Source organism: Streptomyces sp. NPDC033131, assembly GCF_055578365.1.
Genome location: NZ_JBVIPA010000013.1, coordinates 1 through 55,905, shown reverse-complemented (window position 1 = coordinate 55,905; position 55,905 = coordinate 1). Strand labels below are relative to the sequence as shown.

Here is a 55,905-nt window from a genome sequence, read left to right as displayed (position 1 = left end):
CGGCGCGGCGCAGTGGCCTGGTGATGTCCGGGCAGGACGGGTTCGGGGCCGCCGTGCTGACCTCGGCGGAGCCGGCGGTGAGCGCCGACATTCAGGACGACCCCCGGACCAGCGGGGACGCGGCGCAGTGGGCCGGTCTCGGACCTGTGGTCGGCGTGCCACTGGAGGCCGGCGGCAAGGCCGGCGGTGTGCTGCTGCTTGGACGCGCGGCGGGCCGTACGCCGTTCACGGAGGCCGACACGCGCCCCCTCCTCGGGTTCGCCGGACAGGCGGCGCTGGCACTGGAACTGGCCGAGCGACGCCGGGAGGCCGAGCAGATCGCTTTGCTGCGGGATCGTGACCGCATCGCGCGCGATCTTCATGACCTGGCCATTCAGCGGCTCTTCGCGGCCGGGATGACGCTGCAGAGCACCCAGCGCTTCGTCGACCATCCGGAGGCCGTCGAGCGACTGTCGCGGACCGTGGACGACCTGGACGAGACCATCAAGATCATCCGGTCCACGATCTTCGGACTGCGGGCGCACGGCGACGGGACGAGGGAGGGCAGCGGCCTGCGCGGCCGCGTCTCGGACACGGTGACGGCGGCGGCCGCGTCTCTGGGCTTCGCTCCCGCAGTGCGTATCGAGGGGCTGGTCGACACGGATGTACCGGGCGAGATCGCTGATCAGGCGCTCGCGGTGCTCGGCGAGGCGCTGAGCAACGTGGCCCGGCACGCCGGGGCCCACGCGGTGGACGTATATCTGCGGTGCGCTGACGGTGAACTGACCCTCACGGTTACTGACGACGGTCGCGGGATGCCGGAGGGTGTCGCGCGCAGTGGCCTGAAGAACATGGAGGAGCGAGCCCTCACGCTCGGCGGTGGCCTCCGACTCGATGAGCGGCCGGAAGGAGGCGGCACCCGGGTGGTGTGGTGGGTGCCGGTGCGGTCGGGGCGCGGTTGACCGCCGCCGAGGATGCTCCATGCGGCCGGGGCTCAGCCTCCTTGGCTCTCGCTCGTCCGGGGGTGCTCCAGGTGCGACGCGAGGACCGCGGCTTGGACGCGTCGCTGTACTCCGAGCTTGGCGAGGAGCCGGGAGATGTGGTTCTTGACGGTCTTCTCGGACAAGTAGAGTTTCTTGCCGATCTCGCGATTGGTGAGCCCATCCCCGATCAGGGCGAGGATGTCCCGCTCGCGCGGCGACAGGTTGGCCAGCTCGGGTGCGACGGCCGGGTCCGCGCGCAGCGAGTGCATCAGCCGGGCCGTGGTCTCCGGGTCGAGCATGGACCGGCCGGTGGCGACCGTCCGTACCGCCGAGATCAGGTCGGAACCCTTGATCTGTTTGAGCACATAGCCGGAGGCGCCGGCCATGATGGCGTCGAGCAGGGCCTCTTCGTCGTCGAACGACGTCAGCATCAGACAGGCCAGCTCGGGCATCCGGCTACGCAACTCGCGGCAGACCGTGATGCCGTCGCCGTCCGGCAGACGTACGTCGAGTACGGCCACGTCGGGGCGGAGCGCCGGGCCCCGGGCGAGCGCATGCTCGACGTTCTCGGCGTCCCCTACCACTGAGATATCGGGTTCGGCGTCCAGCAGGTCGGCCAGACCGCGGCGCACGACCTCGTGGTCGTCGAGCAGGAAGACCCGGATCGGGTGCTCGTCGGTGAAGGTGCGCGGCTCGGTCACTTCGACCCCTCGTTCCGGATAGCCGGAAGGGCGGACTGTGTACCACCCGTGACAACGATCATGGCGCGTCAGGCCCGGATGCACTAGGGCCGATCGGCCCCGGTCCTGCCGATTGCGCCCCTTCCGCCCAACTCCGACACAATCCGTGACTCGGCCCACACGGCGGGCGGCGCGGGCGTAGGGCTCCAGCCCCTTACATAGGGCCGACCGGTCCCGGCCGGGGACCTGTGGCCCCTTCACCGCGACGGCGTAGGCAGCGACGCTTAAGGGGTCCTTTCACTATGCCCGTCCGGGTCGCGTGGTCTGGCACCGCACCTCGCCGCGTTGCCGAAACGCCCACGTGGCTCCTCCCCCACGCTCGAACAACCTCGCGCGGGGGGACCCCCATCGAGGCCGCTCCGGCGCCTTGCGATGCACGGCACCAGACCACGCGACCTGATCGGACGCTCATAGTGAAAGGACCCCTAAATCATCAAGCCCCTACTCAGGAGGTGGAGAGCATGGCCCGCACGATCACCGTCGGTCTCGACGGCTCGTCTGAGAGCCGGGCCGCAGCCGAGTGGGCGGCTCGCGAGGCGAAGCTGCGCGGTCTGCCGCTGAAGATCCTCCACGTGTGGGAGCCGGTGCCGGAGCCCATGGCACAGGCCCCGCTGCTCGGTGCCGAGACGCATCAGCACTGGAGCGAGAGGATCCCCCGCGATTCCGCCGACGGACTCCGACTGCGCCACCCCGGCGTGGAGGTGGCAGCCGAAAACGTGGCCGGCAGCCCGATCGAGGTGCTGCGCGAGGCCGCGAAGGGAGCCGAGCTGCTCGTCCTCGGCTCACGGGGCCTGAGCGGGATCGGCGGGTTCCTGGTCGGCTCGGTCGGCCTGGCCGTCGTGGCGCACGCAGAGTGCCCCGTGGTCCTGGTCCGTGCCGGTGAACAGGCGGCGGACGAGCACGAGAACGACCCAGCGGGAGTTCCGTCGGCCGCTACGCGGTACCGACCGGTCGTGCTCGGTCTCGACGTCGACAACCTCGATGCCTCGGCGATCGAGTTCGCCTTCGACGCGGCCGCCCGGCGCGACACCGGCCTGAGGGCCGTGCACGGGTGGAACCTGCCTGCCTACTACGTCGACGGTCCGACCACCGACCTGGCACGGTACGACCACGTCGCCCGTCGGCACGCCTCCGCGCTCGCCGAGGCACTGAGTCTCTGGCGGCAGAAGTACCCATCCGTCGAAGTGGTCGAGGAGTCCCGCCCGGGTAGCCCGGCGAGCCACCTGATCGACGCCTCCCATGGGGCCTCGCTGGTGGTCGTCGGACGGCGGATCCGCCGCCACCCGTTCGGGGTGCACATCGGCTCCGTGACGCACGGCGTCCTGCACCACGCCACGGCCCCCGTCGCCGTCGTCGCGCACGACTGACACACCATCGATGGGCCGGACAGGAAGGCGGTAGCGGGCCGGGCATCACCGAGGTCCTCATGGCGCAGCCAGTAGGGGCGCCGTAGGGCCGAACGGTCCCTGGCCGACCCCGGACGGCCCATGGGCCGCTCCAGGATCCGCTGCATGCTCGAAGTATCGAGAGGCTCGGAGGCGACCACCATGACGCACGATGTGCTCGATCGGCCCCCGGTCCACGCCCTTCTCGCCGACGGCACGACCGTGTGCATACGTCCCGTGAAGCGTCAGGACCAACAGCGGTTGCGGGGCTTCTACGAGGAGATGTCTCCGGAGAATCTGCGGCTGCGGTTCTTCGGGGCGAGTCGCCGTTCCGCCGCGATGGCCGCCGCCCGCGCCTGCGCCCCGGCACGGCCGGGCTACCGGGCCCTGCTCGCCGAGGTGCAGGGCCGGGTGATCGGTCTCGCCGAGTACGACACCGGTGGTGAGGCGGACGAGGCCGAGATCTCCGTCGCGGTAGCGGAGGGCCTGCACCATCGCGGTGTGGGCACCCTGCTCGTCGAGCACCTGGTCTCCGCGGCACGCGCGGACGGCATCACCACCTTCACGGCCGACGCGCTGGGCGAGAACCACGAGATGCTCCGGCTCTTCGCCGACCTCGGCCTGCGCACGGCCCGGCACTTCGACGGGCCGGAAGTGCGCTGCACCATCCGGCTGGACCAGGACGACGCCTACCTGTCGGCCGTCGAGAAGCGGGGCCGAGCCGCCGACGTGGCCAGCCTCCAACCGCTCTTCCGGCCCGACGCGGTCGCCGTCGTCGGCGCCGGGCGCAGGCCCGGGTCGGTGGGCCGGGCGATCCTGCACCACCTGAAGGCGGGCGGCTGCACCCGGCGCCTGTTCGCCGTGAACCCCGCCGCGACCGCGATCCTCGGCGTGCCGTGCCACCCGTCGGTCAGTGCCCTGCCCAGGACCCCGGACCTCGCGGTCCTCGCCGTGCCCGCAGCCGCCGTGCCGACCACCGCCGAGGAGTGCGGCAGTGTGGGTGTACGGGCCCTCCTGGTCGTCACCGCCGGACTCGACGCCGAGCAGGCGCGGGCGCTGATGGCGGCCTGCCGTGCGTACGGCATGCGGCTCGTGGGCCCCAACTGCCTCGGCATCTCCAACACCGACCCGGATCTGCGTCTCGACGCGACCTTCGCCGCCGACCATCCGCGTCCCGGCACCGCAGGAGTCGCCGTGCAGTCCGGCGGCGTCGGCATCGCGCTCCTCGACGGACTCTCCCGCCTCGGCATCGGCGTGTCGACCTTCGCCTCCCTCGGAGACAAGTACGACGTCAGCGGCAACGACATGCTCCAGTGGTGGGAGAGCGACGGCCGCACCGACCTCGCGCTGCTGCACCTGGAGTCGTTCGGCAACCCGCGCGCGTTCTCGCGTACGGCCCGGCGCGTGACCCGCCGTATGCCCGTGCTGACCGTGGACGCCGGCCGCACCGAGGCGGGTCGGCGGGCCGCCGCCTCGCACACGGCGGCGGCCGCCACCCGGACCATGACCCGGCAGGCGCTGTTCACGCAGGCCGGCATCACGGGCCCCCGCTCGGTCGGCGAACTCCTCGAAACGGCCGCCCTGCTGCACTCTCAGCCGCTTCCGGCGGGTACCCGTGTCGCGATCGTCACCAACGCCGGCGGCGCCGGAGTGCTGGCCGCCGACGCCTGCTCGGAGGCCGGGCTTGCGCTGCCGTCGTTCGGCGATGAGTTGACGCATGACCTGCGCGTCGTGCTGCCCGAAGGTGCGGCCGTCGGCAACCCGGCGGACGCCACGGCCGCGGTGACGGAGGAGCAGCTGGGTGAGTGGGTCGACAGGCTCATGCGCTACGGCGGCGTCGACGCGGTGCTCGTAGCCCTGGTGCCCACCGCGGTGGCCGCGGCGACGGGCGACGACCTGGTGCGGGGTCTTACCGGCGCGACGGGACACCGGCCCCGGCCTGTCGCCGTCGTGCGCCTGGAGCAGGACGTCCCGGTGACCCTGCTGCCGGCAGCCGACGGCGGCACGATCCCCTCCTACGCCGAGCCGCAGGCCGTTGCGCGGGCGTTGACCCATGCGGCGCGCCGTGCGGCCTGGCTTGCCCGGCCGGTCGGCACTGTGCCGGAGCTGGATGGTGTCGACGCCGAGCGGGCTCACGAGATTGCCGGGACCTACCTCGCGGCACAGCCGGAGGGTGGCTGGCTTGACCCGCGCACCTGCGCGGAACTCCTCGACTGCTACGGCATCCCGCAGATCCCGTGGGCCTGGGCGGAGACCGAGGACGACGCCGTCCTCGCGGCCCGGCGGCTGCGCGGCGCGGACGGCCGGGTGGTGATGAAGGCGTACTGGCCGGGTCTCGTGCACAAGACCGAGGAGCGTGCCGTCCACCTCGACCTCCAGGGCGACGCCCAAGTACGGGCCGCATACCGGGACTTCGAGATCCGTTTCGGTGAGCTGCTGACCGGCGTGGTCGTCCAGCCGCTGGCCGCGCGCGGCACCGAGCTGTTCGGCGGCGTCGTCCAGGACGAAGTGTTCGGACCGCTCGTCCTTTTCGGGCTCGGCGGCACGGCTACGGAGGTACTGGCCGACCACGCGGCCCGGCTCGCCCCGCTCACCGATCACGACGTGCACGATTTGATCACGTCCCCGCGCTGTGCACCGCTGCTCCTCGGCTCGCGCGGCGGTCTGCCCCTCGACCTTCCGGGGCTGGAGCAACTACTTCTGCGCCTGTCGCGGATGGCGAGCGACCTGCCGCAGCTCGCGGAGGCCGACTTCAACCCGGTCCTCGCGACACCTGAAACTGTCACCGTGCTCGACGCCCGTTTGTGCCTGCTGCCACGCCGGTCCCAGGACCCCTGTCTGCGCCGACTCCGCTGAGTCAGCCGCGTCGGCCGAGCCAGCCGAGGAGGACCACCATGAAACACAACAAGGTTGGCTCCGTCATGGCCATGGACGTGGTCCGGGCCGAGTACGGAACACCGTTCAAGGAGGTGGCCCGGCTGCTCGCGGACCACCGGATCAGCGGACTGCCCGTCGTGGACGAGGACGACCGGGTCATCGGCGTCATCTCGGAAACCGACCTGATGGCCCACCAGGCAGCCACCCCCGACCCGCACGCGCCGCACCGGCGCCTCCGGTTCACCGTGCTGACGCCCGCCGTCCGGCGACGGGCGGCCAAGGTGACGGCGCGTACCGCCGGTCGGCTGATGAGCGCGCCGCCGGTCACCGTGCACGCCGACGACTCCATCATCGAGGCTGCGCGGACCATGGCCCAGCGGCATGTGGAGAGGCTGCCGGTACTCGATGAGGAGAACCGACTGGTCGGCATCGTCACCCGCCGCGACCTGCTCCAGGTCTTCCTGCGGCCTGACGCGGAGATCCGCACTGAGGTGATCGACGAGGTCCTGGTACGTGCGCTGTGGCTGGCGCCGCGCAGCATCGACGTCTCCGTCGCGGAGGGCGTGGTCACGCTCTCGGGTCAGCTGGAACGCAAGAGCGAGACGGAGATCGCCGTTTCCATGACCCGGCAGATCGACGGTGTGGTCGCCGTCGTCGACGAGCTCACCTGGCGCATGGACGACGCCCATCCGCGGCCGGACCAACAGTCGCTGCACGGCGTGGCCGACGACTGGCTGCGCGAAAAGTGAGAGGAGATGGACCACCATGCCTACGAACGTGCTGGTCGCCTACGGAACGACAAACGGATCGACCGCGGAGATCGCTGAGACCGTCGCCGAGGTCCTGCGCAAGGAAGGGCTGGCGGCCGAGGCGCGTCCGGCCCGGTCCGTGCCGAGCGCGACGTCCTACGACGCCGTCGTCGTCGGCGGCGGGCTGTACGCCGGGCGCTGGCACAAGGACGCCCGCCGCTTCGTCCGGCGCCACGGCAAGGCCCTGGCCGAACGCCCGCTGTGGTTCTTCAGCAGCGGCCCGCTCGACCCCTCGGCCTCGGAGCGGGACATCCCGCCCGTGCCCGGGGTGAAGAAGGCGATGGCCCGGCTCGACGCCAGGGAGCACGTCACCTTCGGCGGCTGCCTGCGGGAGGGCGCGAAGGGATGGGTCGCCCAGATGATCGTCCGCAACGGAAAGGGCGGGGACTTCCGCGACTTCGACCGGATCGAGACGTGGGCGGCACGGATCGGCCAGGAGCTGACGAGTTGACCGGGGCAGCGTGAGGCAAGCCTCGGTCGTTTGGTCGGCATCGGTGCCAGGACATCACCTCCGCCGTGCGAGGAGGCTGCTGGTGAGGAGCAAGGGCCGCCACAGCCGGCCCTGCGCGAGGCTGGCCGGCCCTCGGCTGCTGCCTCCCCGTGGCTCGCCGGTTCGTTGGTGCGCGCCCCACCCGCCTGCTGTTGCTCATCGGGCCGCACTCCCTCGCCGTGGTCCAGCCGGTCAAGCCTCACCTGGCCGTCGGCGGAGCTGTGACGGGCCGACGGGGAGGCACGGGCGCAGTGCCGGTCGCTGTTTGCACGGGTTCTCGAAGGGGATCAACGGATCCTCCACCGAGCGAGCGCGGTCTGCCCGCCGTGCCGTTGTCAGCGTTCGTGGTCGGCGTCTCGGCCACGCCCTCGGGCAGGCACGGGAGCACTTCGAAGACTCCCGCCAGACCGACATGCCGGAGGATCCGCCGGAAACCGGTGCTGTCGGTGACCAGGCGGAGTCGGCCATGCCGTGCCACGACCCGGTTCCGTGCCCGGCACAGGACCCCCAGCCCGGCACAGTCCATGAAGGACACCGGGCGCAGGTCCAGTACCAGGTTGGGGCAGGGAGCGGCAGTCAGCCTGTCGAGGCGTGCCGCCAGTCCCGGTGCCGTGAGCAGGTCGATCTCGCCTCGCACTGTCACGACGGCGGTCCCGTCGGCGGTGCGCTCCGTGGGATGCAGGGTGGACCCGATGGGGATGTCGGACATGGTGCCAGCAAAGCGGGGCGAATGGCGCGGGCGGTAGGGCCGACCGGTCCAGGTACCCAGGTCGGAGGGCCTTCCCCCTGCGGTCGCGGACCGGCCGCTGGGGTAAGGCCCTCGTCCGGCCGACCGACAGGGCCGACCGGCTCAAGCGCCTTCCCGCCGTGCACGGCAATCTGGGTATACGAGGCATTTTCGTCATTGTGTCGTAGTGGGAAGGTGGGAACGCCATGAAGGGCTATGTCTTCCACGGCCCCGGACAGTCCGCTTGGGAGGATGTCCCGGACCCCGGTATCAAGGAGGCGACCGACGCGATCGTGCGTGTCGACGCCGTCACCATCTGCGGTACGGACCTGCATATCCTCAAGGGCGACGTTCCCGAGGTGCGCCCCGGCACGGTGCTGGGGCACGAGGCGGTCGGCGAGATCGTAGAGGTCGGCGGTGACGTGCGGACCGTCCGGCCGGGGGACCGGGTGCTGGCCTCATGCATCACCGCCTGTGGTCGCTGCCGGTACTGCCGGGAGGGTACGTACGGGCAGTGCCAGGGCGGCGGAGGCTGGATCCTTGGCCACCTGATCGACGGCACACAGGCCGAGTACGTCCGTGTGCCATACGCGGACCTGTCCGTGCACCCGCTGCCCGGCGCCCTGGACAGCAAGGACGCCGTGCTCCTGGCCGACATCTTCCCGACCGCCTACGAGGTGGGCGTGCTCAACGGGCACGTACGGCCCGGGGACACCGTCGCGGTCGTGGGCGCCGGTCCCATCGGGCTCGCGGCGATCGCCACGGCCCGGCTGTTCGCGCCGGAGCGGATTGTTGCCGTGGACCTGGCCGCTTCCCGGCTGGACGCCGCCAGGCAGCTCGGTGCGGACGCGGTGGCGGATGCTCGGGAGGCCCCCGAGCAGCTGATCGCGGACCTCACCGACGGGCTGGGCGCGGATGTGGCCGTCGAGGCCGTCGGCGTTCCGGAGACATTTGAGCTGTGCACCCGCGTGGTGCGACCTGGCGGTCACGTGGCCAACGTCGGTGTGCACGGCAGGCCCGCGACCCTGCACCTGGAAGACCTGTGGATCAAGAACGTGACGATCACCACCGGCCTGGTGGACACGTACTCCACCCCCACCCTGCTGCGGATGGCGGCCGCCGGCCGACTGCCCACCGAGCAACTGGTTACGCACACCTTCCCGCTCGACCACATGGAGGAGGCGTACGACGTCTTCGCGAAGGCCGCCGACACGGGTGCGCTCAAGGTCGTGCTCGGCGGGGAACAACACGAGGAGCTCGTCCCCGCCGGGGCGGCCTGACGAACGAGAGAGGTGAGGGGGCGTGACCGAGGTGCCAGCGTCGTATGCCGGGGAAGGCGCCAGTGGGTGGCCTCGGGCGCCTTCCTCAGGCCGGCCGGAGCACGGGAGACACCGAGCTGACCGATGTGTCGGGGCGTCGTGCGCGGCGCGGTTCACAGGATGATCGCGCCGCTGACGACGCGGTAGGCGGAGAAGAAGGCCGCCTCCACATCATCGCGGGAGAAGCCCCAGGTGGTCTGGGTCAGGTCGTTCGTGCCGAAGGAGAAGAACTCGGCCTCTTCGGCGATCCGGCCGGCCGTGAGCGCGGCCCTGGGCAGCTCGATCATCGTGCCGACCGGGCAGTGCACAGGGGTGCCGGACTCTTCGGAGACCTCGGCCAGCACCTGCTCCACTTCACCGCGGACGAGCCGGAGTTCAGTGACGTCCCCGACGAGTGGCACCATGATCTGGGCCAGGGGATTGCCGCCGGCCCGGGTGCGTTCCACGACCGCTTCGGCGATGGCCCGCACCTGCATGGCGACCAGCCCGGGGACTACCAGGCCGAGGCGTACGCCGCGCAGGCCGAGCATCGGGTTGTTCTCGTGCATGCGGCGTACGGCGCCAAGCAGTTCGGCGTCACGCGGGTCCGGCCGCTCACCTCGTGCTTCGGCGGCACCGGCGCGGACGGCGAGCTCCGTCTGGTCGGGCAGGAACTCGTGCAGCGGCGGATCGAGTAGACGGATGGTGACCGGCAGGCTGTCCATCGCCTCCAGCATGCCGACGAAGTCCTGCCGCTGGAGGGGGAGCAGGGCGGCGAGCGCCCGGTCCCGCTCGGTGTCCGGGCGGGCCAGGATCATCTTTTCGACCAGCTTGCGGCGCTCGCCGAGGAACATGTGCTCGGTGCGGCACAGGCCGATGCCCTGCGCGCCGAACCGGCGGGCGCGGGCCGCGTCCTTGGGTGTGTCGGCGTTGGCCCGTACCTCCAATCGCCGCATTCCATCGGCGTGTTGCAGAGCGGCGGCCACCGCGGCCACCACACCGGCGGAGCGCTCACCGGTCTCCAGGTACCGCATGACCGCGGAGTCGACCAGTGGGGCGGCCCCCGCGTACACCGACCCGGTGGAGCCGTCGACCGAGGTCACGGTGGCCTGCTCGACGACGGTTCCGTCGCGCGTGGTGAAGCGCCGGGCCGGGGTGTCCACAGAGAGTTCGTCGGCGCCGCACACGCAGACCTTGCCCATGCCGCGTGCGACAACGGCGGCATGCGACGTCTTGCCGCCGCGGCTGGTCAGTACGGCCTGGGCGGCGACCATGCCGGCGAGGTCGTCGGGTGTGGTTTCCTGGCGGACGAGCACCACTTTCTCGCCGGCCGCGGCCCGCCGTACTGCCTCGGGGGAATCGAAGACCGCCGCACCGACCGCGGCACCTGGCGAGGCCGGGATGCCGTGGGCGAGCGGGTCGCCGGTCGCGGAGGTGTCGAAGCGCGGGAACATCAGCCGGGCCAACCCGTCACCACTGACTCGGGCCAGCCCCTCTTCACGGGTGATCAGTCCTTCGTCGGCCAGCTCGGCGGCAATCGTGAACGCGGCCTCGGCGGTGCGTTTGCCAACTCGGGTCTGCAGCATCCAGAGGGTGCCGCGTTCGATGGTGAACTCGATGTCGCACAGGTCCCGGTAGTGCCGCTCCAGCGTGCGCATGTGCTCGCGCAGTTCCTGGTACGAGCGGGGGTCCAGGCGTGCCAGTTCGGCGAGGGGCACAGTGTTACGGATGCCGGCGACGACGTCCTCGCCCTGCGCGTTGGGCAGGTAGTCGCCATACAGGCCGGGGCGTCCGGTGGCCGGGTCGCGGGTGAAGGCGACGCCGCTGCCGGAGTCGGGGCCGAGATTGCCGAAGACCATGCGCTGCACGGTGACGGCGGTGCCCAGGTCGTCGGGGATGTGTTCGCGGCGGCGGTAGAGGCGGGTGCGTTCGCCGTTCCAGGAGCGGAAGACCGCGAGGATCGCACGGCGCAGCTGCTCGGCAGGGGACTGGGGGAAGTAGTCGCCGGTTTCCTCGTGGATGAGCCGCTTGTACGCCTCGACGAGTTCGGCGAGGTCGGCGGCGTCCAGGTGCAGATCGTCGGGGGCACCCCGCAGTTCCTTCCGCCGGGTCATCATCCGGTCGAACAGTGCCCCGTCCACGCCCATGACCGTGCTGCCGAACATCTGGATGAGGCGGCGGTAGGAGTCCCAGGCGAAGCGTTCGTTCCCCGAAACCTTGGCCAGGCCCAGGACGGAGTCGTCATTGAGGCCGATGTCCAGGACCGTCTCCATCATGCCGGGCATGGAGAAGCGAGCCCCGGAGCGCACGGACACCAGCAATGGGTCGTCCGGCTGACCGAGGCGACGTCCGGCGTCGGACTCGATGGCCGACAGTCGTTGGGATACCTCCCGGGACATGCCCTCGGGTTCGGCACCGGTGGCCAGGAAGGCCCGGCACGCCTCGGTGGACACGATGAATCCGGGCGGGACCGGCAGGCCCAGCCGGGTCATCTCGGCGAGGTTCGCGCCCTTGCCGCCGAGCAGGCCGGCCAGGTCACGGCCGCCCTCGGTGAAGTCGTACACATAACGGACCATGACACCGCGCTCCTTGGCTCAGCAGCTCCCATCACAACTGTGTGGCTTCCTCCCTTCCAGGGTCGGACGGTCGTTTTTGTACAGGCAGGTGCCGCCCGACCCTGTTGGTGGGGCCGGTCGGCCCATTTGCGTGTCCACCGGACTGGAAGCCGATCCGAAGGCCGGACAGAAGCCCCCCGAGCGAGCCGCCTGGGCCCCGCGCCCGTCGAGTGGCCACTGTGGATCGAACGGAGGGAGGCTGGAAGGAGGTGGTCCATGTTGCCCCGACGGCTGTTTTCGATCGCCGAGAAGGCCACGACCAGGCGAGCGGGGTGACCAGCGGATGGGAGAAAGCCCATGAAGGTCGGAGTGCTGACCGGTGGCGGTGACTGCCCCGGCCTCAACGCCGTGATCCGCAGTGTCGTCCGCAAAGGCGTCCAGGAATACGCCGTCGACTTCGTCGGCGTGCGGGACGGCTGGCTCGGATTGCTCCAGGGTGATGTCATGCCGCTGGACATCTCCAACGTGCGGGGAATTCTTCCTCGCGGCGGGACCATCCTCGGCTCCTCCCGCACCAACCCGTTCAAGCACGAGGACGGGCTGCGACGCGTGCAGGACACCCTTGCTGCGCACGACGTGGACGCGCTCGTAGTGATCGGCGGCGAGGATACGCTCGGCGTTGCCACCGAGCTGAGCCGGCAGGGGATCCAGCTGGTCGGTGTGCCGAAGACCATCGACAATGACGTCTCCGGCACTGACTACACCTTCGGTTTCAACACGGCCGTCGGTATCGCGACGGAGGCCATCGACCGGCTCCACACCACAGCCGAGTCACACATGCGCGCCCTGGTGGTGGAGGTGATGGGGCGGCACTCCGGATGGATCGCCCTGCACGCCGGCATCGCGGGCGGCGGCAACGTGATCCTCATCCCAGAGCGACCGTTCGACATCGATCAGGTCTGTGAGCAGGTGAAGAGCCGGTTCAAGATCAACTATGCGCCGATCGTCGTCGTGGCCGAAGGAGCCGTCCCCAAAGAGGGGCAGATGGTCCTCAAGGATCGGTCGCTGGACGAGTTCGGCCACGTGCGGCTGTCCGGCATCGGTGAATGGCTGGCCCAGGAGATCTCGGCACGCACCGGGAAGGATGCCCGCACCACGGTGCTGGGTCACATCCAGCGCGGCGGCACCCCGAGCGCCTTCGACCGGTGGCTGGCCACGCGCTTCGGGCTGCACGCCATCGACGCGGTCAAGGACGGCGACTTCGGCGTCATGGTCGCCCTGCAGGGCACCCGCATCGTCCGCCTGCCCCTTGCCGATGCCACAGAGAAGACCAAGCTGGTCGATCCGTCCCTGTACGACGAGTTCGAGGTGTTCTTCGGCTGACCGGCCCCCATACTCACCGGAATCGCCACCGGACCTCAGGCCGGCCGCTATCCGGCGTGCGGGACGACCGCCACCGGGCAGCGGGCGTGGTGCAGTACGGCGTGCGTGACCGGGCCCAGTCGGCCTTCGGCCGCCTGGGGATCGGTGCGGCGCCCCACGACGAGCAGGTCCGCACCCCGCGACGCGTTCAAGAGCGCTTCCGCGGGATGCAGCAGTACGACATCGGTGCGGGCCGTCACACGGGGGTGCTTCTCCTGCCACGCGCGCACCGCGTCGGAGAGCCGCAAGACCTCCTGGTCCTCCCATGTCGCCCGGTCCTCCTCGGTCACCACCAGCGTCTGCGGAGAGACGGCCTCGGCAGGAAACGCCCATGCCTGCACCACCCGGAGGAGTGCTCCGCGTGCCTCCGCGGCCGAGAACGCGAAGTCCGCCGCCTCACCCACCGGGTGATGCGCGTCGAACCCCACCACGACCGGCGAAGCACCGCGTGCCGCGTGCATCACTTCGCCGAAGGGGCCGGGTCGGTGGGGAATCAACACGACGGGGCACGGGGCTGCCGCGGCCATCCGCAGGGCCACCGAGCCGACCGCGAGGCCGTCGAAGCCGCCCGTGCCCCGTGTGCCGAGGACGAGGAGCTCGGCATCGCGGGCCGCGGCGAGGAGGGCCTCGGCCGGGGCGTCATCACTTTGCTCGGCCCGCACCTCGACATCCGGGTGGAGGTCGCCGAGGGCGTCGGCCACCTGCCGGAGCACCCGCGCACCCATGTGCTTCAGCCTGTCCAGGGCCGGGCCCGGTACGGTCGCTCCCGGAAGCGGTGGAGAGGCGTGGAACAGACGCAGCGGAACGTCGCGCAGCGCGGCCTCCCGCGCCGCCCAGTCGGCCGCCGCCGAGCTGCGCTCGGACCCGTCGATACCCACCAGCACAGGGTGACTCATCGCGTCCTCCTTCGCCCGGCCTGCATCTCCATGGCCGCCACACGGCCCGTGTCTCCTGTCTTCCACTGTTCCACGCCAGGACCGCTCAGGCGTCCGGACCGGATGTGGGTGAAACGGCGCGCACGGACTCACATGAGCCCGGCGGTTGCGGGAACCCGGGCCCCACCTCCGCACTTCCGAACGACCGGAGAGGCGAGCCGATGACCGACATCCAAGGCTTGCTCGGCGACGAGGCCAAGAACCTGCTGACCCATACGGCCCAGGGGATCCCCAAGGAGGACCTGGTACTGCCGGGTCACGACTTCGTCGGCCGGATCGTCGCCGCGACCGACCGCTCGCCCCGGGTGCTGCGCAACCTGCAGTCCCTCTTCGACCACGGCCGTCTGGCCGGAACCGGGTACGTGTCGATCCTGCCGGTCGACCAGGGCATCGAGCACTCCGCGGCATCGGCGTTCGCCGCGAACCCTCGCTACCTCGACCCGAGTAACATCGTCGAACTCGCCATCGAGGGCGGCTGCAACGCAGTGGCCAGCACACTCGGCGTGCTCGGTGCCGTGGCGCGGCGCTACGCGCACAAGATCCCGTTCATCGTGAAGCTCAACCACAACGAACTGTTGACCTACCCGAACCACTACGACCAGATCATGTTCGGCAACGTCGAGCAGTGCTTCGACGTCGGCGCAGCCGGTGTCGGCGCCACGGTCTACTTCGGCTCGGAGCAGTCGGACCGCCAGTTGCAGGAAGCCAGCGAAGTCTTCGCGCGGGCCCATGAATTGGGCATGTTCACCGTGCTGTGGTGCTACCTGCGCAACCCGGCGTTCAAGAAGGACGGCGTGGACTACTCGGTGTCGGCCGACCTCACCGGCCAGGCCAACCACCTCGGCGTGACCATCGAGGCCGACATCGTCAAGCAGAAGCAGCCGGAGAACAACGGCGGCTACCCCGCACTGGACTTCGGCAGGACCGACAAGCTCCTCTACGAGAGGCTCACCACCGATCATCCGATCGACCTCACCCGCTGGCAGGCGGCCAACTGTTACATGGGCCGGGTCGGTCTGATCAACAGCGGCGGTGCATCGGCCGGCAAAGGGGACCTTGCCCAGGCCGTACGGACAGCGGTGATCAACAAGCGGGCCGGCGGCACCGGCCTCATCACCGGCCGCAAAGCCTTTCAGCGGCCCACCAGCGAGGGTATCGAGCTACTTCACGCCGTTCAGGACGTCTACCTCGACGACAGCATCAGCGTGGCGTGACCGGGGACAGCGGTCCCGAACGCCACCTCGGCCTCCTCGGGTATCTGGCGGCATGGGCCGAACGTCCCCGACAGGGAGCGAACAGCCCCTCCAGACCAGCTCCCGTCGGGTGCGACGGTGAGAGAGCGTCTGCAGGCTCCCTGATAGCGAGGCGGTGGAACGATGACGCAGGAACGTCCCTTGGTCGTGGGTGTCGACGGATCGGATGGTTGCCTGGTGGCGGTCGACTGGGCGGTGGACGAGGCCACCCGGCACGGGCTTCCGCTGCGGTTGGTTTACGCCTCTCTGTGGGAGCGCTACGAGGGCATCACACCGTCGGTGAGTCGGGAACGCCCGTCGGAGCGGATACTGGCCGAGCACATCGTCGCCTCCGCGGCGGAGCGCGCCCGGCGGCGCAACCCTGACGTGAAGGTATCCACCGACGTCCTTCGGGCCGAAGCTGCCGACGCGCTTCTGCAGGAGGGCAGCAACGCCTCCGCCCTCATCACCGGGGCGCGGGGCCGCGGTGAGTTGAAGGGCGTACTGCTCGGCTCCGTCGGTCTGACCGTCGCGGCTCGCGCACACTGCCCGGTGATCGTGGTCCGCGGTGACAAGGCCGGCCTGGCCGGTTCACACGAGCGGATCCTCCTCGGTTCCGGGGACCCCGCTGCCAGTGGGGAAGCGGCGTGGTTCGCCTTCCGTGAGGCCGACGCCCGCGGGTGCACCCTCGACGTGGTCCGGGCCTGGCGCAACCCCGCACATGAGACCGCCGACACTGGCGCGCTCGCCGAGGCCCCCGCCCGGTACCACGAGGAGTGGGCCCGCGCTCAGCTCGACGAACTGCTCCGCGAGCCGATGGTCGCCCACCCCGATGTGCGGGTGCGTCATACGACGGTCGAGGGTCCGGCCCGCAAGGTGCTGGTGCACCGCTCGGGCGCGGCCGACCTCGTGATCGTCGGAGCGCGCCGCGGGCATGGCCACTTCGGGCTCCAACTGGGCAGAGTGGCTCGCACACTCCTGCACCACGCCCAGTGTCCCGTGGCGGTCGTGCCGCAGCGGGGGTGAGCACGGCGGCGTCGGGAAATGCGCCAAGGGAGCGTTACGCCTGGTCGGCCCCTCGGCTTCCAAACGAGCCGTCGTTCCACTCAGCGCGGCCATTCCACCGTCGAACCGCCACGCAGCTTGCCCGAACGGCCCAGGTGGAACGCAACACCGTTGTGCTGGACATGGCGAGTCCTCGCCTGCCGCCAGACGGTCACTGCCGCTCCTTTCCGCGGACCAAGGCGACCGGGCAGTGTGCGTGGTGCAGCAGAGCCTGGCTCACCGAGCCGAGCAACAGTCCCGCGAAGCCGCCGCGGCCGCGGGCACCGGCCACGACCAACTGCGCGTCCCGGCTGGCCTCGATCAGTGCCGGGCGAACCCGCGAGCGGACCAAGCGCAGCTGGACAGTGACCCGGGGATGGCGCTCCTGCCACGGAGACAGCGTCTCGTCCAGCAACCGCTGCTCGTCCTCGCGGAGCCGCTCGATGTTCACCATCACGTTCAGAGGATCACCAGGACCCTCGGAGGCCCGCTCGCTCCGGGTGTTCCACACATGCAGCGCCACGAGGTCCACTCCGCGCAGCGACGCCTCGGCGAAGGCGAACTCGACCGCTTCCTCGCCCGCCGGGGAGCCATCGACCGTCAGCAGTACGGGGCCGCGCGGGTCCGGTCGGCCACGTACCACCAGCACGGGGCAGCGGCCGTGCGCGGCCAGGTGTACGGCGGTGGAACCGAGCAGGAGGCTGCCGAACGCGCCCAGTCCACGGCTGCCGACCACGACGAGCGAGGCGGTGCGCGACTCGATCTCCAGCACCATCAGCGGCTCACCGACCGTGACCTCTCGCGTTGTCTCCACCTGCGGCGCGGCTTCGCGGGCCCGCTGCTCGGCCTTGATCAGAGTTCCGTCCACCAGCTCGCGCATCCCTGCCGCGGCCGGATTCCACGGGGGGCCGCCGGATGGCACGCGCATCGACGGCCACCCGAAGGCGTGCACCAGCCGCAGCCCCACACCGCGCAGGCCGGCCTCGTGTGCCGCGGCCTCCACCGCGTCCAGGCTCGACGACGACCCGTCCACTCCCACAACGACCGGGTTCGCCACGAGACACCTCCTTCTCACCCGCTGCCGGTCAACCGGACTGACGCTCGGATCGGGGCGCCAGGCGCACGGCTTCACTCTTTCCAGCCTTCACCACCCTGCGACGCCCCGCATCGTGCGACTGACACCTCGCTGCACTGCCCGATCCGGCCACTGAGCTTGGCGCCGCGAGGAACCGAGCCATCAGGGCACACGTCCGCGTAGCCGTGGCGTGGCGCCACTCGACGGCAAGGGTGAGGCTGGAAGGACAGGAAACGGACGGTCGGCGCGGAGATCTCCTGGAGGTGCCATGGCTGGTGCGGACGGGCGTCGGCCGATCGTGGTGGGCGTCGACCCCGACCCTTCGAAGCGGCTGGCCCTCGCCTGGGCCGCCGACGAGGCGGAGCGGCGTGACGTGCCGCTGCGGCTCGTCCACGCCCAGGGCGTGCCGACCGGCGGATACCGGTCGGGGGAGGCGCGGCCGTCCTGGGAGGAGTGGAACCGGGCCCTGCACGGCCTGGGTGATCAGGTGCTCAAGGATGCGGTCGCCTTCGTCGAGTCCAGGCGGCCGGCGGTGGAAGTGTCGACGCTGCTGGCGGAGGGAGAGCCGGCGTGGGTCCTGCGCGAGGAGGCGCGGAACGCCGCCCTGGTCGTGGTGGGCTCCTGGCACCTGAGCAGGCGGCGCGAGATGTTCTCCTCCGCCTCTGTGGCGCTCCCGCTCAGCGCCCACGCTCCCTGCCCGGTCGCGGTCGTGCCGGACCCTGAGCACGTGACCCAGCAGCCCGCGTACTTCGTCGTCGGCGTCGACGGCAGTCCGCATTCGGCCTCGGCGGTGGACGTGGCGTTCGAGGAGGCGGCCCTGCGCGGAGCGCTCCTGCGAGCCCTGTACGTGTGGCATCCGCCGCTCCTCGGGGTTCTCGACGAGGACGCGGCGGTGCAGGAGTGTCGTCGTGTGCTGTCGGAGACGGTCGCGGGCCGCACCGCGACGCACCCGGAAGTGGAGCTGCACCACGAAGTCGTCCAGGGACACCCGGTGCAGGCACTGACGGAAGCCTCGGAACACGCCCTGGGCCTGGTCGTGGGAACCCGGGGTCACGGCGGCTTCACGGGCATGCTGCTGGGCTCGGTGAGTCAGGGCGTTCTCCACCATGCTCGCTGCCCCGTCATCACGGTCCCGGCGTGAGACGGCGGACGTCGCGGGGCTTCTGCCCCGGACGGCCGCGCTCTCGCCGGTCGGTCGGTCACACGATGAGGGAGCAACGCCGGTCATGGGCGGCGAACCGGCCAGACGTCCGCCGAGTTCCCCGGAGTCCGCTGGAGTCCGTGATGACAGCCTTGGCCAAGGCCCCCCGCGCGACCCGGCCGGTCACAGCGGCGACGACGACGTCACCGCACGGGATCGGATGATGCGCACCGGTACGGACCCCCTGGTACCGGGCGGAGGGAGGGACGAGGCGGTCGGTGCCACGTCCGGCTCCGGTCCGCGTCCCCCGGTACCCGAACTCCCCGCCGAAGCGTCGGACACCTCGGAGCCGCGCAGCCTGCCGGTACGGGCCCGGGTGGCGAGGTCTTTCAGAGCGTTCATCAGCTGCGGGAGCGCCAGGGTGTCGGCGTGGTGCAGCGCGGGGGCGACGAGCCCTCCGCCGCGCAGGGACACGGCCACGCCGAGGTGCACGCCGTCGCCTGCCGTGAAGTGGTCGTCGGTCCAGAAGCCGTTGAACTCCGGGACCTCAGTGGCTGCCAAAGCCGCCGCCTTGAGCAACAGGGCCGCGGAGAGCAGCCGTTCACCGACCGGGCTGCGTCGGTTGTGCTCGTGCAGCCAGGCCATCGCGGAGGCCATGTCCACGGTGGTGGAGAGGTAGTAGTGGGGGATGTCCCGGCTGGCGCGGGTCATCAGGCGGGCGATCGCCTGGCGCATCGCCGCCGGCCGGTCTTCGGACGGACGGGCGGCCGAGGGCCGTACAGGGGAAGGACGTACCGGGGTGACGCCCGCGTGCGCGGGTGGGGCCGCCGGGCCCGGGGCTGCCTGACGTACGTCCGCGGCACGGACGGCTGACTCCCTGCCCGTCCCCGTCACCGTGGCCAGATCCACGCCCAGTTCGGCGGCGAGCCGCCGGGCGAGGGGGGTGGCCCGCACACGCGGTGCCTTGGTGCCGGCTCGGGCGGCTGCCGCATGCTCGACATCGATCCGGGTGACGCGTCCTCCTGGTCCGGAGCCGTGCAGCGTCTCCAGGTCGACGCCGCTGTGCTGTGCGAGGTGCCGGACCAGAGGACCCGCCTCGATGTGGTCGCGCGGGCGAACGGCGGAAGGTACCGGAACCGGGGTGGGTTCGGGTGGTGCGGAGGGATGCTCGGGGGTCGGGCCCCTTTTCGGTGCGTGACGGACCGGTCGTCGCTCCTTGGCCTCCGCGGCTTCAGCCGGGGCCTCGGGCTTCCCGAGCTTCGGCGGCTTCCCTGGTTGCTCCGGTTTCCCGGGCTTCGCCGCCGTCGGCCCGATGAGCGCGAGCGGCGTCCCCACCGGCACGGTCGTGCCGGGATCGACGAGCAGCTCCGTCATGGTCCCGGTGTCGAAGCACTCCACCTCGATCGTCGACTTCGCGGTTTCGACGACCGCGACCGGATCGCCCTTGTGGACGAGGTCACCGGGCCCCACCAGCCATTCCAGGAGCGTGCCCTCATCCATGTCCGCGCCGAGGGACGGCATGGTGAACTCGGACATGATCAGTCCACCGCCCTGTGGCGGCCGCGACGATGCCGGCGGCCTGTGGCAGGGCGGCCTCCTCCAACTGCCGGGCGTACGGCATGGGCACCTCTGCGCTGCACACCCGCTCGACGGGAGCGTCCAGGTCGTAGAACGACCCTTCGGTGATGCGGGCGGACACCTCGGCGGCGAGGCTTCCCGTGCGCCATGCCTCGTCGACGACCACGGCACGGTGAGTACGGGCCACGGAAGCGGTGATGGCCGCGTCGTCAAGGGGACGCAGCGTGCGCAGGTCGATCACCTCCGCGCTGATGCCCTCGGCCGCCAACTGGTCCGCCGCCGCGAGGGCCTTGAGCAGCGAACCGCCGTATGTGATCAGGGAGATGTCGGTGCCGGGGCGGCGGATCGCGGCGTGGTCCAGGTCCACGGGTTCGGTCGGCGGCTGGAGTTCGCCGGAGACGTTGTACAGGCTGCCGTGCTCGAAGATCAGTACGGGGTCGGGGTCGGGGTCCGCGAGCGCCAGGGCCAGCATGTGGCGTGCGTCCTCCAGGGTGGCGGGGGTGAGGACGCGGATGCCGGGGATGTGCGCGTACCAGCCTTCCAGGCTGTGGGAGTGCTGGGCGCCGAGTTGCCGTCCGGCACCCGTGGTCATGCGGATGACCAGCGGCACGGGCAATTGGCCGCCCGACATGTGCAGCAGGGTGGCGGCGTTGTTGAGGATCTGATCGAGGGCGAGCAGGCTGAAGTTGACGGTCATGATCTCGACGATGGGCCGCAGCCCGGCGGGGCGGCGCCGATGCCGGCGCCCACGAACGCGGACTCCGACAGGGGGGTGTCACGGACGCGTTCGGGTCCGAACTCCTCCAGCAGGCCGAGGCTGACGCCGAAGCATCCGCCGTAGCGGCCCACGTCCTCGCCCATCAAGAAGACTCGCTCGTCGGAGGCCAGCGCCTCCCGCAGTGCCTCGCGCATCGCCTCCCGGTAAGTCGTCTTCGCCTCCTGTGTCGGGTCGGCACCCATGGTCAACTCACCGCCTCCGGTGGGGAACTGGTGACGTGGCGGAGCAGGTGCTCGACCGGCTCCTCTGGCGCCTGTTCGGCCGCTTCGACGGCGTGGTCGATCTCGTCGGCGATCCGCTGCTCGATCCGGGCGAGCTTCTTGTCGCCCAGCTCACCGTTCTCGCGCATGCGGTCCATGAGCAGGCTGATCGGGTCCCGGGACTTCCACTGCTCGATCTCCCCCTTCTGGCGATACCGGTCAGGGTCGTACATGGAGTGGGCGCGGAAGCGGTAGGTACGCAGTTCCAGGAAGTGCGGTCCGGTGCCGGCCCGGATGCCCTCCACTGCCTGCCGGGCGGCCTGCTCGACGGCCTCGACGTCCATGCCGTCCACGGCCCAGGCGACCATGCCGTAGGAGGCGGCGCGCATGGCCAGGTCGGTCTGTGCCTCGTGCCGTTCGAGGGCCGTCCCCATCGCGTACAGGTTGTTCTCGCAGACGAGCAGCAGGGGCAGCTTCCACAGCGCCGCCAGGTTCGCGGTCTCGTGGAACTCGCCCTCGGCGAAGGCTCCGTCGCCGAAGAAGCAGCAGGTGACATTGGCCCGTTCGCGCATGCGGTCGGCGAGCGAGAGGCCGGCGGCCAGGGGGAGTCCGCCGGCGACGATGGCGTTGCCGCCGTAGAAGCGGCGGCTCGCGTCGAACAGGTGCATGGATCCGCCGCGGCCTCCGCTGCACCCCGTCGTCCTGCCGTACATCTCGGCCATGACGGCCTCGGCCGTGATTCCGCGGGCCAGGGCGTGGCCGTGTTCTCGGTATGTGGAGACGACCGCGTCCTCGGGTGTCAGTGTCTCGTTGACGCCGGCCAGCCCGGCCGCAGCGCCAACTCGCCTTCGACACCGGGGTCTTGTACCTCCGTGACTCTGCCGTCGGTGACCAACGCCCGACCGTTCTCACCCTGCTTCAGCACAGCCGTCTCGACACCGGGCAGCGGCCGTCCCATCGATCCGGGCCGGATCTCGCACGCCGCGAAGTTCGCGATCATGATGCAGCCGGTCTCCGTCTGCCACCAGTTGTCGTGCACCGGTAGTCCCAGCACGTCCCGGCCCCACACGACGGCCTCTGGGTTGAGGGGCTCGCCGACGGAGGCGATGAAGCGCAGCGCCGACAGGTCGTAGGAGCGCGGCAAGTCGTATGGGCCCTGTCGCGGGGTTGCGCGCATGAGCATGCGCAGGGCCGTGGGCGCGGGTACCAGACGGTGACCCGTTGTTCGCCGAGGATCCGGTACCAGCGCCGGGCGTCGTAGTCGCCCTCGTCGACGACGACCGTCACGCCGTGGACGAGCGGGGCAATGATCCCGTACGACATGCCGGTGACCCAGCCGGGGTCGGCGGTGCACCAGTACACGTCCTCGGGGTGCAGGTCGAGCGCGTACGCGGCCGTGGCGTGGTGCGCGACCACCGCCTCGTGGACATGGACCGCGCCCTTGGGGGTGCCGGTGGTACCGCTGGTGAAGTGCAGAAGGGCCATGTCCTCGGGCCCGGTCGGCGGGATGGTGAAGGTGTCCGGGGCGGCGGACATCAGGTCGTCGAAGGAGGCCGTGGCGGGCAGGTCCTCCGCACCTGGTCCGACGATCAGCACGTGTTTCAGCCCGGAAACCGAAGCCCGGCGCTCGGCGACCTTGCGCCGGTACAGGGCCGCAGTGGTGACCAGGACCTGAGCATCGCCGAGACGCAGCCGCTGTTCCACAGGGTCAGGGCCGAAGGCGGAGAAGAGCGGGCACAGCACGCTGGTGTTCTTCAACGTGCCCAGGACCGTGGTGTACAGCTCGGGGCAGCGGCCCAGCAGGGTGAACACCCGGTCCCCGTGGCCGACGCCGAGTGACCGCAGGACGTTCGCGAAGCGGGCCGTACGGCGGGCCAGATTCGCGTACGTCACGGTGGAGACGGAGTCGTCCCGGGCCACGCACCGCAGCGCCGCCTTGTCCCCGTGATCGGACGCAGCGTGCCGGTCGACCGCCTCGTGGGCCATGTTGAGGCCGTCCCCGGGGAGCCCCGCCAGGTCGGTACGCGCCTGCGACCAGCTGAAGGCCGAGCGGGCCCGGTCGTAGTCGGTGAGACGGGGCGCAACGACCCGTGGGGCGTCCTTGTGAATCGTTTCCCAGTGCATCGGTGCTCCTCCCGGCACTGCCCCCGATATCCAGGGTCGCCGAGCCCGGTCCGCGCTGCACTTCGGCCGGAGGACACAGCCCGAAGGGATGGGCGCCGACCTGGGTCCGACGTCATGGAGCCGGGGGCCGCCCGCTTCTTGCGGGCCCGAATCACACGGTGCGCGGCTCCACTCCGCTTCTCCGTGTCTCTTTGTGGCCCTCGGCTCAATTCCATGGCACCACCCATCACCGGGGTGTTGTAGGGCCGGACGGCACTGACCCATGGGCCGATCGGCCCGGTAGGATCCCTGCCGGGCCGGCCTCTCACTCGCGGTGCAGTACGACCTTGAGGGCACCTGTGGTGGTGCCGTCGGCGAACGCCTCGTAGGCGTCCTCCATCCGGTCGAGAGGGAAGGTGTGGGTCACCAGCCCGGAGATGGGCAGGTCCTCGTACCTCACCCGCTCCAGCAGCCACCGCGTGGAGGACGTGTCCACCTGGCCGGTGCTGATGGTCACGTTCTTGCGCCACAGGGACTCGAGATGCAGCGTCACCGGTTTGCCGTGCACCCCGATGTTGGCGATGTGCCCTCCGGTACGGACGGCGCGGGTGCCCAGAACGAAGCCGTCCGGTTCGCCCGATGCCTCGATGACCACGTCGGCACCCGGTCCCTCGGCCAGGTCGGCGATCATCTTGCCGGGCACTTCGGCGACATCGGCCCCCAGACGGGCGGCGGCTTCGAGCCGCGCGGCGGACAGGTCCACCACGATGATCCGCCGGGGGGAGTACAGCCGGGCGATGATCACCGAGGCGAGACCGACGGGACCCGCACCGACCACGACCACGGTGTCTCCCGGGCTCACGTGGCCGTTCCGTACCCCGACCTCGTAGGCCGTGGGGAGGAGCTCGGCGAGCAGGACCGCTTCATCGAGCGGGACGTTCAACGGCCGCCGGTGGGTGGAGTGGTCGGCGAAGGGAACCCGCACCAGCTCGGCCTGGGTCCCGTTGACCACGTTGCCCAGAAGCCATCCGCCGCCCCCGCTGCACTGCGCGAGCGTGGTGTTGTGGCATTCCCGGCACTGGCCGCATGCCGAGACGGCTGACACGATCACCTGGTCCCCGGGACGCACGTGACGGACGTTGCGTCCGACCTCCACGACCTCGCCGACGGCTTCGTGCCCGAGAACAGTGCCCGGCTTCACCTCGGGGAGGTCGCCGCGCAGAATGCGCAGGTCGCTGCCACAGACGGTGGTGGCGTCGACGCGCACGATCGCGTCGGTCGACTCCTCGATCGCGGGGTCAGGGGCGGTGTCCCAGGAGCTCTGTCCCGGGCCGTGGTAGACGAGCGCTCGCACGATACTCACTCCCTCGCTCCCCCACTCCACGGTCACCCCCGGCGGGTTCCCGGGCAACCGGGATCTTCAGCCCGTTGGACCGATGGCACGGCGGATTCCGTCGTCTCGTCGTTCCGCCGGTGTTCATGCCATGGATGAAGCTGCCGCTGCGCCGATCAGTGAGAGCCAGCCCGTCAGCCCGGCTGTGTCGACGGTCCCGCTCTGGAAGCCGACATGCCCGTCCGGGCGGACGGCCAGCAGGCCACGACCGGGACTGTTCGTCAGCCGGAGGGCGGTGACCTGGGGGCCGAGTATCTCGTCCGGCGGCGGGTCGGCGTCACGCTGCAGCAGCAGGTGCACACCGGGACGGGCCAGCAGCGCGTGCAGCCGTTGGGGAGATCCCGCGACGCTGACGGTGGCGTCCGGCAGGCGGTCTCCCGGGCGGGGAGCACCCCGCAGGCGCGGTGGTCCCTCCACGGACAGAGGGCTGTGGCGGTAGTTCACCCGCAGTTGGGAGACGACGCGGATGGCCTCGGCGACCAGCCACCGCCGATCCAGGAGGGCGGGTATGGCCGGTGCGGCGCGCGGAGCGGCCACCGCGCGCAGCCATGAGGGGATCCGACCGGTCGATGCCTCCGCCCAGAACGCCGTGTGTGTGAGAAGCATCCGTCGGTGGGCAGCCGACCTGCGCTCGCTGTCGTACGAGTCGAGCAGCACGTCGGCACCGAGCCCGTCCGAGGGCTCAGCCCCGGCGCGGCTCGCTGTGAAGCCGAGCTTCCAGCCGAGGTTCACCGCGTCCTGGATACCCGCGTTCATTCCCTGGCCGGTGGCCGGTGAGTAGTTGTGAGCCGCGTCCCCCGCGAGGAAGAGCCGGCCTCGGCGGAAGCGGGGTGCGAGGCGGCACTGCAGCGGCACCCGCGCGGACCACGCGAGGCGCTCGATTCGCGCCCCCAGCCCCGCGTCGTCCAGAAGGCGCTGGAGCTCGGCCTGCGGGACGGCGGGGCCGGGCTGGCCGAAGTTCCGCCCGGACCCGCCGGAGGATGCCCGGGTGGCCAGCAGCCGCCAGGTGGCCTGCTCTCCGAGCGGGAAGAGGAACAACAGTCCTCGGCGGCCCGCGAACACCTGGGCCTCAGAAGGACCGGAAGGATCGGACGGACCGGAGATGCCGCCGAGAGCCAGGTCGGCGAGGACGACTTCTTCGGAGTAGGGCCTGCCGTGCCACCCGATGCCGGCGCACTCCCGCACCGTACTGGCCGGGCCGTCGCAGCCGGCCACGAAGGGGCAGCGGACCTCCTCGACGCCGTGCCCCGATCGCAGCACGGCCCGCGCGTTGTGCCCGTCGTCGCGGGCAGTGATCAGTTCGGTGCCCCGTTCGACCGCGACCCCGCGGTCGGCCAGCGCCCGCGTCAGCACTCTCTCGACGTCCATCTGCCGCATGAGTGACAGGTGCGGGAACGCCGTGTCGGGCAGGGCAAGGTCGGCGAGTCGGGTTTCGACGACGCGGGAACCGAGATGAAGGCTGACTGCCGGGGCCGTGTCCGCCAGCTCCAGCAGGGCGTCCGTGACCCCCAGCGGACGCAGGACTTCCAGGCTGCGCGGGTGCAGGATGAGGGCGCGGGAGGGCCGGAACGGCTCGGGACGCCGCTCGATGACCCGGATCCGTGCTCCGTGGTCGTGGGCCTGGAGCGCCAGGGTTAGGCCGGTCGTGCCGGCCCCGACGACCAGGATGTCCGCCACTGTTGTCACGTCCCGGACTGGATGCGCCACCATGCTGTGCCTGCTGTGCCTGCTGTGCCTGCTGTTTCTGATGCGGCGTTCTGTGACGCGAGGTCCTCGACCAACCCGGGATCCGCGATCACGTCGTCGCGTCGCAGCCCGGGCAGGATGGCATAGCTGATCGAGCCGGGCACGCTGACCAGCGCCAGAACCCTCCAAAGAGAACGGGCATAGTGTTCGGCGCGCCGCGCGCCGTCCCACTCGTACACGCCGCGGTAGCGGTTGCGCTCGTCGTGGGCCAGCCACAGCTTCGACGTGAAACCGGGGAACCCGACGAACAGCGGCGTGTTCAGCAGGCTCTCCTCTCGGAACAGTGCGTGCGCGGGCCCATGGACCAGGCGCAGCCGGAAGGTGACCACCAGCGTGCACGGGTCCTTCGCCAAGCCGCTGCCGAGGCGGGTCTCCCGGTACACCCTTCCCGAGGTGCCGTCGGCGAAGCGCAGCCGCATTCCAAGCCGTTCCTTCGGCAGATGGACGTGGTGCCGCGCGAGCAGAGCGAAACTGGTGAGGAAGCATGCGGTCACGGCCCGCCAAGCCTGGACAGGGGCAAGCGGCTTTTGTTCACCCATGGTGGCCTCCTCGAAGAGCCGTAACGGGCGTGTGCTGCCCGGCTTGCCACGCCTGCCGGGCTTCCTCCTACCACCCACCCTGAGGGAACGTGGGGCATCCCGCGAAACCTGGTGGTGCGGCCCGGCGACCAGCGGCCGGTCCCGTACACACGCGGGATACTCGCTCATTCAGTCCGGTTCCATGTAGGGGCGGCGGAAGACCGGGGCCTGGCCGGGGCCCCAGGGGCGTACGACTGCCAGCGCCCGGGCGACCGAGGACTCCAACGGGCCGCTGGTGTCGACCGCGACGGCCTCCGGCCATGGCGGTTCCGTGGCCGCCATGGCGGTGGCGATGTCGAGGTCGGCGTCGGAGATTCCGGAGGCGCGCGTGGTCAGGCGGGCCGCTGACACGTCGCCCGGCACGTGGCAGTGCAGGGCCACCAGGTCGGCGCTGGTGCGTCCGGCCATGTGCAGGGCCGCTTCGCGTTGTCCCGCATGGGACCAGGTGGCGTCCAGCACGACGGACTCGCCGGAGGACAGCAGCGCGGAAGCGCGGTCGAGCAGGGTGGCGTAGGTCCTGGCGGTCCACTCGGGGGTGTACAAACCCGCGCCGTAGTCGGCCGCCGCCGACTGCTCGGCGGGGATGCCCGCCAGCTCCTTGCGGAGGCGGTCGGTGCTGAGCAGAGTGACCCCCAGCCGATCGGCCAGAGCTCCGGCGAGGGTGGATTTCCCGCTGCCCGGCAGCCCGCCGACGAGCGTCAGGCCCACGGCGGAGGTACGCAGGTGGCGCAGCGTCGTCGAGACCAGCCGTCGTGACGCCGTCTCCGCGTCCGGCGCGCCCTGGCGTGCCTGGATCAGGGAAACCTTGGCGCGGACGAACGCGCGGTAGGCGACGTAGTGGTGCCACAGGGAAGAGGGCGCGGGGTCGCCGGAGTACTCGCTGTACTGGGTGAGAAAGTACGCGGCGGCCTCCGGGGCGCCGAGCTGTTCCAGGTCCATGGCGAGGAAGGCGGCGTCGTCGAGACCGTCGACGTAGCGCAGATGGTCGTCGAACTCCAGGCAGTCCAGGACCCGAGGCCCGTCGTCGAGGCTGAAGACGTCCTCGGCGAGCAGATCACCGTGACCGTCGACCACCCGCCCCTGCTCGATACGTGAGGCGAACAGCCGCTCGCGCCCGGCAAGATAGCGGCGCACCAGCCGCTCTACCTCCGCAACACCGTCGGGCACGAAGCCGGCGGCAGCCAGCGCGCGGACCTGCTCGAAACTGGCCTCCCAGCGGGACGACAACGCATCCCTCGTGCCCTGTTCGTCCACGTCCCGGCCGCGGCGCGCCTCCGCGTGTCACGTCGCGACCTGCCGGGCGAGGGCCCGCAGGACGTCGTCGATGGCGGCCCCTTCCCGCACCAGTCGGGAGAGGCGGCGATCCGCGGGGATGCGGCGCATCACCACGAGCGGTTCGGGCGCTTCCGCGTCGGGGCTGCGGATCTCGCCCAGGCCGAGGTAGACGTCGGGGGCGAAGCGGCGGTTGAGAGTGACTTCGCGTTCGCACGCGGCCCGGCGGGCCGCCAGCGTGGTGTAGTCAAGAAACCCCAGATCAACCGGCTTTTTGAGCTTGTAGACGTGGTCGCCGTTGAAGAAGACGACCGAGGTGTGCGTCTCGCACACCTCCGCGCGCGGCAGTGGCTCGCCGTGGTGGCGGGCACCGGACCGGGACACTGACGCGTCGTCCGGAGACACCGACGGAACCGATGTCCCGCTGCGGTAAGGCTCAGTCATGAGGGACGACGGCGACGGGACAGCGCCCATGATGGATGGCGGCCTGGGCCACAGGACCCAGGTGGGGCGCGAGACCCGGACGGTGTGCGCGTCGGCCCACGACCAGCAGCGCGGCGCCTTCGGCGGCCTGTACGACGGCCTTGGCCGGGCTTGCGAAGCGGATGTCGTCTGCCACGTCCACCTGCGGGTACTTCTCACGCCAGGGGCGGAGCGACTTGCTCAGCTGCTTCTGCGCGTCCCGCTTCATCTCCTCGGTGACGTCGTGGTCCACACCCCATGGCACGCGGGCATGCAGTGGCACGCTTCGGCCGTGGACGGCCAGAAGAGGCACGCCCCTGGCCGCAGCGGTATGGAAAGCGAAGTCGAGCAGACTCTCCGAGGAATCGCGCAGTTTCAGTGCCACGACCACGCGGCTCGCGGGTGTCGGCACCCGCCACTCCTCCCCGGCTTCGGCGCGGACCAGCACCACCGGCCGCTCGGCCCGTGCCACGACCGGCATGCTGACGTCGCCCAGGAAGTAGCTCGCGACGGATTCCAGCCCTCGAGAACCGAGCACGAGCACCTCGGACTCCGAGGCCGCTCGGAGCAGGGCGTCCTGGGCGTCCTCGGCCACCAGGCTCCCGATGACGGCCAGGCCAGGATGGCGCGCCTGCAACTCCGCCTGTGTGGTGTGGACGAGACGCTTCGCCCAGTAGTTCTGATCGACTTCGGAGGGGACGCGGGCCGGTTCCGGTGCCAGCAGCGGCCATGCGTGCAGCAGACGCAGGGTGAGCTTGCGCTTTTCGGCCTCGTCGGCCGCCCAGTGGGCGGCGGCAAGGCTCTCGGGTGAGCCGTCGAGGCCCACGGTGACAACTGGTTGCATGGCAGCGGCCTCCGTCGCATAGCAAGCTGGAAGTAACGGCTGATGAGTCTGATTGCCGGACTGTTCGGATGTTGCCGACATGCCGAGCGTGGCGCGTTCCCTCATTCGAGGAGTACCCCAATCCCCTCCACGGCGCATGTGCAGGGAGAGGGCCGGAGGCCGCGGGGCCGGCAGGACTGGCAGGAGAGGAGGCATGGGTCGTGGCGATTCCCCTGGTGGTCGGCGTCGACGGGTCCGAGGCGAGCCTGCAGGCGGTGGACTGGGCCGCCGACGAGGCGGTCCGGCACGGGGTGCCACTCCACCTTCTGCACGCGGCGGCGCGGGACCATGAGGTGTCCGACGTGATCGGCCACGCCTCGGAACGTGCCATCAAGCGGGCACCCGCAGTGCGGCTCTCGAGCGAGGTGCTGCACGACGACGCGGCCTCCGCCCTGGTCGACAGGGGACGCAACGCCTTCGCGCTGGTGCTCGGGTCGAGAGGGCTCGGAGACCTCGCGGGGATGCTCCTGGGTTCGGTCAGCCTCGCCGTGGCGGCACGCGCGGACTGCCCGGTCGTCGTGGTCCGCGGCGCGGCGGAGCACCGGAATGCCCGGTTCGGAAGCGTGGTCGTCGGTGTCGAGGAGGGCGAGGGCAGCGGCACGGCCGTGCAGTTCGCCCTTCGCGAGGCCCAGGTGCGGCGCTGCCGACTGGTCGCGCTACATGCCTGGGGCGCACAGCTCGGTGCCCTGACCACGCCTCAGGCCCCCTCGTGGTACGCCCTGGAAGCCCACCGCCGCTCGCCGGCCCAGGTACTCGACGACGCCCTGCGCACCCCGGAGGAGCAGTACGACGATGCCCAGGTGAGCCGGCGGGTGATCGAGGGACCGGCACGCCAGGCACTGCTGGAAGCCGCGTCGGAGGCGGACCTGCTGGTCGTCGGCGCCCGCAGGCGACAGGGTCACCTGGGCCTGCAACTGGGCCTGACCAACCACGCGGTACTGCATCACGCCCCGTGTCCGATCGCGGTCGTTCCCCGGATATGACCGCGACCGGCAACGACCGACCACGTCGATGGTCGGCCCCATCGGGGTCGGAAGTTCGGTCCCTCAGGGACTTTCGGCCCTGTGACCGAAGTCCGCCGCTGTCCGATGGTGGGACGAAGTGGTGGGGGAAACGGGCCAGCGACTTGCTGGAGGCGACTTATGAGTGCACAAGGTTCGCCGTACGCGTCCGGACCGTCCCCCTCGCGTGGGGAGCCCTTGACCAAGGGGACGAACCCCCTGATCCGTCCGTCCGACAGGTTCGAAACCTGGATCCGTCGCCTGCTGGTGCTCATCCTGGTTTTCGGACTGCCCATGGCAGCGCTCAGCGCGGGGCTGGCGGCGTACGAGTCGTCGATGCGCACCGTGCAGGCCCAGTCGGCGGAACGACAGGAGGTTACCGCCCGGCTGACGTCGAACGTCAAGGGCGTCACCACGGACGGGAAGCAACAGGCGCGGGTCCGCTGGACCGACCGCAACGGCACGGTGCGGACGGGAACGACCCTCGTGCAGTCGGGAACGCTCAAGGGCGCCACCGTGCAGGTGTGGGTGGACCGGGAGGGGACCATCACCAGCCCGCCGATGAACGCGCTCACCGCGAGGACCAACGGCTGGTTCGTGGGCGGCATGGCCGCGGTCGGCGTGGCCGGCGGGTTCTTCGCAGCGCGGGCAGGCATGCACCGCCTGCTGGACCGGAGAAGGTACGCGCAGTGGGACGCCGAGTGGGACCTGCTGGAGCCCCTGTGGTCCGGGCGTTTCCGCCGATGACGGGCTGAGACCGGATGCGCACGAGGAGGCGACGCCGATGTCCGAAGCGACGACCACCGATCTGTACGAAGTGACGATGGCCATGTCCTACCTGCGGGAGGGCATGACCGGCCCGGCCACCTTCAGCCTCTTCGTCCGCGACCTTCCTCCTGAGCGGGGCTTCCTGGTCGCCGCGGGGCTGGAGTCGGCCCTGGACCACCTGTCCGGCCTCCGAGTGGGCCCCGAGGACGTCGACGCCTTCGCTTCCGCGCTGCACCGGCCCCCGCGGGATCTTCAGCCTTTGCTCGGCCTGGAGTTCACGGGTGACGTGCGGGCCGTACCGGAGGGCCGGATCGTGCTCGCGGGAGAGCCGCTGCTGGAGGTGACCGCGCCTCTTCCGCAGGCGCAGCTGGCCGAAACGTACGTGCTCAACCAGCTCAGCCACCAGACGGCGATCGCCTCGAAGGCAGCGCGTTGTGTGCTCGCCGCTGCCGGGCATCCGGTCGTGGACTTCTCCCTGCGGCGGACCCACGGCCCGCAGGCCGGGTTCCAGTCGGCCCGGCTCGGTGCGATGGCCGGCTTCGCCGGCACCAGCAACGTGGCCGCCGCCACGGCTCTCGGCATCCCCGCCGTCGGCACGATGGCCCACTCCTACGTGGAGGCGTTCGCCACGGAGGAAGAAGCGTTCCGCGCGTTCGCACGCTGCCACCCCGGCCCCGTGACGTTGCTGGTGGATACCTACGACACCGAGGAGGGCGTCCGCGTCGCGGCGTGCGTGCTGCGAGACCTCGACCCCACGGCCCGCGGCCTCGGCTCGGCCGTACGGCTGGACAGCGGCGATCTCGGCGCCCTGGCGGCCCGGGCACGCTCCATCCTCGACACCGCGGGCCTGCCCGACGTACGGATCATCGCCAGCGGAGGTCTCGACGAGTACGCACTGGACGACCTGGTCCGCTCCGGAGCGCCGATCGACACCTACGCCGTCGGGACGCGGGTCGGGGTCTCCGCCGACGCCCCGTACCTGGATTCCGCGTACAAGATGGTGGAGTACGACGGGCGCCCGGTGATGAAGCTGTCGTCGGCGAAAGTGACCGCACCCGGCCCCAAGCAGGTGTTCCGCCGCACGGCGTACGCCGACGTGATCCGTCTCGCCGACGAGCCGTCGCCCGGCGACGGCAGCCCGCTGCTGGAGCTCGTGATGCGGGGTGGGCAGCGCACCGGCGGCAGAGCCACGCTCGACGAGTGCCGGGAGAGACTCGCCGCCGACCTGGCCGGTCTGCCCCCGGCCGCTCGCCGGATACGAGACCCGGTCCCGCCCCGCGCGACGGCCTCCGAGCACCTGAGTGCGCTCGCTCGCCGCGTCCGGCGCCGCATCGACGAGCAGAGGTCGGCTCCCTACGCACGGCCCGCGAGCCCATGACGGGCCGGCCGCATCCGGATCGCAGTGAGGAGTAAAGCGATGCCACATACGGAGGAATGGAAGGTTCGTCTCCACCTCTTCGAGGACGACGAGGGAGCGACGAAGGCACACGTGGTGCTGGACACGGGCACCACGGCGCTGAGCGGACAAGGAACAGCGCACTGTCATCCGGCGGACTCGAACGTGCCGGAGATCGGCGACGAACTGGCGGCGGGCCGAGCCATGCAAAATCTCGCCCAGCAACTGCTGGAAATCGCCGAGCGCGACATCGAGGGCGTGGGGGCGTCCCGGCCGAGCACCCGTCAGGCCGTCGGTTGGCACTTGTGACCGACGGCGGCAAGCAAGTCGAGGAGGAGCACTCATGACGCATCCCGCACGACACGGCAGGAGTGGGCTTCCGGCAGCCTTGCGTGAGCTGGAGGACCTCCGTACCAGGGTCGACCAGCTCATGCACGCCGCCTTCCCGGGTGGCGGCACCTCCGAGTTCGGCGCGGCCGAGCCCTGGGCGCCGCTCGCCGACATCGAGGACACCGAGGACGCCTATCTGGTGGAACTGGAGCTTCCCGGTGTGGACAAGGACCAGATCACCGTGGAGGTCGGCGAGGGCGAGCTCGACATCCACGGAGAGATCCAGGAGAAAGAACATACCGGCGTTGTCCGCAGGCACACCCGCCGCCTCGGGCAGTTCGACTACCGCACGACGCTGCCCCCGAACTCCGACACCGAGCACATCAGCGCGGATCTGACCAACGGGGTCCTCACGGTGCGCGTCCCCAAGACCGATCAGGGGAAGGCACACCGCATCGAGATCACCGGCTGAGCCGGCGGCGGGGACAGTCACCGGGACGCGTCCGGGGGCCGGCAGGGGCCCGCAGTTCCCCGAGGGCCGGCGGTTCAGCCGCCGGCCCTTCTCCCGACGACGGTGCTGCGGGGCTCAACTGTGGGAGGGCGAAGACGGGGCGTCGTCGTTCCGGTAGGCGAGGTGCCCGCCGACCGAGACCACGCCGTCGACGCTGCCGCACAGCCGCTCGATCACGGGAATCAGACTCCTGAACTCGACGGACCCACCGAGTTCGACCCGTCCGTCGCGCACCTCGGCAGTCACCTCCGAGGGAGCGAGTCCTACCGTGCGCCACAACACGTCCTCGGTGATCTCGTCGCGGATCGCGTCGTCCCGGCGCAGGAAGATCCGCAGCAGGTCACCACGGCTGACGATTCCCAGCAGCCGGTCCGTCTCGTCCACCACGGGCAGCCGCTTGATGTGATGGGCCTCCATCAGCCGGGCGGCCTCGACCACGCTCCACTCCGGCCGGGCGCACACCGCGGGAGCCGACATCAGCTCCTCGGCGCGGGACCCCTCCACCTTGGCCCGCTCCCACGCCTCAAGGTGTGGGACCGGGCTTCGACCGGACGGATCGGCCCGGTCGGCGCTCTTGCGCAGCAGGTCGGCCTCCGACACCACACCCGCGGGCCGGTCCAGATCGTCCACGACGGGTACCGCGGTGACGTCGTTCTCCGCCAGCAGCCTGGCGATCTCCTTGAACGGCGTGTCACGCCGCGCCCGGACGACGTCCCGGGTCATGAGTTCAGAGACCGTTCGGTGGCGCATGTCGACTCCCATCCCGTACGTGACAGCCAGTGATCCAGGCCCACCCTGCGGATACGGGCCACTCGGCCCATGCGGTGGCCTGTCGAGCGTGGCACGTTGGTTACAACACCATTCTGAGGAGAGGGCGGCGATCATGCGAGCTCACCTCGGCGACCAACTCGTCATCGAAAGCCAGAAGACCGGCGCCACCAGGCGCGACGGCGAGATCGTCGGACTCCACCACGAGGACGGAACACCTCCCTACGACGTGCGCTGGTCGGACACGGACGAAGTGACGCTCGTGTTCCCCGGGCCCGACGCGCACCTCCGCCACGTCGAGCACGGACAACCCGGGGCCACCCACGGGCCTTCCCAGCCGGACTCGGGTGAGCCGGGATCGGTTTCCGCGTCGGCCCCGCCGGGCCGGGCCCCCAACCCCGGCGACATCGGTCGGCGCGTGGCCGTGGAACGCCACAGAAGTGGGCTCAGCCTCGAGGAAACGGCCCGCCGCGCCCGCATGTCGCCCGACTACCTGGCGTACCTGGAGGAACAGCCCGCCGAACCGAGTGTGGGGACCCTCATCAGACTGGCCGACGCGCTGGGGACCACCGTCGCTGCCCTGCGTGGGGGCGGCATCGATCTGCCCCCCGGCCAAGGCCACGCGCTGCTGCACCCTCAACTGAGGGATCTCAGCCCACAGGAGTGCCGGACCCTGCTCTCCACGCACGGTGTGGGGCGCATCGCGGTCCCGGCGGTCGACGGTCGCCCGGCGGTGGTTCCGGTCAACTACGAGGTCGTCGATGACGCGATCGTCTTCCGGACCGCGCCCGGCTCAGCGCCGGCGGCGGCCGTGGGGAAGGAGGTCGCCTTCGAGGTGGACCACGTGGACGAGGCGATGAGCCAGGGCTGGAGCGTGCTGGCAGTCGGGCCGGCACGCGTCGTCACGGAGCCCGAAGCCGTCCGTGGACTCAACCGACGCGCCCACACCACGCCCTGGCCGGGCGGTGAACGCGAGATGTGGGTCTCGATCCTGCCCGCGAGCCTCACGGGCAGGCGCATCACCCCTGCCGACCAATAAGGGGTCCTTTCACTATGCCCGTCCGGGTCGCGTGGTCTGGCACCGCACCTCGCCGCGTTGCCGAAACGCCCACGTGGCTCCTCCCCCACGCTCGAACAACCTCGCGCGGGGGGACCCCCATCGCGGCCGCTCCGGGGCCTTGCGATGCACGGCACCAGACCACGCGACCTGATCGGACGCTCATAGTGAAAGGACCCCTAAGCCGCCATGGCCAGCAACCGAAGAGTGGTCGCTCCTGGCATGCCGCGACTCGCGAGAGGAGACTCCGGTGAGCCGACAAGTACCGTCCGACGAGCGCGTGACGGAGCTGGTCCACGACGCTGCCGCTGCTCCGTCGATGCACAACGCACAGCCCTGGTGCTTCCGCTACGTCCGGCGCAGCCGCACGTTCGAGATGCGCGCCGACTTCGAGCGTGCCATGCCGCGCTCCGACCCCCGAACCCGCGGCCTTCACATTGGCTGCGGCGCCGCCCTGCTGAACCTGCGGGTCGCCGTGACCAACGAAGGCTGGTATCCGGAGACCCGGCTGCTGCACGACCCGTCCGACCCGGCGCTCTTCGCCAGCGTGCGGCTCACCGCACCCGAAAGCGGGGAGAGCGAGCTCGGCGCGCTGTATCCGGCGATCCACGAGCGGCACAGCAGCCGCTTCCCGTTCGAAGAGACGGAGATCCCCGATGCCGTGCGGGAGGCGCTCATCGAGGCTGCTCGCCGTGAGAGGGCCGTGCTGACGCTCCCCACCTCATGGCATCTGCAGGAGGTCCTGGAGGTGGTCCAGGAGGCCGAGGCGCGCAACCTCACGGACCGCGGCAGCGACCAGGACCTGGCCGAATGGACCCGTATCGACGCTCCGTCGGTGAACATGACCGACGATGGTGTCCCGGACTACGCCTTCGGGCCGCGCAAGCGCGGGGGCAAGGCCCCCATGCGGGACTTCGCGGGCCCGCGGCAGGTGGCGGGACGGGACGCCGCGGACTTCGAACAGAGCCCTCAGCTGGCCCTGGTCAGCACGAGCCATGACCACCCGGAGGACTGGCTGCGCGCCGGCCAGGCCATGGAACGTGTCCTGTTGCTGGCCACCCTTGAGGGCCTGTCCAGCTCCTTCGCCACCCAGCCCCTCGAATGGACCGACCTGCGCTGGCCGCTGCGCGACCCGGGGACCGGGACGGGCTACACACAGATGCTGCTGCGCCTCGGATACGGCCCCAAAGGCCCCCGCACACCGCGCCGCCCGGTGCCGGAGATACTCGACATCCGGCCCTGACCTGCCTGAGGGACCGCAGCCCGTCGGCGCCGGGCGCCCGGTACACGGGTCACTGCCTGTCCTCGGGCCCGTCCGGACCAGCTGACTGGCCGGTGAGGTGGGGCTCGACGTCCACGACGCCTTCCACGGCGCGCACGAGACGCACGGCGACCGAGATGAGCGAGGTGTCGCGGATGTGCCCGCGGAGGGTGACGACTCCCTCGTGCACGTTCACGTGGATGCCGTGGCTGAAGGCCGGGAAGAGGTAGGACACCACGGTGCGACGGACCTCCTCCTCGATGTCCTCGTCCGACCGCAGGAAGACCTTCAGCAGATCGGCACGGCTGACGATGCCCTCGAGCATGCCCACCTGGTCGACCACGGGCAGCCGCTTGACGTGCCGGACGGCCATGATCCTGGCCGCCTGCGCCAGGGTGGTGTCGGGGTGGACCGTGATCGCAGGGGTGCTCATGAGCTCCTCTGCCGTCACCGCGCCGGCCTTGGCGACGTCGGACAGGCGTCGGCGCTGCGCGAAGAGGTTCGGGTCGCCGTCGCGGAACTCCTCCTTGGGCAGCAGGTCGGCCTCGGACACTACGCCGATGACGCGCCCTTCGCCCTCCAGGACCGGCATGGCACTGACCTTCCACTGCTCCATGGTCCGGACGATCTCTTTGAAGGGCGCGTCGCGTCCCACGGCCACGACCGTCTGGGTCATCACATCGCTCACGATGTGCATGGTTTCGGACACCGCGCACCACCTCGTCTCGCTGTCAGGGCACCTCGCCGGCCCCGTAGGGCGCGTACAGGTCGAGCAGCCGCACCCGTGCGGACCTGAGCCGCCCCGCGATCACTCCGGCGACATAGGTCCACAGCTCGTGCTTCAGTTCCGGGTCGTGCACACACAGCTGACCGACCGCGGCCGCGTCGAACTCGTAGGCACGCACCGGGCTGGTTGCCTGGGCCCCCAGGTGCCAGTGATGAGGAGGAACAAGCCAGGACCAGCCCAGCAGGGCCCCGGCGCCGAGGGACTCGATGACCGCTGCGCGGCGGCCGGGCACGTGAACGTCGAGAGCGACGGTTCCCGTGCGGATGATCCAGAAGCGGTCGGCTTTGCCGCCCTCGTTGAAGATGCGCTCGTCGATCGCGAACGACACTTCACGAGCGAGCGACATGAGCTGCTCCTGATGCTTCCCGGTCAGGGCGCCGAAAACGCCGGTCCTCGCCACCACCATCGCCTCCCTTCACCTCGAAGCGGAGCGGGCCCGTATCCGGCCGATGGGACGACCGTGGCGGAGGGGTGGGGAGCGGCATCCGCTCTTCCATGCCGCCTGACTCCACAATCATCGCAAATCGCCACGCTGCAACCTGGGTCGAGGTTCCCCTGGCGAGAGTCGGTCCACGTGTCGCGAGGGTTCCAGGGCGGTGCGACGGTATTCACAGGGGCATGCGGCAGTGACCGGGGCAGGAAGGTGTTGGTGACCATGGAACTCCCGCTGGTCGTAGGTGTCGACGGCTCGGACTCCAGCCTGCAGGCCGTGGACTGGGCGGTGGACGAGGCGGCGCGTCACGGACTGTCTCTGCGGATCGTCCACGCCTCTTTGTGGGAGCGGTACGAGGGACACCGGCCCTCCTTCAGCACCGACCGTCCGGCCGAAGAGGTTCTGGCCGAGCACATCGCCGCGTCGTGCGCGGAACGCGCCCGACTGCGCAACCCAGAGGTGAAGGTCTCCAGCGACGTACTTCCCGACGACGCCGTGTCCGCGCTCCTGCACGCGGCTCATGAATCCGTTGCCCTGGTCACGGGCTCCCGCGGCCGCGGCGAGGTCGCCGGGTTGCTGCTGGGATCGGTCAGCCTCGCCGTGGCCGCCCGTGCGGTGTGCCCGGTCTTCGTGGTCCGCGGCGAGGAGCGGAACCGGCAGGGCACCTTCGGCAAGGTGGTGGTCGGCGTCGGCGATTCGGCGGAGGGCTCGGCCGCTGTGCGGTTCGCCTTCAGTGAGGCCGAGGCGCGCGGCAGCGCCCTGCACGCCGTACGGGCCTGGCGTCGCCCCGCCCATGAGCACGTGGACCATCCCCTGGTCGCGGACGATGCCGTCAGTGCCCACGAGGAACGGGCCTCGGCGCTCCTCACCGACGCACTGCGCGACGCCGTACGGGATCACCCCCAGGTCGAGGTGCACCGCCAAGCGGTCGAAGGCCCCGCACACAAGGCCCTCCTGGATGCCTCGGCCGAGGCCGACCTGTTGGTCGTGGGCGCATTGAGGCGGCACGGTCACTTCGGTCTGCAGCTCGGCAGGGTCGCCCACACCCTGCTGCATCACGCCGAGTGCCCGGTGGCCGTCGTACCGCAGCGGGCCTGATCCGGCGCGCGTCTCACGCTCCCGCACATCTCGTCAGGCGAGAAGGAGAAGAGCGCGGATGTCGGACTGGACATGGGAGTACGAGAGCTACGACCCCACGGCCGAGCGGCTGCGTGAATCACTCTGCACGCTGGGCAACGGCTACTTCGCCACGCGTGGCGCGGCGCCCGAGTGCCGGGCGAGCCTGGTGCACTATCCGGGAACCTACGCCGCCGGGTGCTACAACCGCCTGGAGTCGACCGTGGCGGGACGGCAAGTGGTGAACGAGGATCTGGTCAACCTCCCGAACTGGCTGCTCCTGCGGTTCCGTCTGCGCCGCGCCGGGGGAGCGTGGTGCCCGTGGTTCACCCCGGACACCAGCGCACTACTGGACTACCGGCACATCCTGGACCTGCGCCGGGCCACGCTCACCCGCACGCTTCGTTTCCGGGACGACGACGTGGGCGTGCTCAGCGTCCGGCAGACCCGTCTGGTGCACATGGGGGACCCTCACCTGGCAGCACTGCGAACGCTCTTCACGCCCGAGGACTGGTCGGGGGAGATCGAGATCGAGTCCTGCCTCGACGGTGGCGTGATGAACGGCAATGTGCACCGTTACCGTGCCCTCAACGGAAGCCATCTGGCCCGTGTGCGGACGGGGGCACAGGAGCCCGACACGGTCTGGCTGAGCTGTCGCACCAGCACCTCGGGCATCGGTGTCGCCATGGCCGCCCGGACGGTCGTCGGCGGCCGATCCGCGGCCTCTTCGGAGCTTCGTTCCGCCCGGCGCCGTGCCGTCCACCGTCTGGTGGTCCCGATCGCTCCGGACCGACCCGTTGACGTGGAGAAGACCGTGGCGCTGTTCACCTCCCGCGACACGGCGATCAGCGACCCGCTCGAGGCAGCACTCGACCGGGTGTCCACGGCAGCGGGCTTCTCGGCCCTGCTGGACTCCCACGTCGCTGCGTGGGAGCGGTTGTGGCGGCGCGCGGACATCCAGGTGCCCGGCCGGGCCGGCCGCGTCCTGCGCCTCCATCTCTTCCACGTCCTGCAGACGCTCTCGCCGCACACCGCGGACCTGGACGTGGGAGTGCCGGCCCGGGGCCTGCACGGCGAGGCCTACCGGGGCCATGTGTTCTGGGACGAACTGTTCGTGCTGCCGTATCTCAACCTGCACCTCCCGGAGGTCTCCCGGGCGCTGCTGAACTACCGCTACCGACGCCTCCCGCGAGCGTGCCGGGCGGCCGCCGCCATCGGCCGGGCCGGGGCGATGTACCCGTGGCAGAGCGGCAGGGACGGCCGCGAGGAGACGCAGGTGTGGCATCTCAACCCGCGCTCGGGGCGCTGGCTGCCCGACCACTCCCGGCTTCAGCACCACGTGGGCTCGGCGATCGCCTACAACGTGTGGCAGTACTGCCAGGCCACCGGCGACACGGAGTACCTGCACACCAAGGGCGCGGAGATGCTGCTGCAGATCGCCCGCTTCTGGGCGGACCTGGCCGACTTCGACCCCGGCACCGGCCGGTACCGCATCCGCGGCGTCGTCGGCCCCGACGAATACCACGACCGCTACCCGGGGGCCAACAGGCCGGGGCTGGACGACAACGCGTACACCAATGTCACCGCCGCCTGGGTCCTCACCCGTGCCCTGGACCTTCTGCGGCGCCTTCCCGCCTGGCGCCGGGAGGAACTGTTCGAACGCGTCCGGCTGGGCGGCGACGAACTCCCCAAGTGGGAGGAGGTCTCCCGGCGTTTGCAGGTGCCCTTTCACCAGGGCGTCATCAGCCAGTTCGAGGGCTACGGCAAACTCGCCGAGCTGGACTGGGACGCCTACCGAGCGCGCTACGACGGCATCCGGCGCCTGGACCGGATCCTGGAGGCCGAGGGCGACACAGTCACCCGCTACAAAGCGTCCAAGCAGGCCGACGTCCTCATGCTCGGCTATCTCTTCTCGCCCGCCGAACTGCGGGATCTGTTCCGGCGTCTCGGGTACGACCTGAACGACGAGGTCTGGCGCAGGACCGTCGACTACTACCTCCAGCGCACCAGCCACGGGTCCACGCTCAGCGGGCTCGTCCACGGCCTGGTCCTCGCCCGCGCAAGACGGGCCGAGGCATGGAAGTACGTCCAGGAGGCATTGGAGGCGGACATCGCCGACATCCAGGGCGGTACGACCGGCGAAGGCATCCATCTCGGAGCCATGGCCGGGACCCTCGACCTGGTCCAGCGTGGCCTGACCGGACTCGAGACGCGTGAGGACGCCCTGTGGCTGGACCCGGTTCCACTCCCGGCACTGTCCGAGTACGGATTCTCGCTGCGCTACCGCGGTCACTGGGGTGTCGGCGTACGGCGCCGGAGAGGGCAGTTGGAGATCGGTGTGCCCGACTCGGAGGAGTCGCCGATCCGAGTGGTGCTGGCCGACCGGGCTGTGACCGTCGCGCCCGGGGAGACCTGCACGCTGGAGCTTCCGATGAGTTGAGCAGCGCAGATGGGCGTGCCGGACCTCGCGTCTGCCGCTTGATCCGCCGGGCAGGCCATAGGCTCCGAGAAGGCGGGTTCCTCTTCAGGCGGCAGGGCCGTGGGAGACGTGGATGAAATGGCTGGTCTCGCTGGTCGGTGCCGGGCTGGTCATGATCACCCTGCGGGACCTGTTCCACACCCTCTGGCACCCCACCCGCCACGGTGGCCTGAGCCGCCTCGTCATGACCGCGCTGTGGCGACTGGCCCGCCGCTTCCGTGCGCGCAGGCGAGTGGTCGGGCTCGTGGGACCGCTAGCCATGGTGACGGTGGTGAGTATGTGGGCCGTCACCGTCATCCTCGGTTGGGCCATCGTCTACTGGCCCCACATGCCCGGGGCGTTCACCTTCTCGCCCGGTTCCGAGGCGGCGCGGGAGCCGGCGCTGCTCGACTCCGTGTACCTGTCGCTCGTCACGGTCGCCACCCTGGGCCTGGGGGACATCGCACCCGCTGAGAGCTGGCTTCGCCTGGTCTCACCGTTGGAAGCCCTCGTCGGCTTCGCCCTCCTGACGGCCACGGTCTCCTGGGTGCTGGAGATCTACCCGGCGCTGACCCGGAGGAGGGTCCTTGCCATCCGGCTGGCGCTGCTGCGCGACGCGGACCCGACACCGCAGCAGATCGACTGCACGGCGGGGGCGCTACTGCTGGACAGCCTGGCCACCGAGGTCGTACGCGTCCGGATCGACTTCACCCAGTACGCCGAGGCGTACTACTTCCATGACGGGGAGGACCACTCGTCGCTGGCGGCCATGGTCGGTTACGCCGATGCCCTTGCCCGACGCGGGCAGGCAGCGCGGCGGCCGGAGGTGCAGCTGGCCGGTGACCTGCTCGTCGGTGCGCTGAAAGACTTCGCCGCCATCCTTGACCAGCGCTTCCTCCATACGGGCGGAATGCCGACGGAAGTGTTCGCCGCGTACGCCGACGACCACGGCCGCAGCCGCGCGCAGCCTTGAGCATGGGTGCACTCTGAGAAGGCGGGGGTACGTTCCTCGTGTCCTGGCCGAGTACACGATGGGAGCGGTGGATGGCAGCCCATGCACGGAGCCGCCCGGACGCGGCTCCGCCACGGACGTGAACCGGCGGCAAGGCCGCCGGAGGCCCGCCGGGGAGGTCGACCGGCTCATGGACACACCTTCCGCCACGGGGCTGTCGTCGGACGAGGCCGCGCGGCGGCTGGCGCTCCACGGGCCCAACGAGATCCCCGCGGAGCCGCGGACCCCGGTGTGGCGGCGGGTGCTGCAGCAGCTGCGCGACCCGCTGATCCTCGTCCTGCTCGTCGCTGCCGCCCTGACGATCGCCACCGGCGATCTCTCCGACGCCGCTGTGATCCTGCTCGTGATCACCGTGAACACCGTGGTCGGCGTCGTACAGGAGGTACGGGCGGAACAGGCGGTGATGGCCCTGTCCGCCATGAGTGCCCCCGCCGCCAGGGTGGTGCGGGACGGTGAGGAACGCTCCGTCGCGGCAGCCGAGGTGGTGCCGGGCGATGTGGTCCTGCTGGCCGAGGGGGACATCGTCCCCGCGGACGGGGACGTGCTCGCCGCAGCGTTGCTGCTGGCGGACGAGTCGTCACTGACGGGCGAGTCCGTTCCGGTGGAGAAGGTCCCCGACAGTGACGAAGTGTGCGGGGCAGTGTCGGCGGGCACGGTCATCGTCCGCGGTCACGGACGGATCGTGGTGACCGCGACCGGGGCCGACAGTGCGCTCGGCCGGATCGCTTCCCTGATGGGTGCCGCGCCCGGTTTGACTCCGCTGCAGCACCGGCTGGCGAGGTTCGGCCGGGTTCTGGCAGCGGCCATTGTGGCGCTGTGCGCTGTCGTCCTCGCTCTCGGCCTGGTGCGCGGCCAGCCCGTGGAGCTGATGATCGTGGCGGCGATCAGCCTCGCCGTCGCCGCCGTTCCGGAGTCCCTTCCCGCCGTGGTGACGCTCGCTCTGGCGCTGGGAGCACGGAGGATGGCGGACCGGCACGCCATCGTCCGCAGGCTGCCCGCGGTGGAGACCCTGGGCTCGGTGACCGTGATCGCCACCGACAAGACCGGCACCCTGACCGAGGGCCGGATGGCGGCCGAGCAACTGTGGACGCCCCTCGGCGAGGCATCGGTCGTGGGGACCGGCTACGAACCCGAGGGCCGGGTAATCCGCGACGGCGAGGCGGTGACTGCGGGCGGCACGCCCGACCTGGCGGCGCTGCTGAGCGTCGCGATGCTGTGCAACGACGCGGCGCTGGAGCCCCCATCGGACCACTCTCCCGAGTGGAGCGCGCTCGGCGATCCCACCGAGGCCGCCCTACTGGTGGCCGGGGCCCGCCTCGGGCTGGACCGGGCGGCGCTGGACAGCGAACTGCCGCGCCTGGAGGAGATTCCCTTCGACAGCACCCGCAAGCGCATGACGACCGTGCATCGCTGTCCGGACGGCGGGGTGCGAATCGCGTGCAAAGGAGCGCCGGAATCGGTGCTCCGCCCGCAGATTCTGGCCGACCGACCGGAGACGGTCGCCCGCGCGGCCGCACAGGCGGAGGCGTTGGCACGCCGTGGGTACCGTGTGCTCGCCGTCGCCTCGGCCGATCACGAGGGCAGGGCGCAGCGGCCCCCGACCTGGGAGTCAGGCTTGTCGCTCCTCGGCCTCGTCGGCATCCTGGACCCGCCCCGCAGCGCGTCCGAGGCGGCGATCACCGCCTGCAAACGGGCCGGCATTGTCCCCGTACTCATCACCGGCGACCACCCGCTGACCGCGCGGGCCGTGGCCGGGCGCCTCAGCATCGCCACCCGGGACGACGAGGTCACCACAGGCGACCGGATCCGGGCAGGCACAGCAGGCGATCTGACGGACGTACGCGTCTACGCCCGGACCACTCCCGAGCAGAAGCTGGACATCGTCCAGGCGTGGCGCGGGGCCGGGCACGTGGTGGCGATGACGGGGGACGGTGTCAACGACGGCCCGGCCCTGCGTCAGGCAGACATCGGCGTGGCCATGGGCCGGCGCGGCACCGAGGTCGCACGCCAGGCGGCCGATCTGGTGCTCGCCGACGACAACCCGGCCACGATCGTGGCCGCGGTCGAGGAGGGACGCCGGGTCTACGCGAACGTACGCCGGTTCCTGCTCTACGCGCTCGCCGGGGGCACCGCGGAGATCCTCGTGATGCTCCTCGGCCCCTTCCTGGGGATGCCGCTGCCTCTCCTGCCCGCGCAGATCCTGTGGATCAACCTGCTGACGCACGGCCTGCCCGGTGTCGCTCTCGGCGCGGAACCCGTCGATCCGCACACCATGCGCCACCCGCCCCGGCCTCCCGAAGAGAGCGTGCTGGGGGCCGGCCTGTGGCCGCGGATCCTGTTCATGGGGCTCTTCGTCGCCACGGTGACCCTCGTGGCCGGCGTCTGGGCCCGGGAGACCGGACGTCCCTGGCAGTCCATGATGTTTCTGGTGCTCGGGGCGACCCAGCTCGGCGTGGCACTCGGCTCCCGGGCCCGCCCGGGCACCCTGGCCAACCCGTTCCTGCTGGTCGCGGTGGCAGTGGCACTGAGCCTTCAGGCGGCCGGTGTCTATCTGCCGCCCCTGCAAGACCTGTTGGGTACGGAGCCGCTCGCGCTCACCGACCTGGCGATCGCCTGCGTTCTGTCCGGCCTCGGCCATGTCGTCATGCGTCTCCAGGCGCGGCTGAGACCGGAACGCCCGCCGCGTGCGGGCCACCTGCGACCCAGGGACATTGACTGACGAGGGCGCCCGTTCCCGGCATGCACACGGGAGGTGCGGAACTCACACTGGTCTGGAGGAGCACCGGCCAGGGTGAGCCAGGCTCCGGACACTTCCCGCGTGGACAGCGACGCTCGAAGGAGACGACCATGACCACTGCCCGGGAGATCATGCACGGCGGCGCCACCTGCATCCAGGAGAACGAGACACTGGAGGCCGCGGCGCGCAGGATGAAGGAACTGAACGTCGGAGCCCTCCCGATCTGCGGGGAGGACGACCGACTCCACGGGATCATCACCGACCGTGACATCGTCGTGAAGTGTCTCGCCAGGGGCAAGGACCCCAGGAGCGTGACCGCGGGCCAGCTCGAACAGGGCAAGCCGATCACCATCGACGCCGAGGCCGATGCCGGCCAAGTCCTTCATGCCATGGAAGAGCACAGGATCCGTCGGCTGCCGGTGATCGACGACCATCGCCTCGTCGGCATGATCAGCGAGGCCGACCTCGCACGTCACCTGCCCGAGGCCCAGGTGGGCCATTTCGTCGAGGTCATCTGCGCGGCACCTTGACCGCCCCGTTGTCCGTCGGCCTGCGGCCCTTCAGACCGGACGTGTCATGCCGACATGCCGAGTCGGTCGCGGCCGATGCCGCACTTACGCATCTTCGTCGTCGAGGCATTGGTTCAGGAGGCCATGATGGGACGTCTCAACGAGCGGGTGGCGATCGTCACCGGTGGAGCCAGAGGAATCGGCGCCGCTGTGGCACGTCTGTTCGCGGACGAGGGCGCCGCCGTGGTGGTCGCCGATGTCCTCGACGCCGAGGGGGAGAAGCTGGCGGCGGAACTCGGCGGCCCGGCCCGCTACGCGCACCTGGACGTCAGCACCGAGGACGGCTGGCAGGCGGTGGTCGCGGAGACGGAGCAGAAACTCGGCCCGGTCTCGGTGCTGGTCAACAACGCCGGGATTCTTGAGTGGGGGACCATCGAGGAGCAGAGCCTCGAATCCTTCCGGAGGGTCATCGACGTCAATGTCCAGAGTGCCTGGCTGGGCATGCGGACGGCAGCACCATCACTTCGCCGCGCCGGCGGAGGCGTGATCGTGAACATCTCCTCGATCGCAGGCATCACCGGCTACGCCGGCATCGGAGCCTATGTGACCAGCAAGTGGGCATTGCGCGGGCTGACCAAGGCCGCGGCCCTGGAACTGGCCCCGGACGGGATCCGTGTCTGCTCGGTCCACCCCGGTGCGGTGCGCACCGCGATGACGGCCGACTTCGACGACTCGTTCACCGCCGGACAACCCCTCCCGCGGTTCGGCGAACCCGAGGAGGTCGCCCGCATGGTCTTCTTCATCGCCACCGACGCCACCTTCTCGACCGGCGTGGAGTTTGTCCTGGACGGCGGTGTCACCGCCGGCCCGCCCACCGTCCTGACTCCCGCCGACTGACCCTGGGAGCCAACGACATGCTGTGCGTGGTGGTACCGATACGGAGCTGGGAGGCAGAAGACATGACCGAGCACCGGCCCGCGGCCGGGCGACGTCCATTCGGTGTGGCGGCCGCCGCCCTGGCCCTGTACGGCGTCTTCCTGCGGCCACGGGTGCTGACCTGGGGCACGACACCCGACGAAGCCGACCGTGACCTCCCCGGCGATGGTCTCATCCCCGATGCACACGGCACCTCGACCATGGCTACGACCCTGCCGGCGCCGCCCGAAAAGGTCTGGCCCTGGCTGGCACAGATGGGCTGCAACCGCGGCGGCTGGTACAGCTGGGACCGCCTGGACAATGGCGGACGCCCGAGCGCGGAACGCATCGTCCCGGAGTGGCAGCGCCTGGAGCAGGCCCAGCACCTGGACTCCCTGCCGAGCGGCGATGCCTGGTTCACCGTCGCGGTCCTGGAACCGGAGCGGACCCTGGTGCTGCGCTCGCAGACGAAACTTCCCTCGGGGCGCCCCTTCGACGTGCGGTACGAGCCGCTGCCCAAGGCGTACATCGACTCGATCTGGGGTTTCCACCTCCGGCCGGAGCCCGGCGGGAGGACCCGGCTTATCGTGCGCGCGAGGGGTCGCAGCCGCCCACGGCCCCTCACCCGGACCATGGACGTGCTGTTCTGGGAACCCGCCCACCTGATCATGCAAACCCGCCAGTTCCACAACCTGCGCACGCGCGTCAGTGCGACGGCATGAATCCAGGAACTTTTCGCTTCCTTACGCGCGCCGGGTTGGTGCGTGCGGGACGGTGATCGCCTGTTTGTACACGTGGTGCGCCCACACCTGCAGGCCGAGGCCGGCCTCCACGAACTCGCGGGCGGCATCGACCCCCTCAGTGGCATGCTCCTTGAGCGCCATGGCGCGTCCGTGACGCTCTTCCACCTGCTCGCGGATGATCCCGCAGAGCACCCCGGTCAGTTCGTCCGCGGAGCCGGCATCGAGGGCACGCTCAGCAGCCGGGATCACCGGCCCGACATCGAGCCCGGCCGGCTTCAGTCCCTTGAAGGGCGCGCCTTCTCCCGAGCGGTGTACGCGGACGACCGTCTCGAAGAACCAGCGGTCGGCCACTTCCTGGGCCTCCCGGCCGTGCGTACGCGCCCTGGCCGTGAGACTGAACGCCTCACGGACCTCTGGTTCCCCTTCTTCAGATACATAGGGCAGGACCTGGTCGACATCCCTTTCTTCCAGGGCTCTGCGCGCGGCAGTGACGACGGGACCGTCGAGAGAATCACAGTGCGGTGGCATCGCCGGTCACCTCCCTTTGCGGTTCACCTCCATCATCGACCCGCCAGGCGCGAGCGGGAGAGGCACGACCGCAACCGGGTGACGAAGGCTGAGGTCCGCCGCAGCCCTTGCTCGGATGGTGAGAGGCCGGCTGTTCCCGATCAGCCGGGCCGCCTGCCCACCACTACTCCGCGCGGGCGGCGCAGGATGGGGGCGGTGTCCCCGATGCCTGCTGCCGTTGAAGCCGTGCTCTCGGACGCGGGATGGGGGTTGCGGCCCGGACCACGCCGCCGGAGTCTGGAAGTGTCCCGCAGACGTGACTGGACTGGCTGATTCCTCACCTGTCGAAGAGGAGGCAGGCCGCTATGACGAGCATCACCCACCGCATAGCCACCCTCTTCCGGACGAAGGCGAACAAGGCCCTGGACAAGGCCGAAGACCCGCGGGAGGTACTGGACTACTCCTATGCCCAGCAGCAGGAAATGCTGCAGAAGGTACGACGTGGTGTGGCGGACGTGGCCACCAGCCGCAAGCGCATCGACCTGCAGATCAACCAGTTGCGCCAGTCCAGCGGCAAGCTGGAGGGACAGGCCCAACAGGCGCTCGGAGCCGGACGCGAGGATCTCGCCCGCGAAGCTCTGAGCAGGCGCACCGCCGTGGCCTCCCAGCTCACGGACCTGCAGACCCAGCAGGCAACGCTGCAGGCCGAGGAGGAGAAACTCACCCTGGCCTCCCAGCGCCTCCAGGCGAAGGTGGAGACCTTCCGCACCAGCAAGGAGACCATAAAGGCCCGCTACACCGCGGCCGAGGCCCAGACCCGCATCACCGAGGCCGTCACCGGTATCGGCGAGGAGATGGGTGATGTCGGCATGGCCATGCAGCGCGCCGAGGACAAGACCGAACAACTGCAGGCCCGGGCCGGTGCGTTGGACGAACTACTTGCCTCCGGTGCCCTGGAGGACGCCACCCTCCCTGCCGGCGGCGACGACATCCAGGCCGAACTCGAACGCGTCACCGCGGGCCAGGACGTGGACGAGGAGCTGGCCCGGATGAAAGCCCAGCTCCCCGCGTCCGCCACCCCGCCGGCCGTAGAAGCCAAGAGCGCTGAGCAGGGCCCGCCGGACCCGGAGGCGACATCATGATCATGCGGATTCTCGGTGAAGGCCAGTACGAGATCACCGACGAACACCTTGACCGGCTCAACGAGCTGGACGCCGCCCTGCAGTCGGCAGCCGACGCCGGCGACGAGACGGCGTTCGCCACCGCCTTGTCTGCCCTGCTGGACGCGGTACGCAGCCTCGGCACGCCCCTGCCGGACGAGAGGATCACGCCGTCCGACCTGGTGCTGCCCGACGAGGACACCAGCCTCACGCAGGTGCGGGCGCTGCTCTCCGACGAGGGCTTGATCCCGGGGTGATGGCGATGCGCAGCCGATTCGAGCCCGACCGGCAGCTCACCGCCCGGATGCTGGTCACGATGTTCTTGCTCGGGCTGCTGTATGTGGCGTTCGTCGCGGCGCTGATCGTGCTGCTCAAGTCTGTCGTCCTGGTCGTCGTCATCGCCGCCGGGCTGCTGGTCGCGCAGTACTGGTACTCCGACCGGATCGCCCTGTACGCCATGCACGGCCGCCTCGTCACCAGGGAGGAAGCACCCCAGCTGCACGGCGTCATCGACCGGCTGTGCGCAGCCGCGGACATGCCCAAACCACGGGTGGCCGTCTCCCGGATGGATCTGCCCAACGCGTTCGCCACCGGCCGCAACGCCGACCACGCCGTCGTCTGCGTCACCACCGGGCTCCAGCGCCGCCTGGAGCCCGCCGAGCTCGAAGGCGTCCTGGCCCACGAGCTGTCCCACGTCGCGCACCGCGACGTCGCGGTGATCACCATCGCCTCGTTTCTTGGAGTGATCGCGGGCCTCATCGTCCGCTTCGCCTTCTACTCCCAGCTGTTCGGCGGACGCAACCGCGACCAGAACACCGCGGCGGCGCTCGCGCTCGTCATGGGCGTCTCCGCACTGGTTTACGCGATCAGCTTCCTGCTGATCCGGGCCCTGTCCCGCTATCGCGAACTGGCCGCCGACCGCGCCGGAGCCATGCTCACCGCGCGGCCCTCCGCACTGGCCTCGGCATTGACCAAGGTCACCGGCGACATCGCCCGTATCCCCACTCAGGACCTGCGCACCGCCCAGGCGTTCAACGCGTTCTTCTTCACCCCCGCCCTCGGTCCCGGCACCACGGTGGCCAATCTGTTCTCCACCCACCCCAGCCTGGAGCGGCGTCTGGAGGCGCTCGCGGAGATCTCAGCCGAGCTGGGCGAGACGGCATGATCGCCGCTCAACGCCGGACCGGCATACGGCGCCCTCACCAGGGAGCGACAGGAAGGAGCTGAACGACTGTGGGTTTCCTCGATGCCCTGTTGGGGCGGAGCAAGCCGGTCAAGCCCGACCTCGACCAGCTCTTCGGCCTGCCGTCGGCGGCGATCACCCTGCAGGCGGCCATCGGCTTCACGCCGACCGGCACAGGCTCGGTCTGCTTCGCCAGCGTCGAAGGCGGCGCCTTCGCCCAAGTCCAGCAGGACGTACGGGACCTGCTGGACGTCGACCCCCAACGCAGCGGCACGCCTGTGGAGTTCAGACGCGACGACTTCGGCTACTCATGGCTGCTCTCCCGCCGCGACCCCGACGACCTCCCCGCACTCGTCAACGACCTGCACGCCGTCAACACAGCCCTGCAGGACAGCGGGTTCGGTCCCCAACTGCTCTGCTCCCTCGTCGCCTTCCACGACGCCGAACTCCGCCCCCTCGCCCTCGTGTACCTCTACAAACGCGGCACCTTCTACCCCTTTGCACCCCAGCCCGGGGAGAAGCGCGACAACCCGCTCGAACTCCAGGTCAAGACCATCGTCAAGGACGATTTGCGCATCGAACCCGACCTGACTCGCTGGTTCCCGCTCTGGGGTGCCCCCGGCCTGTGACGGTCAGGCCCGGAGTCAACGGCAGGGCATGGAGATTGGGTTGGCCCAGTGGCCTGGCACTCCGCGTGAGTCTCCATGAAGCCCAGGGGCGTCGGAATCTCTCCGTCGCGCCACGGGTGACAGTGGCTGGACGGCGCACCGGTGTCGCGTGCCGTCGAGCCACGCGGGTCATGCCTGGTAGGCGACGTTCGTCATCATCCCGGCCTCGCCGTGGTAGGCGTTGTGGCAGTGCAGCATCCAATGACCGGGGTTGTCGGCGTCGAAGAACACGGACAGCTCCTTCTTGGGCAGCACGATCGCGGTGTCCTTACGGGGCCCGGAGCCGCCGAGCTGGTACGTGTGGCCGTGCAGGTGCATCGGATGCCACATTGTGGTCGTGTTGACGAAGTCCAGCCGGACCCGCTGGCCGTCCTCGACGAGGAGCGCGTTGGCGTCCGGGTCGGCCATGTCGAACGGCCTACCGTTGATGGCCCAGTTGTAGTGCATCATGCCGCCGGTGAGTTCGATCCGGTGGGTGACGTCGGTCGCGACGGACCCCAGACGCACCTCGTCGGCCGCGCGGAGCCGGGACGCGGTGATGATCGTGCCGCTGAGCTCCTTAGGCCGTACGGTGGCCGTGGGTGCGCGGCCGGAGGCGGTGCGCACGAGGGCCAGGCCGGTCGTGTTCTTTCCCTCGGCCAGGGCGATCAGCGGGAAGACTCCGTCGCCGAGGGTGACCAGCACGTCGTATCGCTCGCCCATGGCGATGAGGAGTGCGTCCGTTTCCTGGTGTTGGACGGGGAAGCCGTCGGTGTGGGTGACCGTCATCCTGTGGTTGCCGAGGGCGACGCGGTAGGCGGTGTCGCTGCCGGCGTTGATGATCCTCAGGCGCACCTTGCGGCCGGGCTTGCCGGTGTAGACGTCCGGGTCGGCCGGAATACGGCCGTTGACCAAGTGGTAGGGGTATTTCACGTCCCCGGCGTCGCCGCCGAGCAGCTCGCTCTCGGCACCCATGAGCATGAACCGCGACGACATCCCGCCCGACGAGGCGGACGCAGACGGGGACGCGTCGCCGCTCATGTTCCCCCCGCTGTGCATGTCGTGGCCTTCTGCACCGGAGCTGCCGGCACCGGAGTCGCCGCCCATGTCCATGCCGGCCATGCCCCGCGTGAGTTCGGTGAAGACCTCGTCGGGGGTACCGGTGACGCCGTCGAGCCAGTCGTCGAGGACGATCACCCATTCGTCGTCGTAGGCAAGTGGCTCGCGCGGGTCCTCGATGATCAGCGGGGCGTACAGACCGCGGTCGAGCTGGACGCCGACGTGCGGGTGGAAGAAGTACGTGCCGGGGGTGTCGGCGATGAACCGGTAGGTGAAGGTGCTCCCAGCCCGTACGGCGCTCTGGGTCGCCGGGGGGACGCCGTCCATGTCGTTACGCAGGGCGATGCCGTGCCAGTGGATCGAGGTAGGGGTCCTGCCCGGCAACTGGTTCGCGAGTTCGGCGGCCAGGGTGTCTCCGGCAGAGAGCCGGACCTCCTTGCCGGGCGTGCGGCCGTCGAAGGCCCAGGTCCTGGCCCTGATGCCACCGCCGAGGTCGACCGTGGCGGGCGCTGCGGTGAGTGTGATCCTGAGCTGCCTGCCGCTGCCGGCCCGCTTCTTCTCGGCTGCGGCGACGGCGGAGCCGGAGGGGCTGACCAGGGCGGGCGTGCTGCCGGAGTCGGTGCACGCGGCGAGTGCGCCCGCGCCCGCAGCGCCGAGTCCGGCTAGCAGGACGGAGCGCCGGTTGATGCTGTTCACGATGTGGGTCCTCTGCTTGGAGCTGGCATGTGGTCGCGGCAGACGGCACACGGGTGCCGTCGGTGCGGCCTAGATGCGCAGTTGGGAGAGGACCGACAGATCGGGCGGCGCGCGGCCGATTGTCCCGGCGGGCACGAGACCGGGCTTGGCTTGGTACGGGTTCGCCGCCTGCTTCGCATAGCCCTGCGGCGGCGCGGCGAGCTTGACCGTGTCAACACTCGCGGTCGCGCAGTGCTGCATGCCGGTACCGGCGCAGGCGCTGCCATCAAGGCCGTGCGCGGGGGCGGGTGCGTCGAGCGTGCGGTGGGCGGCGGAGCCATGAGGCCCGGCGGCGGACGAGGGGACCATGCCGGCCATGGCGGGCCCGGCATACGGGGAATGCGCGGCGTGTTCCACCGGGGTGACGGTGATCGCGGCCGTCTCGTGGTGGATCAGCACCGCCAGCGCGGCGAGCAGGGCGATGACGGCGCTGCGTGCCCAGTGGATGGCACTGGCGCGGGCTGCTGCCATCGCCATCGCCTCCGCCCGGGCTCGTCCTCTGGGAGCCCTGTTGGTGAGGGCTCACTGTCTGCCCAATATACCCCGGCGGGGTGTCCTGGCCCTTGCGTAGCGGGGGCGGTCACAGCCGTAGCGTGCGGCGCAGGGCGAGGGTGAGTTCGTCGAGTCCGGCGTCACGCTCGGCCTCGTCGGCGCGGACCGTTTCGAGCTTCCAGCAGCCGGCCGAGCAGGATCAGGTGAGGATGATGCCGACGGCTTCGCAGTAGACCTCGCACACGTCTTCCGGCAGCAGGGCGGGGGCGGGAGTGACCAGGAGCCTGTAGCCGTAGGCGGCAGAAGTGCCGAGGGTGATGAGGCGGTTCATGTCGGCGGCGCGGTGGCGCAGGGTTAGCCAGCCTGTCACGTGGATCGGCCCGCCGGTGTAGAACATCACCGGAGTGATCAGCGCCATTTGCAGCCAGTGGTTCAGCATCCAGTCCGGCACGCAGTCCGCGCCGAAGAGTTCATGCGCCATCACCGGGAACAGCACCGGGACGGTGAGCACCGCGCCACGGCCACCCGGCGGGTTAGGTCCCTGATCTCGGCCTGACGCTCGGCGGCCTCCGCGTCGGCAGCCGCCGGTCCTTCCTCGACCGACGGCCGGCTCACTGACCTGGCTTCGGCGCCGTGGCCGTCGGAGAAGGACGGAGGGGTCGCTGATGGGCCGTCGGCGGGTTCGACGAGCAGCGTGCCGTGGATCATGTTCATGCCGCAGGTGAAGCCGAAGGAGCCCGGCGGGCAGCCCGGCGCCAACCTTGAGTTCGGGGAAGACCACGCGGGAGGTGCACTCCCCGGACTCCTGCCGGTCGAAGAGCAGCTCTACTGGCGTACCCTGGCGAACCTTGATCAGATCGGGGCTGTAGCCGCCTCGTACGGTGGCCCCCACCCGCTGCACTCGGCCTTCCAGCCGGGCGGCACCGGCGCGGCGTGGGCCGAAGAAGAACCAGCCTAGGGCGGCGATCAGTCCTGCGGCGGCCCGGAAAACGACGGCATCGATGGCACCCATGGCAGCGCGCCTGCTTCAGGCCTCGCTCCTTCAAGCCTCCGGCCCGGCTACCCCTACCTGGTAGGGGCTGAACGGCCCACTCGGTCGGGACCATACGGCCCCAGTGCGTGGCCCCTGGGAGGGGCACGATGGATATGAGGACACAGGCTCCTTGAGGGCGCCGGACCTCCGGGCCCGCCCCCGATCGCCGAACGATCCGAAGCAGGTGAATGGCGATGTTCTGGTACGGCCACGATGTCAGTGGATGGGGCTGGTTCGCGATGTCCGCCAGCATGATCCTGTTCTGGGCGCTGATCATCACAGTGGGCGTGCTGCTCTTCCGCGCTGCGAACCGGCCACACGAGCACACCCACGACCCCGCTGTGCCGCAGACACCCGAGCAAGTCCTGGGGGAGCGGTTCGCCCGCGGGGAGATCGACGAAGAGGAGTACCGGCGCCGCCTGAACGTCCTGCACGCGGGCCCTCTCACCAAACCCTGAAGCCCGCCGCACTGGTTGCAGCCTCTGTCCTCCGCTGAAGGAGGCTCGTGATGAACCAGCGCAACTACGGCATGTACGCGCTTGCCGCCGCGACCGTCGTCGTCGGAGCCCTGATTGTCGGCGCCTCGCTGGAAAGCCTCGCCGGGCTCGCCCTCGTGGCCGCCTGCCCGCTGATGATGATCTTCATGATGACGAGCATGCACGGCCAGGACATTGGCCGCATTGCGAATGACATCGCACGCCTGATCAAGCCGGCAGAGCTGCTGCCTGCCCCTGGGACGCCGTCGGGGCCGACACGCAGCCCCTGAACACGCTGAACGATGGTGTGGCGGCCTGCGTCTTCACGGCTGGATCGTCCGCGCACACCGTGGAGTTCACCGAGCTGACCGAGCGGGAGTGTTGGGATCTGCTCGGCACCCACGGGGTGGGCAGGCCGGCGGTGACCACGCCCTCCGGGCCCCTCGTCGTGCCGGTCAACTACGGCTTCGTCGACGGTGCGGTCGTTTTCCGGACGGCTGCCGGCACCACCCCCGCCCAGGCGTCCGGCCACCGGGTCGCCTTCGAGGTCGACCGCGTCGACGAAGCACTGAGCCAGGGCTGGAGCGTCCTGGTGCGAGGACGGGCCCACGACGTGACCGATCCCGACGAGGCGCGCCGGCTCGCGGAATGGGTGTACAGCAAGCCCTGGGTCGGAGGACCACGAGACCTGTGGATCCGCATCGAGGCCGCTGCCATCACCGGGCGCCGGATCACCGTGTGAGCAGTTCCAGGCCGATGTACACGACGTGCCGAGACGCGCTGTACCTGAACGGCGCATCCGCTGCCTCGTCGAGCCGAGTCGTTGCACAGGACGACGGATTGAGGTGAGCCCTCCTGTCTCCTGTCTCGCCGTCCGTCATCGACGAGCCAGCTGCCTTGCGATACCGGACGCCCAGTCGTTGATGGCGTCCCAGTCGCGGTAGTCGCCGAAGCGGCCGCCCATCAGACGGAAGCGGACGCGTCCGGTGACGGGCAGCTGATCCCGTCCGACCACACCGGAGAACAACCGATGGTCCCGGTAAGGCAGTTCCTTGGGCAGGCTCTCGACGATCACCGGGATCTCTTTCTCCGTCATGCGCTTCCATGGCCCGCGCAGCGCGCCCGG

50 protein-coding genes and 5 pseudogenes (1 of these 55 only partly in view) are annotated in these 55,905 nt (G+C 70.4%); 32 read left to right on the top strand and 23 right to left on the bottom strand.

Annotation, left to right across the window (positions count from 1 at the left end; all coding sequences use genetic code 11):
- On the top strand, window positions 1-941 hold the 3' portion of the coding sequence (locus tag ACZ5XS_RS18570) for a GAF domain-containing sensor histidine kinase (RefSeq protein ID WP_468652521.1). It extends 793 nt beyond the left edge of the window; only the last 941 of its 1,734 coding nucleotides appear in the window; its start codon lies beyond the left edge, outside the window; its stop codon occupies window positions 939-941.
- Between the two features lie 32 nt (window positions 942-973).
- On the opposite strand, the gene ACZ5XS_RS18565 is transcribed toward ACZ5XS_RS18570, so the two are convergent.
- Window positions 974-1,663, bottom strand: a complete 690-nt coding sequence (locus tag ACZ5XS_RS18565; RefSeq protein ID WP_468652518.1) for a response regulator — start codon at window positions 1,661-1,663, stop codon at window positions 974-976.
- 500 nt (window positions 1,664-2,163) lie between these two features.
- Between ACZ5XS_RS18565 and ACZ5XS_RS18560 the strand changes: the two genes are divergently transcribed.
- From ACZ5XS_RS18560 to ACZ5XS_RS18545, 4 genes are all read left to right on the top strand, one after another.
- Window positions 2,164-3,069 (top strand): universal stress protein, encoded by a 906-nt coding sequence (locus tag ACZ5XS_RS18560; protein WP_468652516.1) that lies wholly within the window; start codon window positions 2,164-2,166, stop codon window positions 3,067-3,069.
- A gap of 180 nt (window positions 3,070-3,249) precedes the next feature.
- Window positions 3,250-5,943 carry a bifunctional acetate--CoA ligase family protein/GNAT family N-acetyltransferase gene (locus ACZ5XS_RS18555; protein ID WP_468652514.1) on the top strand — a complete coding sequence of 898 codons (2,694 nt, stop codon included), beginning with the start codon at window positions 3,250-3,252 and terminating at the stop codon, window positions 5,941-5,943.
- Window positions 5,944-5,981: 38 nt separating this feature from the next.
- Window positions 5,982-6,713, top strand: a complete 732-nt coding sequence (locus ACZ5XS_RS18550) for a CBS domain-containing protein (RefSeq protein WP_468652512.1) — start codon at window positions 5,982-5,984, stop codon at window positions 6,711-6,713.
- A 16-nt stretch (window positions 6,714-6,729) separates the two neighbouring features.
- Window positions 6,730-7,224 (top strand): flavodoxin domain-containing protein, encoded by a 495-nt coding sequence (locus ACZ5XS_RS18545; RefSeq protein WP_468652510.1) that lies wholly within the window; start codon window positions 6,730-6,732, stop codon window positions 7,222-7,224.
- A gap of 238 nt (window positions 7,225-7,462) precedes the next feature.
- Here the strand turns inward: ACZ5XS_RS18545 and ACZ5XS_RS18540 are convergent, their stop codons facing one another.
- Window positions 7,463-7,972: an STAS domain-containing protein gene (locus ACZ5XS_RS18540; RefSeq protein ID WP_468652509.1), complete on the bottom strand. Its 510-nt coding sequence runs from the start codon at window positions 7,970-7,972 to the stop codon at window positions 7,463-7,465.
- A 224-nt stretch (window positions 7,973-8,196) separates the two neighbouring features.
- Between ACZ5XS_RS18540 and ACZ5XS_RS18535 the strand changes: the two genes are divergently transcribed.
- Entirely contained in the window at window positions 8,197-9,270 is a 1,074-nt protein-coding gene (locus tag ACZ5XS_RS18535) for a zinc-dependent alcohol dehydrogenase family protein (RefSeq protein ID WP_468652507.1), read from the top strand.
- 182 nt (window positions 9,271-9,452) lie between these two features.
- Here ACZ5XS_RS18535 and ppdK read toward each other — a convergent pair.
- Window positions 9,453-11,864: pseudogene (gene ppdK, locus ACZ5XS_RS18530) on the bottom strand (pyruvate, phosphate dikinase); the annotation flags it as partial.
- A gap of 336 nt (window positions 11,865-12,200) precedes the next feature.
- On the opposite strand from ppdK, the gene ACZ5XS_RS18525 reads away from it, so the two are divergent.
- Window positions 12,201-13,226 carry a 6-phosphofructokinase gene (locus ACZ5XS_RS18525; protein WP_468652505.1) on the top strand — a complete coding sequence of 342 codons (1,026 nt, stop codon included), beginning with the start codon at window positions 12,201-12,203 and terminating at the stop codon, window positions 13,224-13,226.
- Between the two features lie 47 nt (window positions 13,227-13,273).
- Here ACZ5XS_RS18525 and ACZ5XS_RS18520 read toward each other — a convergent pair whose 3' ends face one another.
- Window positions 13,274-14,161, bottom strand: coding sequence for a universal stress protein (locus ACZ5XS_RS18520; RefSeq protein WP_468652503.1), 888 nt, complete (start codon window positions 14,159-14,161; stop codon window positions 13,274-13,276).
- 200 nt (window positions 14,162-14,361) lie between these two features.
- Here ACZ5XS_RS18520 and ACZ5XS_RS18515 point away from each other — a divergent pair, with 200 nt between their 5' ends.
- Window positions 14,362-15,414, top strand: a complete 1,053-nt coding sequence (locus ACZ5XS_RS18515) for a class I fructose-bisphosphate aldolase (protein WP_468652501.1) — start codon at window positions 14,362-14,364, stop codon at window positions 15,412-15,414.
- A gap of 162 nt (window positions 15,415-15,576) precedes the next feature.
- Entirely contained in the window at window positions 15,577-16,458 is an 882-nt protein-coding gene (locus tag ACZ5XS_RS18510; RefSeq protein ID WP_468652499.1) for a universal stress protein, read from the top strand.
- Between the two features lie 190 nt (window positions 16,459-16,648).
- On the opposite strand, the gene ACZ5XS_RS18505 is transcribed toward ACZ5XS_RS18510, so the two are convergent.
- The gene (locus tag ACZ5XS_RS18505) at window positions 16,649-17,533 is read right to left on the bottom strand and encodes a universal stress protein (RefSeq protein WP_468652497.1); all 885 of its coding nucleotides are present in this window, start codon (window positions 17,531-17,533) and stop codon (window positions 16,649-16,651) included.
- Window positions 17,534-17,819: 286 nt separating this feature from the next.
- Here ACZ5XS_RS18505 and ACZ5XS_RS18500 point away from each other — a divergent pair, with 286 nt between their 5' ends.
- The gene (locus tag ACZ5XS_RS18500; RefSeq protein WP_468652495.1) at window positions 17,820-18,692 is read left to right on the top strand and encodes a universal stress protein; all 873 of its coding nucleotides are present in this window, start codon (window positions 17,820-17,822) and stop codon (window positions 18,690-18,692) included.
- Window positions 18,693-18,875: 183 nt separating this feature from the next.
- Here the strand turns inward: ACZ5XS_RS18500 and ACZ5XS_RS18495 are convergent, their stop codons facing one another.
- The 10 genes and pseudogenes from ACZ5XS_RS18495 to ACZ5XS_RS18450 form a co-directional block, all read right to left on the bottom strand.
- Window positions 18,876-20,228 carry a 2-oxo acid dehydrogenase subunit E2 gene (locus ACZ5XS_RS18495; protein WP_468652493.1) on the bottom strand — a complete coding sequence of 451 codons (1,353 nt, stop codon included), beginning with the start codon at window positions 20,226-20,228 and terminating at the stop codon, window positions 18,876-18,878.
- A complete protein-coding gene (locus ACZ5XS_RS18490) occupies window positions 20,185-20,967 on the bottom strand; it encodes an alpha-ketoacid dehydrogenase subunit beta (protein WP_468652491.1) in 783 nt (260 codons plus the stop codon). Before ACZ5XS_RS18490 ends, ACZ5XS_RS18495 begins: the two co-directional genes overlap by 44 nt.
- Complete coding sequence (locus ACZ5XS_RS18485; protein WP_468652489.1) at window positions 20,964-21,230, bottom strand: hypothetical protein; 267 nt, start codon at window positions 21,228-21,230, stop codon at window positions 20,964-20,966. The genes ACZ5XS_RS18490 and ACZ5XS_RS18485 overlap by 4 nt, the downstream gene beginning before the upstream one ends.
- A gap of 2 nt (window positions 21,231-21,232) precedes the next feature.
- Window positions 21,233-22,072, bottom strand: a pseudogene (locus tag ACZ5XS_RS18480) (thiamine pyrophosphate-dependent enzyme); the annotation flags it as partial.
- Window positions 22,048-23,234 (bottom strand): annotated as a pseudogene (locus ACZ5XS_RS18475) (AMP-binding protein). The pseudogenes ACZ5XS_RS18475 and ACZ5XS_RS18480, both read right to left, overlap by 25 nt.
- 442 nt (window positions 23,235-23,676) lie before the next feature.
- Entirely contained in the window at window positions 23,677-24,705 is a 1,029-nt protein-coding gene (locus ACZ5XS_RS18470) for an alcohol dehydrogenase catalytic domain-containing protein (protein WP_468652783.1), read from the bottom strand.
- Between the two features lie 123 nt (window positions 24,706-24,828).
- Window positions 24,829-26,430, bottom strand: coding sequence for an FAD-dependent monooxygenase (locus ACZ5XS_RS18465; protein ID WP_468652487.1), 1,602 nt, complete (start codon window positions 26,428-26,430; stop codon window positions 24,829-24,831).
- Window positions 26,427-27,029: a hypothetical protein gene (locus ACZ5XS_RS18460; protein ID WP_468652485.1), complete on the bottom strand. Its 603-nt coding sequence runs from the start codon at window positions 27,027-27,029 to the stop codon at window positions 26,427-26,429. The genes ACZ5XS_RS18465 and ACZ5XS_RS18460 overlap by 4 nt, the downstream gene beginning before the upstream one ends.
- A 168-nt stretch (window positions 27,030-27,197) precedes the next feature.
- Window positions 27,198-28,673, bottom strand: a pseudogene (locus ACZ5XS_RS18455) (bifunctional aminoglycoside phosphotransferase/ATP-binding protein).
- A 103-nt stretch (window positions 28,674-28,776) separates the two neighbouring features.
- Window positions 28,777-29,646 (bottom strand): universal stress protein, encoded by an 870-nt coding sequence (locus ACZ5XS_RS18450; RefSeq protein WP_468652483.1) that lies wholly within the window; start codon window positions 29,644-29,646, stop codon window positions 28,777-28,779.
- Window positions 29,647-29,846: 200 nt separating this feature from the next.
- Here ACZ5XS_RS18450 and ACZ5XS_RS18445 point away from each other — a divergent pair, with 200 nt between their 5' ends.
- The 5 genes from ACZ5XS_RS18445 to ACZ5XS_RS18425 all read left to right on the top strand — a co-directional run bounded on the left by ACZ5XS_RS18445 (window position 29,847) and on the right by ACZ5XS_RS18425 (window position 33,652).
- Complete coding sequence (locus tag ACZ5XS_RS18445) at window positions 29,847-30,668, top strand: universal stress protein (protein ID WP_468652481.1); 822 nt, start codon at window positions 29,847-29,849, stop codon at window positions 30,666-30,668.
- Between the two features lie 159 nt (window positions 30,669-30,827).
- Window positions 30,828-31,433 carry an Rv1733c family protein gene (locus tag ACZ5XS_RS18440; protein WP_468652479.1) on the top strand — a complete coding sequence of 202 codons (606 nt, stop codon included), beginning with the start codon at window positions 30,828-30,830 and terminating at the stop codon, window positions 31,431-31,433.
- A gap of 37 nt (window positions 31,434-31,470) precedes the next feature.
- Window positions 31,471-32,832, top strand: coding sequence for a nicotinate phosphoribosyltransferase (locus ACZ5XS_RS18435; RefSeq protein WP_468652477.1), 1,362 nt, complete (start codon window positions 31,471-31,473; stop codon window positions 32,830-32,832).
- Window positions 32,833-32,871: 39 nt separating this feature from the next.
- Window positions 32,872-33,159, top strand: coding sequence for a DUF1876 domain-containing protein (locus ACZ5XS_RS18430; protein ID WP_468652475.1), 288 nt, complete (start codon window positions 32,872-32,874; stop codon window positions 33,157-33,159).
- A gap of 34 nt (window positions 33,160-33,193) precedes the next feature.
- Window positions 33,194-33,652 (top strand): Hsp20/alpha crystallin family protein, encoded by a 459-nt coding sequence (locus ACZ5XS_RS18425; protein WP_468652473.1) that lies wholly within the window; start codon window positions 33,194-33,196, stop codon window positions 33,650-33,652.
- A 114-nt stretch (window positions 33,653-33,766) separates the two neighbouring features.
- Here the strand turns inward: ACZ5XS_RS18425 and ACZ5XS_RS18420 are convergent, their stop codons facing one another.
- Window positions 33,767-34,441: a CBS domain-containing protein gene (locus ACZ5XS_RS18420; protein ID WP_468652471.1), complete on the bottom strand. Its 675-nt coding sequence runs from the start codon at window positions 34,439-34,441 to the stop codon at window positions 33,767-33,769.
- A 133-nt stretch (window positions 34,442-34,574) separates the two neighbouring features.
- Here ACZ5XS_RS18420 and ACZ5XS_RS18415 point away from each other — a divergent pair, with 133 nt between their 5' ends.
- Both ACZ5XS_RS18415 and ACZ5XS_RS18410 read left to right on the top strand, forming a co-directional pair.
- Window positions 34,575-35,498: a DUF1918 domain-containing protein gene (locus ACZ5XS_RS18415; protein ID WP_468652469.1), complete on the top strand. Its 924-nt coding sequence runs from the start codon at window positions 34,575-34,577 to the stop codon at window positions 35,496-35,498.
- A gap of 268 nt (window positions 35,499-35,766) precedes the next feature.
- A complete protein-coding gene (locus tag ACZ5XS_RS18410; protein WP_468652467.1) occupies window positions 35,767-36,759 on the top strand; it encodes an Acg family FMN-binding oxidoreductase in 993 nt (330 codons plus the stop codon).
- A 49-nt stretch (window positions 36,760-36,808) separates the two neighbouring features.
- Here the strand turns inward: ACZ5XS_RS18410 and ACZ5XS_RS18405 are convergent, their stop codons facing one another.
- Together ACZ5XS_RS18405 and ACZ5XS_RS18400 are read right to left on the bottom strand one after the other, a co-directional pair.
- Window positions 36,809-37,474 (bottom strand): CBS domain-containing protein, encoded by a 666-nt coding sequence (locus ACZ5XS_RS18405; RefSeq protein ID WP_468652781.1) that lies wholly within the window; start codon window positions 37,472-37,474, stop codon window positions 36,809-36,811.
- Between the two features lie 34 nt (window positions 37,475-37,508).
- A complete protein-coding gene (locus ACZ5XS_RS18400; RefSeq protein ID WP_468652465.1) occupies window positions 37,509-37,910 on the bottom strand; it encodes a cyclic nucleotide-binding domain-containing protein in 402 nt (133 codons plus the stop codon).
- A gap of 309 nt (window positions 37,911-38,219) precedes the next feature.
- Here ACZ5XS_RS18400 and ACZ5XS_RS18395 point away from each other — a divergent pair, with 309 nt between their 5' ends.
- From ACZ5XS_RS18395 to ACZ5XS_RS18365, 7 genes are all read left to right on the top strand, one after another.
- Window positions 38,220-39,095 carry a universal stress protein gene (locus tag ACZ5XS_RS18395; protein WP_468652779.1) on the top strand — a complete coding sequence of 292 codons (876 nt, stop codon included), beginning with the start codon at window positions 38,220-38,222 and terminating at the stop codon, window positions 39,093-39,095.
- Window positions 39,096-39,153: 58 nt separating this feature from the next.
- The gene (locus tag ACZ5XS_RS18390; protein WP_468652463.1) at window positions 39,154-41,553 is read left to right on the top strand and encodes a glycoside hydrolase family 65 protein; all 2,400 of its coding nucleotides are present in this window, start codon (window positions 39,154-39,156) and stop codon (window positions 41,551-41,553) included.
- Window positions 41,554-41,665: 112 nt separating this feature from the next.
- Window positions 41,666-42,544 (top strand): potassium channel family protein, encoded by an 879-nt coding sequence (locus tag ACZ5XS_RS18385; RefSeq protein WP_468652460.1) that lies wholly within the window; start codon window positions 41,666-41,668, stop codon window positions 42,542-42,544.
- Window positions 42,545-42,713: 169 nt separating this feature from the next.
- Entirely contained in the window at window positions 42,714-45,302 is a 2,589-nt protein-coding gene (locus tag ACZ5XS_RS18380) for a cation-translocating P-type ATPase (RefSeq protein ID WP_468652458.1), read from the top strand.
- A 128-nt stretch (window positions 45,303-45,430) separates the two neighbouring features.
- On the top strand, window positions 45,431-45,850 hold the full coding sequence (locus ACZ5XS_RS18375; protein WP_468652456.1) for a CBS domain-containing protein: 420 nt from the start codon (window positions 45,431-45,433) through the stop codon (window positions 45,848-45,850).
- Window positions 45,851-45,976: 126 nt separating this feature from the next.
- Entirely contained in the window at window positions 45,977-46,726 is a 750-nt protein-coding gene (locus ACZ5XS_RS18370) for a glucose 1-dehydrogenase (RefSeq protein WP_468652777.1), read from the top strand.
- A gap of 62 nt (window positions 46,727-46,788) precedes the next feature.
- Window positions 46,789-47,466 carry a hypothetical protein gene (locus ACZ5XS_RS18365; RefSeq protein ID WP_468652454.1) on the top strand — a complete coding sequence of 226 codons (678 nt, stop codon included), beginning with the start codon at window positions 46,789-46,791 and terminating at the stop codon, window positions 47,464-47,466.
- A 21-nt stretch (window positions 47,467-47,487) separates the two neighbouring features.
- On the opposite strand, the gene ACZ5XS_RS18360 is transcribed toward ACZ5XS_RS18365, so the two are convergent.
- On the bottom strand, window positions 47,488-48,015 hold the full coding sequence (locus tag ACZ5XS_RS18360; protein ID WP_468652452.1) for a DUF6448 family protein: 528 nt from the start codon (window positions 48,013-48,015) through the stop codon (window positions 47,488-47,490).
- Window positions 48,016-48,359: 344 nt separating this feature from the next.
- On the opposite strand from ACZ5XS_RS18360, the gene ACZ5XS_RS18355 reads away from it, so the two are divergent.
- From ACZ5XS_RS18355 to pspAB, 4 genes are all read left to right on the top strand, one after another.
- Window positions 48,360-49,136 (top strand): PspA/IM30 family protein, encoded by a 777-nt coding sequence (locus tag ACZ5XS_RS18355; protein WP_468652450.1) that lies wholly within the window; start codon window positions 48,360-48,362, stop codon window positions 49,134-49,136.
- The gene (gene pspAA, locus ACZ5XS_RS18350) at window positions 49,133-49,411 is read left to right on the top strand and encodes a PspA-associated protein PspAA (RefSeq protein WP_468652448.1); all 279 of its coding nucleotides are present in this window, start codon (window positions 49,133-49,135) and stop codon (window positions 49,409-49,411) included. Before ACZ5XS_RS18355 ends, pspAA begins: the two co-directional genes overlap by 4 nt.
- A 5-nt stretch (window positions 49,412-49,416) precedes the next feature.
- Window positions 49,417-50,319 carry a zinc metalloprotease HtpX gene (htpX, locus tag ACZ5XS_RS18345; RefSeq protein WP_468652446.1) on the top strand — a complete coding sequence of 301 codons (903 nt, stop codon included), beginning with the start codon at window positions 49,417-49,419 and terminating at the stop codon, window positions 50,317-50,319.
- 68 nt (window positions 50,320-50,387) lie between these two features.
- Complete coding sequence (gene pspAB, locus ACZ5XS_RS18340; protein WP_468652444.1) at window positions 50,388-50,966, top strand: PspA-associated protein PspAB; 579 nt, start codon at window positions 50,388-50,390, stop codon at window positions 50,964-50,966.
- A 168-nt stretch (window positions 50,967-51,134) separates the two neighbouring features.
- Here the strand turns inward: pspAB and ACZ5XS_RS18335 are convergent, their stop codons facing one another.
- The 3 genes from ACZ5XS_RS18335 to ACZ5XS_RS18325 form a co-directional block, all read right to left on the bottom strand.
- Complete coding sequence (locus ACZ5XS_RS18335; protein ID WP_468652442.1) at window positions 51,135-52,739, bottom strand: multicopper oxidase family protein; 1,605 nt, start codon at window positions 52,737-52,739, stop codon at window positions 51,135-51,137.
- Between the two features lie 69 nt (window positions 52,740-52,808).
- Complete coding sequence (locus ACZ5XS_RS18330) at window positions 52,809-53,249, bottom strand: hypothetical protein (protein WP_468652440.1); 441 nt, start codon at window positions 53,247-53,249, stop codon at window positions 52,809-52,811.
- Window positions 53,250-53,469: 220 nt separating this feature from the next.
- Window positions 53,470-53,781, bottom strand: a complete 312-nt coding sequence (locus ACZ5XS_RS18325) for a hypothetical protein (protein ID WP_468652438.1) — start codon at window positions 53,779-53,781, stop codon at window positions 53,470-53,472.
- Between the two features lie 201 nt (window positions 53,782-53,982).
- Between ACZ5XS_RS18325 and ACZ5XS_RS18320 the strand changes: the two genes are divergently transcribed.
- From ACZ5XS_RS18320 to ACZ5XS_RS18305, 4 genes are all read left to right on the top strand, one after another.
- Window positions 53,983-54,228, top strand: coding sequence for a hypothetical protein (locus ACZ5XS_RS18320; RefSeq protein ID WP_468652436.1), 246 nt, complete (start codon window positions 53,983-53,985; stop codon window positions 54,226-54,228).
- 269 nt (window positions 54,229-54,497) lie between these two features.
- The gene (locus tag ACZ5XS_RS18315) at window positions 54,498-54,761 is read left to right on the top strand and encodes an SHOCT domain-containing protein (protein WP_468652775.1); all 264 of its coding nucleotides are present in this window, start codon (window positions 54,498-54,500) and stop codon (window positions 54,759-54,761) included.
- A 50-nt stretch (window positions 54,762-54,811) separates the two neighbouring features.
- Window positions 54,812-55,069 (top strand): hypothetical protein, encoded by a 258-nt coding sequence (locus ACZ5XS_RS18310; RefSeq protein WP_468652434.1) that lies wholly within the window; start codon window positions 54,812-54,814, stop codon window positions 55,067-55,069.
- A gap of 17 nt (window positions 55,070-55,086) precedes the next feature.
- Window positions 55,087-55,521: a pyridoxamine 5'-phosphate oxidase family protein gene (locus ACZ5XS_RS18305; RefSeq protein ID WP_468652433.1), complete on the top strand. Its 435-nt coding sequence runs from the start codon at window positions 55,087-55,089 to the stop codon at window positions 55,519-55,521.
- 135 nt (window positions 55,522-55,656) lie between these two features.
- On the opposite strand, the pseudogene ACZ5XS_RS18300 reads toward ACZ5XS_RS18305, so the two are convergent.
- Window positions 55,657-55,905, bottom strand: a pseudogene (locus tag ACZ5XS_RS18300) (flavodoxin domain-containing protein); the annotation flags it as partial.

Excerpts from the sequence above, each read along its gene's own strand:
- ACZ5XS_RS18560 (WP_468652516.1), top strand. The coding sequence starts at position 2,164 with ATGGCCCGCACGATCACCGTCGGTCTCGACGGCTCGTCTGAGAGCCGG.
- ACZ5XS_RS18555 (WP_468652514.1), top strand. The coding sequence starts at position 3,250 with ATGACGCACGATGTGCTCGATCGGCCCCCGGTCCACGCCCTTCTCGCC.
- ACZ5XS_RS18550 (WP_468652512.1), top strand. The coding sequence starts at position 5,982 with ATGAAACACAACAAGGTTGGCTCCGTCATGGCCATGGACGTGGTCCGG.
- ACZ5XS_RS18545 (WP_468652510.1), top strand. The coding sequence starts at position 6,730 with ATGCCTACGAACGTGCTGGTCGCCTACGGAACGACAAACGGATCGACC.
- ACZ5XS_RS18540 (WP_468652509.1), bottom strand. The coding sequence starts at position 7,972 with ATGTCCGACATCCCCATCGGGTCCACCCTGCATCCCACGGAGCGCACC.
- ACZ5XS_RS18535 (WP_468652507.1), top strand. The coding sequence starts at position 8,197 with ATGAAGGGCTATGTCTTCCACGGCCCCGGACAGTCCGCTTGGGAGGAT.
- ACZ5XS_RS18525 (WP_468652505.1), top strand. The coding sequence starts at position 12,201 with ATGAAGGTCGGAGTGCTGACCGGTGGCGGTGACTGCCCCGGCCTCAAC.
- ACZ5XS_RS18520 (WP_468652503.1), bottom strand. The coding sequence starts at position 14,161 with ATGAGTCACCCTGTGCTGGTGGGTATCGACGGGTCCGAGCGCAGCTCG.
- ACZ5XS_RS18515 (WP_468652501.1), top strand. The coding sequence starts at position 14,362 with ATGACCGACATCCAAGGCTTGCTCGGCGACGAGGCCAAGAACCTGCTG.
- ACZ5XS_RS18510 (WP_468652499.1), top strand. The coding sequence starts at position 15,577 with ATGACGCAGGAACGTCCCTTGGTCGTGGGTGTCGACGGATCGGATGGT.
- ACZ5XS_RS18500 (WP_468652495.1), top strand. The coding sequence starts at position 17,820 with ATGGCTGGTGCGGACGGGCGTCGGCCGATCGTGGTGGGCGTCGACCCC.
- ACZ5XS_RS18495 (WP_468652493.1), bottom strand. The coding sequence starts at position 20,228 with ATGTCCGAGTTCACCATGCCGTCCCTCGGCGCGGACATGGATGAGGGC.
- ACZ5XS_RS18490 (WP_468652491.1), bottom strand. The coding sequence starts at position 20,967 with ATGACCGTCAACTTCAGCCTGCTCGCCCTCGATCAGATCCTCAACAAC.
- ACZ5XS_RS18485 (WP_468652489.1), bottom strand. The coding sequence starts at position 21,230 with ATGGGTGCCGACCCGACACAGGAGGCGAAGACGACTTACCGGGAGGCG.
- ACZ5XS_RS18460 (WP_468652485.1), bottom strand. The coding sequence starts at position 27,029 with ATGGGTGAACAAAAGCCGCTTGCCCCTGTCCAGGCTTGGCGGGCCGTG.
- ACZ5XS_RS18450 (WP_468652483.1), bottom strand. The coding sequence starts at position 29,646 with ATGCAACCAGTTGTCACCGTGGGCCTCGACGGCTCACCCGAGAGCCTT.
- ACZ5XS_RS18440 (WP_468652479.1), top strand. The coding sequence starts at position 30,828 with ATGAGTGCACAAGGTTCGCCGTACGCGTCCGGACCGTCCCCCTCGCGT.
- ACZ5XS_RS18435 (WP_468652477.1), top strand. The coding sequence starts at position 31,471 with ATGTCCGAAGCGACGACCACCGATCTGTACGAAGTGACGATGGCCATG.
- ACZ5XS_RS18430 (WP_468652475.1), top strand. The coding sequence starts at position 32,872 with ATGCCACATACGGAGGAATGGAAGGTTCGTCTCCACCTCTTCGAGGAC.
- ACZ5XS_RS18425 (WP_468652473.1), top strand. The coding sequence starts at position 33,194 with ATGACGCATCCCGCACGACACGGCAGGAGTGGGCTTCCGGCAGCCTTG.
- ACZ5XS_RS18420 (WP_468652471.1), bottom strand. The coding sequence starts at position 34,441 with ATGCGCCACCGAACGGTCTCTGAACTCATGACCCGGGACGTCGTCCGG.
- ACZ5XS_RS18415 (WP_468652469.1), top strand. The coding sequence starts at position 34,575 with ATGCGAGCTCACCTCGGCGACCAACTCGTCATCGAAAGCCAGAAGACC.
- ACZ5XS_RS18405 (WP_468652781.1), bottom strand. The coding sequence starts at position 37,474 with ATGCACATCGTGAGCGATGTGATGACCCAGACGGTCGTGGCCGTGGGA.
- ACZ5XS_RS18400 (WP_468652465.1), bottom strand. The coding sequence starts at position 37,910 with ATGTCGCTCGCTCGTGAAGTGTCGTTCGCGATCGACGAGCGCATCTTC.
- ACZ5XS_RS18395 (WP_468652779.1), top strand. The coding sequence starts at position 38,220 with ATGGAACTCCCGCTGGTCGTAGGTGTCGACGGCTCGGACTCCAGCCTG.
- ACZ5XS_RS18390 (WP_468652463.1), top strand. The coding sequence starts at position 39,154 with ATGTCGGACTGGACATGGGAGTACGAGAGCTACGACCCCACGGCCGAG.
- ACZ5XS_RS18385 (WP_468652460.1), top strand. The coding sequence starts at position 41,666 with ATGAAATGGCTGGTCTCGCTGGTCGGTGCCGGGCTGGTCATGATCACC.
- ACZ5XS_RS18380 (WP_468652458.1), top strand. The coding sequence starts at position 42,714 with ATGGACACACCTTCCGCCACGGGGCTGTCGTCGGACGAGGCCGCGCGG.
- ACZ5XS_RS18375 (WP_468652456.1), top strand. The coding sequence starts at position 45,431 with ATGACCACTGCCCGGGAGATCATGCACGGCGGCGCCACCTGCATCCAG.
- ACZ5XS_RS18370 (WP_468652777.1), top strand. The coding sequence starts at position 45,977 with ATGGGACGTCTCAACGAGCGGGTGGCGATCGTCACCGGTGGAGCCAGA.
- ACZ5XS_RS18365 (WP_468652454.1), top strand. The coding sequence starts at position 46,789 with ATGACCGAGCACCGGCCCGCGGCCGGGCGACGTCCATTCGGTGTGGCG.
- ACZ5XS_RS18360 (WP_468652452.1), bottom strand. The coding sequence starts at position 48,015 with ATGCCACCGCACTGTGATTCTCTCGACGGTCCCGTCGTCACTGCCGCG.
- ACZ5XS_RS18355 (WP_468652450.1), top strand. The coding sequence starts at position 48,360 with ATGACGAGCATCACCCACCGCATAGCCACCCTCTTCCGGACGAAGGCG.
- pspAA (WP_468652448.1), top strand. The coding sequence starts at position 49,133 with ATGATCATGCGGATTCTCGGTGAAGGCCAGTACGAGATCACCGACGAA.
- htpX (WP_468652446.1), top strand. The coding sequence starts at position 49,417 with ATGCGCAGCCGATTCGAGCCCGACCGGCAGCTCACCGCCCGGATGCTG.
- ACZ5XS_RS18330 (WP_468652440.1), bottom strand. The coding sequence starts at position 53,249 with ATGGCAGCAGCCCGCGCCAGTGCCATCCACTGGGCACGCAGCGCCGTC.
- ACZ5XS_RS18320 (WP_468652436.1), top strand. The coding sequence starts at position 53,983 with ATGCCGCAGGTGAAGCCGAAGGAGCCCGGCGGGCAGCCCGGCGCCAAC.
- ACZ5XS_RS18315 (WP_468652775.1), top strand. The coding sequence starts at position 54,498 with ATGTTCTGGTACGGCCACGATGTCAGTGGATGGGGCTGGTTCGCGATG.
- ACZ5XS_RS18310 (WP_468652434.1), top strand. The coding sequence starts at position 54,812 with ATGAACCAGCGCAACTACGGCATGTACGCGCTTGCCGCCGCGACCGTC.